The organism is Streptomyces sp. NPDC104371 (assembly GCF_055583785.1).
The window spans coordinates 113,244-167,774 of record NZ_JBVJNF010000004.1 but is presented as its reverse complement, the minus strand read 5'-3'; the positions used below and the strand labels follow the sequence as shown (position 1 = coordinate 167,774).

General features: G+C 69.7%; 64 protein-coding genes and 1 other RNA gene (2 of these 65 running past the window's edge). 46 read left to right on the top strand and 19 right to left on the bottom strand.

Features of this window, described 5'->3' with window-relative positions; all coding sequences use genetic code 11:
• From ACZ60T_RS14825 to ACZ60T_RS14770, 12 genes are all read left to right on the top strand, one after another.
• Positions 1–100, top strand: partial view of a phage tail tube protein gene (locus tag ACZ60T_RS14825; protein WP_469666239.1) — the final stretch only. It extends 641 nt beyond the left edge of the window; only the last 100 of its 741 coding nucleotides appear in the window; its start codon lies beyond the left edge, outside the window; it ends in the stop codon at positions 98–100.
• A 101-nt stretch (positions 101–201) separates the two neighbouring features.
• Positions 202–540 carry a phage tail assembly protein gene (locus tag ACZ60T_RS14820; protein WP_469666238.1) on the top strand — a complete coding sequence of 113 codons (339 nt, stop codon included), beginning with the start codon at positions 202–204 and terminating at the stop codon, positions 538–540.
• 65 nt (positions 541–605) lie between these two features.
• The gene (locus ACZ60T_RS14815) at positions 606–911 is read left to right on the top strand and encodes a hypothetical protein (RefSeq protein WP_469666237.1); all 306 of its coding nucleotides are present in this window, start codon (positions 606–608) and stop codon (positions 909–911) included.
• 3 nt (positions 912–914) lie between these two features.
• Positions 915–5,012: a phage tail protein gene (locus tag ACZ60T_RS14810; protein WP_469666236.1), complete on the top strand. Its 4,098-nt coding sequence runs from the start codon at positions 915–917 to the stop codon at positions 5,010–5,012.
• Positions 5,013–5,858, top strand: coding sequence for a phage tail family protein (locus ACZ60T_RS14805; protein WP_469666235.1), 846 nt, complete (start codon positions 5,013–5,015; stop codon positions 5,856–5,858).
• Positions 5,859–7,064: a siphovirus ReqiPepy6 Gp37-like family protein gene (locus ACZ60T_RS14800; protein WP_469666577.1), complete on the top strand. Its 1,206-nt coding sequence runs from the start codon at positions 5,859–5,861 to the stop codon at positions 7,062–7,064.
• Positions 7,064–7,369 (top strand): hypothetical protein, encoded by a 306-nt coding sequence (locus ACZ60T_RS14795; RefSeq protein ID WP_469666234.1) that lies wholly within the window; start codon positions 7,064–7,066, stop codon positions 7,367–7,369. Before ACZ60T_RS14800 ends, ACZ60T_RS14795 begins: the two co-directional genes overlap by 1 nt.
• Positions 7,370–7,581: 212 nt before the next feature.
• Positions 7,582–8,289, top strand: a complete 708-nt coding sequence (locus ACZ60T_RS14790; protein WP_469666233.1) for a hypothetical protein — start codon at positions 7,582–7,584, stop codon at positions 8,287–8,289.
• Between the two features lie 312 nt (positions 8,290–8,601).
• Positions 8,602–9,846 (top strand): tail fiber domain-containing protein, encoded by a 1,245-nt coding sequence (locus ACZ60T_RS14785; protein ID WP_469666232.1) that lies wholly within the window; start codon positions 8,602–8,604, stop codon positions 9,844–9,846.
• Positions 9,843–10,208: a DUF2746 domain-containing protein gene (locus ACZ60T_RS14780; RefSeq protein ID WP_469666231.1), complete on the top strand. Its 366-nt coding sequence runs from the start codon at positions 9,843–9,845 to the stop codon at positions 10,206–10,208. Before ACZ60T_RS14785 ends, ACZ60T_RS14780 begins: the two co-directional genes overlap by 4 nt.
• A gap of 72 nt (positions 10,209–10,280) precedes the next feature.
• Positions 10,281–11,198, top strand: a complete 918-nt coding sequence (locus ACZ60T_RS14775; RefSeq protein ID WP_469666230.1) for a peptidoglycan-binding domain-containing protein — start codon at positions 10,281–10,283, stop codon at positions 11,196–11,198.
• The gene (locus ACZ60T_RS14770; protein ID WP_469666229.1) at positions 11,195–11,422 is read left to right on the top strand and encodes a DUF7439 family protein; all 228 of its coding nucleotides are present in this window, start codon (positions 11,195–11,197) and stop codon (positions 11,420–11,422) included. The genes ACZ60T_RS14775 and ACZ60T_RS14770 overlap by 4 nt, the downstream gene beginning before the upstream one ends.
• A gap of 55 nt (positions 11,423–11,477) precedes the next feature.
• Here the strand turns inward: ACZ60T_RS14770 and ACZ60T_RS14765 are convergent, their stop codons facing one another.
• A complete protein-coding gene (locus ACZ60T_RS14765; protein ID WP_469666228.1) occupies positions 11,478–11,846 on the bottom strand; it encodes a hypothetical protein in 369 nt (122 codons plus the stop codon).
• 119 nt (positions 11,847–11,965) lie between these two features.
• Here ACZ60T_RS14765 and ACZ60T_RS14760 point away from each other — a divergent pair, with 119 nt between their 5' ends.
• The 15 genes from ACZ60T_RS14760 to ACZ60T_RS14690 all read left to right on the top strand — a co-directional run bounded on the left by ACZ60T_RS14760 (position 11,966) and on the right by ACZ60T_RS14690 (position 20,109).
• A complete protein-coding gene (locus tag ACZ60T_RS14760) occupies positions 11,966–12,409 on the top strand; it encodes a hypothetical protein (protein WP_469666227.1) in 444 nt (147 codons plus the stop codon).
• A gap of 267 nt (positions 12,410–12,676) precedes the next feature.
• Positions 12,677–12,952: a hypothetical protein gene (locus tag ACZ60T_RS14755; protein ID WP_469666225.1), complete on the top strand. Its 276-nt coding sequence runs from the start codon at positions 12,677–12,679 to the stop codon at positions 12,950–12,952.
• Between the two features lie 253 nt (positions 12,953–13,205).
• A complete protein-coding gene (locus ACZ60T_RS14750) occupies positions 13,206–13,913 on the top strand; it encodes a hypothetical protein (RefSeq protein ID WP_469666224.1) in 708 nt (235 codons plus the stop codon).
• A gap of 52 nt (positions 13,914–13,965) precedes the next feature.
• A complete protein-coding gene (locus ACZ60T_RS14745) occupies positions 13,966–14,547 on the top strand; it encodes a helix-turn-helix domain-containing protein (protein ID WP_469666223.1) in 582 nt (193 codons plus the stop codon).
• A gap of 118 nt (positions 14,548–14,665) precedes the next feature.
• Complete coding sequence (locus ACZ60T_RS14740; RefSeq protein ID WP_469666222.1) at positions 14,666–15,103, top strand: hypothetical protein; 438 nt, start codon at positions 14,666–14,668, stop codon at positions 15,101–15,103.
• Between the two features lie 13 nt (positions 15,104–15,116).
• Positions 15,117–16,037, top strand: a complete 921-nt coding sequence (locus ACZ60T_RS14735) for an AAA family ATPase (protein ID WP_469666220.1) — start codon at positions 15,117–15,119, stop codon at positions 16,035–16,037.
• 20 nt (positions 16,038–16,057) lie between these two features.
• Positions 16,058–16,450 carry a hypothetical protein gene (locus ACZ60T_RS14730; protein ID WP_469666219.1) on the top strand — a complete coding sequence of 131 codons (393 nt, stop codon included), beginning with the start codon at positions 16,058–16,060 and terminating at the stop codon, positions 16,448–16,450.
• A complete protein-coding gene (locus tag ACZ60T_RS14725) occupies positions 16,447–16,593 on the top strand; it encodes a hypothetical protein (protein WP_469666217.1) in 147 nt (48 codons plus the stop codon). The genes ACZ60T_RS14730 and ACZ60T_RS14725 overlap by 4 nt, the downstream gene beginning before the upstream one ends.
• Entirely contained in the window at positions 16,593–16,730 is a 138-nt protein-coding gene (locus ACZ60T_RS14720; RefSeq protein WP_469666216.1) for a hypothetical protein, read from the top strand. The genes ACZ60T_RS14725 and ACZ60T_RS14720 overlap by 1 nt, the downstream gene beginning before the upstream one ends.
• A gap of 11 nt (positions 16,731–16,741) precedes the next feature.
• A complete protein-coding gene (locus ACZ60T_RS14715) occupies positions 16,742–17,137 on the top strand; it encodes a CHC2 zinc finger domain-containing protein (protein WP_469666214.1) in 396 nt (131 codons plus the stop codon).
• Positions 17,019–17,633 carry a topoisomerase gene (locus ACZ60T_RS14710; protein WP_469666576.1) on the top strand — a complete coding sequence of 205 codons (615 nt, stop codon included), beginning with the start codon at positions 17,019–17,021 and terminating at the stop codon, positions 17,631–17,633. Before ACZ60T_RS14715 ends, ACZ60T_RS14710 begins: the two co-directional genes overlap by 119 nt.
• On the top strand, positions 17,630–17,980 hold the full coding sequence (locus tag ACZ60T_RS14705; RefSeq protein ID WP_469666213.1) for a hypothetical protein: 351 nt from the start codon (positions 17,630–17,632) through the stop codon (positions 17,978–17,980). The genes ACZ60T_RS14710 and ACZ60T_RS14705 overlap by 4 nt, the downstream gene beginning before the upstream one ends.
• A 211-nt stretch (positions 17,981–18,191) precedes the next feature.
• Entirely contained in the window at positions 18,192–19,385 is a 1,194-nt protein-coding gene (locus ACZ60T_RS14700) for a hypothetical protein (RefSeq protein WP_469666212.1), read from the top strand.
• The gene (locus ACZ60T_RS14695) at positions 19,382–19,729 is read left to right on the top strand and encodes a hypothetical protein (RefSeq protein WP_469666210.1); all 348 of its coding nucleotides are present in this window, start codon (positions 19,382–19,384) and stop codon (positions 19,727–19,729) included. The genes ACZ60T_RS14700 and ACZ60T_RS14695 overlap by 4 nt, the downstream gene beginning before the upstream one ends.
• Positions 19,726–20,109, top strand: coding sequence for a hypothetical protein (locus tag ACZ60T_RS14690; protein ID WP_469666209.1), 384 nt, complete (start codon positions 19,726–19,728; stop codon positions 20,107–20,109). The genes ACZ60T_RS14695 and ACZ60T_RS14690 overlap by 4 nt, the downstream gene beginning before the upstream one ends.
• A gap of 66 nt (positions 20,110–20,175) precedes the next feature.
• Here ACZ60T_RS14690 and ACZ60T_RS14685 read toward each other — a convergent pair whose 3' ends face one another.
• Complete coding sequence (locus ACZ60T_RS14685; protein WP_469666208.1) at positions 20,176–20,397, bottom strand: DUF397 domain-containing protein; 222 nt, start codon at positions 20,395–20,397, stop codon at positions 20,176–20,178.
• On the bottom strand, positions 20,394–21,263 hold the full coding sequence (locus tag ACZ60T_RS14680) for a helix-turn-helix domain-containing protein (protein WP_469666207.1): 870 nt from the start codon (positions 21,261–21,263) through the stop codon (positions 20,394–20,396). Before ACZ60T_RS14680 ends, ACZ60T_RS14685 begins: the two co-directional genes overlap by 4 nt.
• A gap of 285 nt (positions 21,264–21,548) precedes the next feature.
• Here ACZ60T_RS14680 and ACZ60T_RS14675 point away from each other — a divergent pair, with 285 nt between their 5' ends.
• From ACZ60T_RS14675 to ACZ60T_RS14650, 6 genes are all read left to right on the top strand, one after another.
• Positions 21,549–22,001 (top strand): hypothetical protein, encoded by a 453-nt coding sequence (locus ACZ60T_RS14675; protein ID WP_469666206.1) that lies wholly within the window; start codon positions 21,549–21,551, stop codon positions 21,999–22,001.
• On the top strand, positions 21,998–22,525 hold the full coding sequence (locus ACZ60T_RS14670; RefSeq protein WP_469666204.1) for a hypothetical protein: 528 nt from the start codon (positions 21,998–22,000) through the stop codon (positions 22,523–22,525). The genes ACZ60T_RS14675 and ACZ60T_RS14670 overlap by 4 nt, the downstream gene beginning before the upstream one ends.
• A 235-nt stretch (positions 22,526–22,760) precedes the next feature.
• On the top strand, positions 22,761–22,886 hold the full coding sequence (locus ACZ60T_RS14665; RefSeq protein ID WP_469666203.1) for a hypothetical protein: 126 nt from the start codon (positions 22,761–22,763) through the stop codon (positions 22,884–22,886).
• Positions 22,887–23,176: 290 nt separating this feature from the next.
• A complete protein-coding gene (locus ACZ60T_RS14660; RefSeq protein ID WP_469666202.1) occupies positions 23,177–24,346 on the top strand; it encodes a cupin domain-containing protein in 1,170 nt (389 codons plus the stop codon).
• A 55-nt stretch (positions 24,347–24,401) separates the two neighbouring features.
• Positions 24,402–25,178 carry a hypothetical protein gene (locus ACZ60T_RS14655; RefSeq protein ID WP_469666200.1) on the top strand — a complete coding sequence of 259 codons (777 nt, stop codon included), beginning with the start codon at positions 24,402–24,404 and terminating at the stop codon, positions 25,176–25,178.
• 346 nt (positions 25,179–25,524) lie between these two features.
• Positions 25,525–26,043 carry a hypothetical protein gene (locus ACZ60T_RS14650; RefSeq protein WP_469666199.1) on the top strand — a complete coding sequence of 173 codons (519 nt, stop codon included), beginning with the start codon at positions 25,525–25,527 and terminating at the stop codon, positions 26,041–26,043.
• Here the strand turns inward: ACZ60T_RS14650 and ACZ60T_RS14645 are convergent, their stop codons facing one another.
• Both ACZ60T_RS14645 and rnpB read right to left on the bottom strand, forming a co-directional pair.
• Positions 26,044–27,111, bottom strand: a complete 1,068-nt coding sequence (locus ACZ60T_RS14645; protein WP_469666198.1) for a hypothetical protein — start codon at positions 27,109–27,111, stop codon at positions 26,044–26,046.
• A 428-nt stretch (positions 27,112–27,539) separates the two neighbouring features.
• An RNA gene (gene rnpB / locus ACZ60T_RS14640) (RNase P RNA component class A) lies at positions 27,540–27,941 on the bottom strand.
• A 116-nt stretch (positions 27,942–28,057) separates the two neighbouring features.
• Here rnpB and ACZ60T_RS14635 point away from each other — a divergent pair.
• From ACZ60T_RS14635 to yaaA, 3 genes are read left to right on the top strand one after another with little or no spacing between them, the layout of a single operon-like run.
• Positions 28,058–28,828 (top strand): MerR family transcriptional regulator, encoded by a 771-nt coding sequence (locus ACZ60T_RS14635; protein ID WP_469666197.1) that lies wholly within the window; start codon positions 28,058–28,060, stop codon positions 28,826–28,828.
• Positions 28,825–29,418, top strand: a complete 594-nt coding sequence (locus ACZ60T_RS14630; RefSeq protein WP_469666196.1) for a hypothetical protein — start codon at positions 28,825–28,827, stop codon at positions 29,416–29,418. The genes ACZ60T_RS14635 and ACZ60T_RS14630 overlap by 4 nt, the downstream gene beginning before the upstream one ends.
• Positions 29,419–29,446: 28 nt before the next feature.
• Positions 29,447–30,247, top strand: coding sequence for a peroxide stress protein YaaA (gene yaaA / locus ACZ60T_RS14625; protein ID WP_469666195.1), 801 nt, complete (start codon positions 29,447–29,449; stop codon positions 30,245–30,247).
• Between the two features lie 20 nt (positions 30,248–30,267).
• On the opposite strand, the gene ACZ60T_RS14620 is transcribed toward yaaA, so the two are convergent.
• Genes ACZ60T_RS14620 through ACZ60T_RS14610 form a run of 3 tightly spaced genes read right to left on the bottom strand, consistent with a single transcriptional unit; the run spans position 30,268 to position 33,158 of the window.
• Positions 30,268–31,530 carry a bifunctional RNase H/acid phosphatase gene (locus ACZ60T_RS14620; protein ID WP_469666575.1) on the bottom strand — a complete coding sequence of 421 codons (1,263 nt, stop codon included), beginning with the start codon at positions 31,528–31,530 and terminating at the stop codon, positions 30,268–30,270.
• A 21-nt stretch (positions 31,531–31,551) separates the two neighbouring features.
• Positions 31,552–32,295, bottom strand: a complete 744-nt coding sequence (locus ACZ60T_RS14615; protein ID WP_365621036.1) for a zinc ribbon domain-containing protein — start codon at positions 32,293–32,295, stop codon at positions 31,552–31,554.
• Positions 32,292–33,158: a Nif3-like dinuclear metal center hexameric protein gene (locus ACZ60T_RS14610; RefSeq protein ID WP_469666194.1), complete on the bottom strand. Its 867-nt coding sequence runs from the start codon at positions 33,156–33,158 to the stop codon at positions 32,292–32,294. Before ACZ60T_RS14610 ends, ACZ60T_RS14615 begins: the two co-directional genes overlap by 4 nt.
• A 279-nt stretch (positions 33,159–33,437) precedes the next feature.
• On the opposite strand from ACZ60T_RS14610, the gene ACZ60T_RS14605 reads away from it, so the two are divergent.
• The gene (locus ACZ60T_RS14605) at positions 33,438–34,763 is read left to right on the top strand and encodes a hypothetical protein (protein ID WP_469666192.1); all 1,326 of its coding nucleotides are present in this window, start codon (positions 33,438–33,440) and stop codon (positions 34,761–34,763) included.
• Between the two features lie 272 nt (positions 34,764–35,035).
• On the opposite strand, the gene ACZ60T_RS14600 is transcribed toward ACZ60T_RS14605, so the two are convergent.
• Together ACZ60T_RS14600 and ACZ60T_RS14595 are read right to left on the bottom strand one after the other, a co-directional pair.
• Entirely contained in the window at positions 35,036–36,112 is a 1,077-nt protein-coding gene (locus ACZ60T_RS14600) for a Zn-dependent alcohol dehydrogenase (protein ID WP_469666190.1), read from the bottom strand.
• A gap of 136 nt (positions 36,113–36,248) precedes the next feature.
• Positions 36,249–37,106, bottom strand: a complete 858-nt coding sequence (locus ACZ60T_RS14595; RefSeq protein ID WP_469666189.1) for a MaoC/PaaZ C-terminal domain-containing protein — start codon at positions 37,104–37,106, stop codon at positions 36,249–36,251.
• A gap of 152 nt (positions 37,107–37,258) precedes the next feature.
• Here ACZ60T_RS14595 and ACZ60T_RS14590 point away from each other — a divergent pair, with 152 nt between their 5' ends.
• The 3 genes from ACZ60T_RS14590 (at position 37,259) to ACZ60T_RS14580 (ending at position 40,246) form a co-directional block, all read left to right on the top strand.
• A complete protein-coding gene (locus tag ACZ60T_RS14590; protein ID WP_469666187.1) occupies positions 37,259–38,170 on the top strand; it encodes an ABC transporter ATP-binding protein in 912 nt (303 codons plus the stop codon).
• On the top strand, positions 38,170–38,886 hold the full coding sequence (locus tag ACZ60T_RS14585; protein ID WP_365619733.1) for an ABC transporter permease: 717 nt from the start codon (positions 38,170–38,172) through the stop codon (positions 38,884–38,886). Before ACZ60T_RS14590 ends, ACZ60T_RS14585 begins: the two co-directional genes overlap by 1 nt.
• 97 nt (positions 38,887–38,983) lie before the next feature.
• Positions 38,984–40,246, top strand: coding sequence for a sensor histidine kinase (locus ACZ60T_RS14580; protein WP_469666185.1), 1,263 nt, complete (start codon positions 38,984–38,986; stop codon positions 40,244–40,246).
• On the opposite strand, the gene ACZ60T_RS14575 is transcribed toward ACZ60T_RS14580, so the two are convergent.
• The gene (locus tag ACZ60T_RS14575; protein ID WP_469666184.1) at positions 40,236–40,733 is read right to left on the bottom strand and encodes an LppU/SCO3897 family protein; all 498 of its coding nucleotides are present in this window, start codon (positions 40,731–40,733) and stop codon (positions 40,236–40,238) included. The genes ACZ60T_RS14580 and ACZ60T_RS14575 overlap by 11 nt on opposite strands.
• A gap of 362 nt (positions 40,734–41,095) precedes the next feature.
• Here ACZ60T_RS14575 and ACZ60T_RS14570 point away from each other — a divergent pair, with 362 nt between their 5' ends.
• Positions 41,096–41,728: a response regulator transcription factor gene (locus ACZ60T_RS14570; protein ID WP_365621033.1), complete on the top strand. Its 633-nt coding sequence runs from the start codon at positions 41,096–41,098 to the stop codon at positions 41,726–41,728.
• A 34-nt stretch (positions 41,729–41,762) separates the two neighbouring features.
• Here ACZ60T_RS14570 and ACZ60T_RS14565 read toward each other — a convergent pair whose 3' ends face one another.
• The 3 genes from ACZ60T_RS14565 to ACZ60T_RS14555 are packed head-to-tail and all read right to left on the bottom strand — an operon-like array spanning position 41,763 to position 44,614.
• Entirely contained in the window at positions 41,763–42,584 is an 822-nt protein-coding gene (locus ACZ60T_RS14565) for a hypothetical protein (RefSeq protein WP_469666183.1), read from the bottom strand.
• Positions 42,584–43,123: a SigE family RNA polymerase sigma factor gene (locus ACZ60T_RS14560; RefSeq protein ID WP_365619721.1), complete on the bottom strand. Its 540-nt coding sequence runs from the start codon at positions 43,121–43,123 to the stop codon at positions 42,584–42,586. Before ACZ60T_RS14560 ends, ACZ60T_RS14565 begins: the two co-directional genes overlap by 1 nt.
• A 51-nt stretch (positions 43,124–43,174) precedes the next feature.
• The gene (locus ACZ60T_RS14555) at positions 43,175–44,614 is read right to left on the bottom strand and encodes an MFS transporter (RefSeq protein WP_469666182.1); all 1,440 of its coding nucleotides are present in this window, start codon (positions 44,612–44,614) and stop codon (positions 43,175–43,177) included.
• A gap of 325 nt (positions 44,615–44,939) precedes the next feature.
• On the opposite strand from ACZ60T_RS14555, the gene ACZ60T_RS14550 reads away from it, so the two are divergent.
• The 4 genes from ACZ60T_RS14550 to ACZ60T_RS14535 all read left to right on the top strand — a co-directional run bounded on the left by ACZ60T_RS14550 (position 44,940) and on the right by ACZ60T_RS14535 (position 49,437).
• On the top strand, positions 44,940–46,679 hold the full coding sequence (locus ACZ60T_RS14550) for an MFS transporter (RefSeq protein ID WP_469666180.1): 1,740 nt from the start codon (positions 44,940–44,942) through the stop codon (positions 46,677–46,679).
• Positions 46,680–46,790: 111 nt separating this feature from the next.
• The gene (locus tag ACZ60T_RS14545) at positions 46,791–47,441 is read left to right on the top strand and encodes a class I SAM-dependent methyltransferase (RefSeq protein ID WP_365619713.1); all 651 of its coding nucleotides are present in this window, start codon (positions 46,791–46,793) and stop codon (positions 47,439–47,441) included.
• Between the two features lie 22 nt (positions 47,442–47,463).
• Positions 47,464–48,432, top strand: a complete 969-nt coding sequence (locus ACZ60T_RS14540) for an N-acetylmuramoyl-L-alanine amidase (RefSeq protein ID WP_365619711.1) — start codon at positions 47,464–47,466, stop codon at positions 48,430–48,432.
• A gap of 156 nt (positions 48,433–48,588) precedes the next feature.
• A complete protein-coding gene (locus ACZ60T_RS14535) occupies positions 48,589–49,437 on the top strand; it encodes a hypothetical protein (protein ID WP_365619708.1) in 849 nt (282 codons plus the stop codon).
• 72 nt (positions 49,438–49,509) lie between these two features.
• Here ACZ60T_RS14535 and ACZ60T_RS14530 read toward each other — a convergent pair whose 3' ends face one another.
• The 4 genes from ACZ60T_RS14530 to ACZ60T_RS14515 form a co-directional block, all read right to left on the bottom strand.
• Positions 49,510–50,064: a hypothetical protein gene (locus ACZ60T_RS14530; RefSeq protein ID WP_469666179.1), complete on the bottom strand. Its 555-nt coding sequence runs from the start codon at positions 50,062–50,064 to the stop codon at positions 49,510–49,512.
• Positions 50,065–50,233: 169 nt separating this feature from the next.
• Positions 50,234–51,304, bottom strand: coding sequence for a glucosidase family protein (locus ACZ60T_RS14525; protein WP_469666178.1), 1,071 nt, complete (start codon positions 51,302–51,304; stop codon positions 50,234–50,236).
• Positions 51,301–52,044 (bottom strand): class I SAM-dependent methyltransferase, encoded by a 744-nt coding sequence (locus ACZ60T_RS14520; RefSeq protein WP_365619699.1) that lies wholly within the window; start codon positions 52,042–52,044, stop codon positions 51,301–51,303. The genes ACZ60T_RS14525 and ACZ60T_RS14520 overlap by 4 nt, the downstream gene beginning before the upstream one ends.
• On the bottom strand, positions 52,038–53,450 hold the full coding sequence (locus ACZ60T_RS14515) for a glycosyltransferase family 4 protein (protein ID WP_469666177.1): 1,413 nt from the start codon (positions 53,448–53,450) through the stop codon (positions 52,038–52,040). Before ACZ60T_RS14515 ends, ACZ60T_RS14520 begins: the two co-directional genes overlap by 7 nt.
• Before the next feature lie 215 nt (positions 53,451–53,665).
• On the opposite strand from ACZ60T_RS14515, the gene ACZ60T_RS14510 reads away from it, so the two are divergent.
• Positions 53,666–54,319 carry a TetR family transcriptional regulator gene (locus ACZ60T_RS14510; RefSeq protein WP_469666176.1) on the top strand — a complete coding sequence of 218 codons (654 nt, stop codon included), beginning with the start codon at positions 53,666–53,668 and terminating at the stop codon, positions 54,317–54,319.
• A gap of 198 nt (positions 54,320–54,517) precedes the next feature.
• On the opposite strand, the gene ACZ60T_RS14505 is transcribed toward ACZ60T_RS14510, so the two are convergent.
• A protein-coding gene (locus tag ACZ60T_RS14505) for a phosphotransferase (RefSeq protein WP_469666175.1) crosses the window boundary here: on the bottom strand, positions 54,518–54,531 show its 3' portion. It continues 664 nt past the right edge of the window; the window shows 14 of its 678 coding nt (coding positions 665–678); its start codon lies off the right edge, out of view; its stop codon occupies positions 54,518–54,520.

The window sequence follows — 54,531 nt, the reverse complement described above, 5'->3', positions numbered from 1 at the left end:
CCCGACGAACGCGTGGTCCGCCGGTCAGCACGTCGTGCTCGGCGACAGCTCGAAGGCGCACTGGGACGGCTCGGACTGGGTGGCCGGCCCCGCCGCCTGATCCCTCTCCAACTCCCGGTGCGAGCGCACGCGGACCCGCTCGCGCCGGGTGCCTCCCCCTGTCTCGGTCCGCCCCCTCAACTTTCGGAGGTCCGCACCCCCATGGCTTCTTTCTCCCTCGACGACATCCGCTCCGCTGCCGAGGCCAAGTACGGCAGCACTGACATCGAGCTGTCCGACCGCACCGTCCGCCTGCTGAACCCGCTGCGCCTGCCGAAGTCCAAGCGCGACGACCTGTCCGCGCTCCAGGACCGCATGGGTGGCGAGGACGCCGACCAGGAAGAGCTCCTCTCCGAGGCCATCCGCCTCGTGGCCGAGCGCCCGGCGGCGGCTGATGACCTCCTCACAGCTGTGGGCGGCGATCTCGCCGTCCTCGCCGAGATCTTCGACCGGTACGGCAAGGGCGCCCAGGTGGGGGAAGCCTCGGCCTCTGCCGCCTGATCGACGAGTACGGCGAGGGCCTGTACCCGGATCTGCTGTACCACTTCGGCGTTGACCTCGCCGATGTGATCGCGGGTCGCGGGCCCTCGCCCGCGCTGGTCCTCGCCCTGGTGCAGAGGCTGCCCGACACCTCCTTGACCGTCGCCCTCGCGTCCGGCGGCCGGGAGCTCTTCGGCTGGGGCGTAGATCGCCACATGGCCGCAGACATCTTCGACGCGCTGAACGCGAACACGCGGGCCACGGGCCAGTGGGGCAAGGGCAAGGCCCCGAAGATCCCGCCGTTCCCCCGCCCGCAGGCCGCGGCGAAGCCGAAGGCCACCAAGCAGGCCACCTCTGTGGCCGCGCTCTACCAGCACTTCCAGCGGAGGTAGCCCTTGGCAACGGGGCAGATCATCGGCCGCGTCGCCGTCAAGGTTCTCCCTGACACGAGCGACTTCCGCAAGCAGGCGGAGCGCCAGCTCAACCGGATCGAGCAGCAGCTCGACAAGATCCGGGTCTCCACGAAGCTCGACATGTCCGGCCTCTCGCGCGAACTCGTCGAGGAGATCCGGAAGATCAACAAGCGGAACCGGCAGCTCGACGCGCGCAAGATCCGCTTCTACACCACGATCAGCACGAACGGCATGGCCACCGCCGTCCGAAACGCGGCCCGCGAGCTTCAGCACCGCGCCAACGCGCAGAAGATCGACTTCAAGGTCGACGACCTCAAGGCCACCGGCAAGGTCGAGCTGGAGCTCGACGAGGAGTCGGCCCGTCGGGTCAAGCACAAGCTGAAGGACTGGGCTGACGACATCAGCCCGCTGAAGATCAAGGTCGAGCTCGACATCCCCAACGGCTCCGGGGCCCGCATCTCCGCCCGGCTCCAGGTGCTGACGCGTCCGCGCACGGTGCCGATCGTCCCGAAGCTGGACAGCACCGCCGTGACGAAGGTCGCCACCGCGCTGGCCGCGCTGTCGGGTGCCCGCGTGCTGAACCGGATGTTCGAGAGGCTGAGCAACACCCTCAAGAACCTCGACAAGTCTGTCCCGATCATCGGCTCCGTGGCCCTGGCCATCGCGGGCCTGGCCGGGTGGGGACTCTCCGCCGCGAGCAACCTCGCCGCCCTGTCGTCGAGCCTGGCCTCGATCGGCGCGACCTCACTGCTTCTGCCGGGCCTCCTCGGCGGCATGGCAGTCGGCCTCGGTACGACGATCGCCGCGTTCCGCGACTTCAACAAGGTTCTGCCCGAGGTCAAGACCCAGCTCTCGGCGCTCCAGGACACCATCTCGGAGAACTTCTGGGCGAAGGCGGCGGCGCCGATCCGCACGATGGTCGACGAGCTCCTCCCGGAGTTCACGGCCGGAGTCTCCAAGACCGCCACGCAGCTCGGCGGGTTCTTCGGCGGTCTCGCCAAGTCCCTTCAGGGCGCGCTCGATCCGGCGCTCGCCCAGATGTTCAACGACCTGTCGTCGTCGATCAACATCGCGACGACGGGAACGAGCGCGTTCGCGAACATCATTGCCGTCCTCGGCAAGGTCGGCACGAGCTACCTGCCGGACCTCGCGTCGTGGTTCGTCGACATCTCGGAGCGCTTCTCCGACTTCCTCACCAAGAGCGAGGGGAACGGCAAGCTCAAGGGCTGGATCGACGAGGGCATTCAGTCCCTCCAGGATCTCGGCTCGGTCCTCTACAACGTCGGCGGCATCCTGGCCGGCATCGCGCGGGCAGCGGAAGCCGCGGGCGGCTCATCCCTCGGGATGATGGCGGACACCCTCGAAAAGATCCACAAGACCGTGGACAGCGAGGGCTTCCAGACCGGTCTGACCAACGTCTTCGCCGCAGCCCACACGGCGATGAACGCCATCGCCACCCAGTCGGGCCCGGCGGTCAAGAACCTCTTCACCGAGCTCGGCAACCTCCTCACGGAGCTCCTGCCGCAGGTCGGCGAAATCATCGGCACCGCCTTGGATGCGGTGGCTTCGGCGCTGGCGCAGCCGGAGGTGGTCGACGGCGTCAAGGCGATGTTCGACGGCATTCAGACCGCCGTCGAGGCGCTCGCTCCGGCGATGGCCCCGCTGGGCCAGGCGCTCGGCGCACTGATGCAAGTGATCGGCTCCTTCGCCGCGATGCTCGGCCCGCTGATCGCAGCCGCTCTCGTCCCGCTGGCCAACGCGTTCACGACGCTGGCCCCGTCGATCACGCCGATCATCCAGCTCCTGGGCGGCGCGCTGACTCAGGCGATCCAGGCCATCGCGCCGGTCTTGACTCAGCTCGTCCCGGTGATCGGCCAGGCGCTGAACGGCGCCTTCCAGTCGTTGAGCGGCATCCTGCCGGTCATCGCCGAGGCGTTCGGCCAGATCGTCACGGCGGTAGCGCCGGTCGTCGCGCAGCTCGTGGGCGCGCTCGCTCCGATCCTGCCGATCATCGCGGGGCTCTTCGCTCAGATCTTCTCGGCGCTCGCGCCGCTGGTGTCGACCCTGGCGTCCGCGCTGGCGCCGATCCTGCCGGTCCTGTCGGAGGCCCTTCAGCAGGTGCTGACGGCACTCCAGCCGATCATCCAGGTAGCGCTTCAGATCATCACGGCGGTCATCAAGCCGCTGTTGCCGATGCTGAGCGAGGTCATCCAGGCGGTTCTTCCGCCACTGGCCGACGCGATTCAGCGACTGCTCGAAGCGCTCCAGCCGGTGTTCGATGCCCTGCTCAAGGTCGTCAACATTCTGATGCCGGTCTTGGTGCCGGTCATCCAGTTCATCGTCGAGCTGCTGGCCAACACCCTGGTCGACGCGGTCAACGGCGTCGCGCTCGTCTTCGAGGGTCTCGTCGGGATCGTGAAGGGTGTCTGGGACACCATCGTCGGCGTCCTGAAGATCGCCTGGGGTCTGATCGAGGGCCTGTTCACCGGCAACTTCAGCACACTGAAGGCCGGTTGGTCGCAGTTCTGGTCCGGCATCTGGAGCTTCGTCAAGGGCATCTGGGACACGATCCTCGGCGGCTTCAAGACGTTCCTCAGCGTCGGAATCCTGGGCGCGGCCGGCAAGGGTCTCAAGGCCGTCGGTGCGGCGTTCAAGTCGGGCTGGCAGGCCGTCAAGGCATTCGGCGAGGCCGCGTGGAACGCGATCAAGTCCGGCTTCAGTTCCTTCGGCTCGTTCCTCGGCAGCCTGGGCAGCTCGATGATGTCCCGTCTCGGCAGCCTGTTCTCGGCGGGCTGGTCGGCGATCAAGAACGTGGCGAGCACGGCGATGTCCGCACTCGGCCGCGCCGTCTCCACCGGCATCACCGAGACGATCGGATTCGTCAGGCAGTTGCCCGGCAAGGCCAAGGACGCCCTGAGCAACCTGGGGTCGACTCTCGTCGGCGCAGGTAAGGCGCTGATCCGGGGCCTGATCAACGGCATCACGAGCATGTTCGGCTCGGTCAAGTCGAAGCTCGGCGAGCTCACCTCCAAGCTCACCGACTGGAAGGGTCCGGCCCCGAAGGACGCCGTACTCCTCTACGACGCCGGAAAGCTGATCATCAAGGGTCTGGTCAAGGGCCTGGAGTCGGAGTTCGACACCGTCAAGGCGGCCCTCACCGACCTCACGGCGAAGATCCCGAAGAACGCCAGCAAGGGGCTGAAGGACCGGATCAACCGCGACCGGACCGAGCTCCTCAAGCTCGCGGCTCAGTGGGACGGCGGGGCCAAGAAGCTCGAAGCCGCCCGTGACAAGCTCGACAAGCTCCGCGAGGAGGCCGCGGACTACGCGTCCCGCGTGGTGGACAAGATCGTCGACACGGGCAACGTGACCCGCTTCGAGGACTCCTCGTTCCAGGGCATCGTCACGGGCCTGCAAGCGGCGGTCGACCAGGCCAAGCGGTTCGCGAAGGCCCTGGCCGATCTGAAGGCCAAGGGTCTGAACCAGACGGCGATCGACCAGATCGCCAGTGCGGGGCCGGAGGCCGGGCTTGCGGCGGCCGAGTCGATCGCGGCGGCCGGCAAGGACGGCATCGCCGAGATCAACCGCCTGCAAGACGAGCTCGCCAAGTACGGCAAGCAGGCAGGCAAGACCGCCTCGGATGCGATGTATGCCAACGGCATCGCCATCGCCGAGGGCCTGGTCAAGGGCCTTGAGGCGAACCAAAAGGCCATCGAGAAGCAGATGCTCAAGATCGCTGACTCCATGGTGGCGGCGATCAAGAAGTCCCTCGGCATCCACAGTCCGAGTCGCGTGTTCACCAAGCTCGGTTCGTTCGTCGGCCTCGGCTTCGCCCGAGGCATCGAAGGCGAGTCCGGCCGGGTGGCCAAGGCGGTCGACGCCATCACGGCTCGGCCCGGCTCGGCGGACTACGCCAGCGCCGCCCGTTCGGTATCGGCGGCTGTCGCTCATGGGCTCGGTACGGGCTCCTCCGGCGCGGTGACCAAGGTTCTCAACTACTACGCGGCCCCAGGGGCGTCGCTCAGCTCCCAGGAGGAGCTGTTCGCCGCGACCGGCCGTGCACGAATGATGGGGTGGTGAGTGACTGCACTCCTGCTGCAAACCGAGCGTGACACGCTCGATCTCAACGGAGTGGCGACCCAAGGGGTCGGATTCCAGGCCACCGCCGGATTGACCGGCCTCGGCCTCCCCTCGGTCAATGCCCAGTGGCTGGAGGGCGCCGGGGACGGCGCGCGGTTCCGGGGGCAGCGGGTTCTCCCTCGCGACATCGACATGCCTCTCGACATCGTGGGCCGGGACAGGAAGCACCTACGGCAACTCGTCTCCCGCCTCGCGCGGGCAGTGGCCGGGGAGTGCTCCCTCGTCCTGGTCGACGACGAGGGCGTTCGCTGGACAACGCCCGTGTACCGCACAGGTGGCGGAGACATTGAGCTCGCCAACAGCAACGACCTGCAAACGGTCATCTCGTTCCGGGCGCCGGACCCGTACTTCACGGCCGGGACCGTTTCCACTCAGACCGTGGGCGGCGACCCCGGCAGTCAGCCGTTCCTCTCCTCCCTCGTCTCCCTGCCCCTCGCGGCCAGCCAGGCGATCGGCGAGGTGCAGCTCGACAACGTGGGCGACGCCGACGCCTACCCGACATGGACGGTGTACGGGCCGGGCCGACTCCTGACCGTGGCCGCCCCGACCGGGGAGTCCCTCCAGTGGAACGGCACGCTGTCCGCCACGGAGAAGCTGATCGTGGACGTGCGGGCCGGAACCGTGAAGGACGGCACGGGGGCCAGCCGGTATGCCGAGCTCGCCCCGGCCCCCCGTTTCTGGACCGTTCCCCCTGGCACTTCGACCGCGAGCGTGAGCCTCCTCGACACCACCGCGGCCTCCAAGGTCGTGTGCTCGTGGAGACCGCGCCGATGGATGGTGATCTGACTGAAACTGGCAGACCTCACGGTCGAGGTCCGCGACAAGGCCCTCACCCGCCTCGGCCTGATCCGGCCCGAGGATCTCGTCCTCGAAGTACAGGACACCTTTAACAACGTCGGCTCCTGGAAGCTCACTCTGCCCACCGAGCATCCGCTCACCGACGCTCTGCGGGTGCCGGGTGCCGGGTTGATCATCACCGGCCCCGGCGGCGTGCTGATATCCGGGCCGGTCACCTCGTCCGAGTACGCGGCCACCCCGGAGGACCGGCGCGGGTCGGTCGTCTTCGACGGGGTGTCAGACTCGGTGGTGCTGCTCGACATGCTTGCCTGGCCAGAGCCGTCCAACCCCGACGTGACCAAGCAGTCGACCGGCCACGACGAGCGGACGGGCCCGGCCGAGACGCTGATGCACGCCTACGTCGAGGCGAACTGCGGACCGGCGGCACCGGCCTCACGGCGCCGGGCGGGGCTGGTCATGGGGCCGGACCGGGGTCGAGGGCCTGTCCTGTCCAAGTCGGCTCGGTTCCCGACGCTCGGCGAGCTGCTGACCGCTATCGCGGTCGTGGCAGACCTGGGCTTCCGCATCGTCCAGCGGGCAGACAGCCTCGTCTTCGAGACGTACCAGCTCGCCGACCGCACCAAGGAGGTGCGACTCGATGTCCTCGCGGGCACCCTCGCGGGCCAGCGCGTCTCGGTCTCCACGCCCGGCGCCACCCGCGTCATCGTCGCGGGCCAGGGCGAGCAAGAGGACCGGACGTTCGTCCCCGTCTCCAACGACGCCTCCGAGGGCGCCGAGGCTGATTGGGGGCGGAGGATCGAGCGGTTCGTCGACCAGCGCAACACCGACGATCTCGACGAACTCACCCAGGCCGGCAACGAGGTCCTGGCGGACGAAGGATTCACCTCAACCGCCGTGCAAGCAGTTCCCGTTGAGGATTCCGCGGCCGAGTTCGGAGTCGACTGGGGGCTCGGCGACCGCGTGAGCGTGATCGCTGGCGGGCAGGAGCTGACCGCCCCGGTGACCGGCCTGGTCATCAAGGCCAACGACGGCGGCTTCCAGGTCGGAGCACTCCTCGGCGACCCGACCGGCTTCAACCCCAACGCTTTGGCGGCCAAGCGCGCCCAGAGCACCGAGAACCGCGTCTCCGCCTTGGAGCGCACCGCAGAAGGAGGCGGGGCAGATCCCGTCATGAGTCTCATGGGAGCGTGGTAGTGGCCAACACGCCGAAGGTCTTCTTCCGGGCGGCGGCGCCCACCGGCATGGCGACGGCCTACACCGTCCCCGGTGCCGGTCTCGCCGTCGTGACGAACATCGTCGCCACCAACCCGTCGTCTACGACGAGCGCGAGCGTAACCGCGCGTCTCGGCGGAGTGCCTCTCCTTTCGGGTGTCGGCATCGCGCCGAGCGGCGTCCTCACGCTCGATCTCCGGCAGGTGCTCACCGCTGGCGACACGATCGAGGTCCAGGGCAGCGGCGCCCAGGCACATATTCACATCAGCGGCGTGGAGGTGGTCTGATGAGCCTCACCGTGTGGCCCGCCCCGGAGGACAAGGGAGTCGTGGGCCCCACCGGGGCGCCAGGCTCCCAGGGCCCGAAGGGCGACACAGGGCCTGCGGGACCGCGAGGCGATACGGGGGCCACCGGACCAGCCGGGCCCACCGGACCAGCCGGGCCGCAGGGAGCAGCCGGAGCGCAAGGGCCGGCCGGGGCTCCCGGAGTCGTTCAGTCGGTGTGCGGCATCAGCGCCGCGTCCGTCACACTCACCGCGGCCGATGTCGGCGCTCTCGCCGCGTCGTCGCGCGGAGCCGCGAACGGAGTCGCCGCCCTGGACAGCTCGGGGAAGGTGCCGAGCGCTCAACTCCCGCCCCTCGCCGATCCGTACGTTCCACCGGGCGAGTTCACGCCTGGCGATCTCGGTCTGAAGGCGTGGGCTTTCGACCCCGCGCTGACCTCCTCCACGCCGATCTACTGCGGCACCACTCCTCGCCTCGCGGCCGTCAAGGTCACCGCCTCCACATCCGTCTCCAAGATCGTGTGGCACTTCGGCGGCTATTCGGGCGGGCTGACCTCGGGGAGCTGGGCCGCGATCTACAACACGTCGATGGCTCAGGTCGGCGTCGCCACCACGATCGAGTCGGGCAACGAGCCGGCCGAGCAGCACGGGTCCGGCGGCAACGCCTCCTTCACGGCACTCGACAAGACCGTGACGCTCGCGCCGGGCGTCTATTACGTGGTCTGGCGCTTCAACTACAACACGACGACGGGCGACGGCCCGATGGTCCTCGGCGCGGAGAACGCCTTCGGCGCCCCGGCCAACACCTTCGGCCTGAACAACCTGTGGCGGTTCGGTCGACTGTCCACGTCGCCGACAACGCCACCAGCGACCCTGAGCGGTATCGCCAACGAGTCCAACCGCTTCTGGGTCGCCCTCGCGTGAAAGGAAGCAGCACTGAAGGCCATCGAAGCCACCATTCCGTTCCACAAGACCGGCGAGTTCCAGAAGGTCTACGGCACGGTCCACGTCTCCATCGGCGAGCCCACGCCCACCTTCCCGGATCTCACCGCCGAGGAACGGGAAGCGATCTTGCGCGCAGCGGTCGCCGCCGTCCAGGGCGCCTTGCCCAGCGACCTGGAGTCCATGTTTCCCTCGCTGCGCTTCGCCGAGGACGCGGCCGTCTGACCGCCCCTCTTCGACCGTCGGCCTCCGTGACAGCGGGGGCCTTTCTCATGCCACAGGAAGGACCGCTTAGTGGCGAAAAGCTCGTACCCCTTTGATGGCCAGGCGGCGACGGAGTCCCAGTACAGCCGCCTCTTCCGCGAGTTCCAGGAGTCGGGAGTCGTCGGCACCGCTGACGGCATGGACCTGAAGGTCCAGGCAGACGGCTCCGGCATGAAGGTCTCCGTGCAGCCGGGGTTCGCGATCCTGCGGGGGCACGCCTTCTTCTCGACCGCAGTAGAGACCCTGAACATCGCGGCACCCGATAGTTCGGAGCGCCGCGACCGCGTTGTCCTGCGCCTCGACCCGGCAGCGAACCGCATCGACTTCGCTGTTCTCAAGGGCACCCCCGGCGGAGCGGCCATCGAGCCCACCCAGACCGACACCGACATCTTCGAGCTGTCGCTCGGACTGGTGCGCGTCCTTCCCGGCGCCACGAACATCGGGACTGACGCCGTACTCGAAGGGCGGCGGTACTCGGGATCGCGCATCGGCACGTGGACGACGAACACCCGGCCGGCAACCCCGCGCGTCGCGCAGCTCGGCCTGAACCGCACCACGAAGGCGTGGGAATACTGGGACGGTTCGTCCTGGGCAGACCTCGCCCCTGGGGCTACGTGGTCGAACATCTCCGGACGTCCGGCCTCGTTCCCCCCGGCGAGCCACACGCACGGCTGGGACGACGTGACAGGTAAGCCGGGCACGTTCCCTCCGTCGAGCCACACGCACGACTGGGGCTCGATCTCCGGAAAGCCCTCGACGTTCGCCCCGGCCACGCACTCGCACGCGTGGTCGTCCATCACGAGCAAGCCCAGCACGTTCCCCCCGTCGACTCACTCGCACGGCTCGTATCTGGAGGCCGGGGACACGATCGCCTGGGCGAACGGCTCGAAGCAGCCGCACAGCCGCGGTGTCTCCGGCTCCGGCACGTACTACGCCGTGTGGGTTCGCGGGGACGGCGGCTTCTGCCGCAACACCTCCTCGATCAAGTTCAAGGAGAACGTCCGGGACTACGAGATCGCCCCCGATAACGTGCTTGCCTTGCGCCCGGTCGTCTACGACCGGAAGCCGGAGGACGGGCAGCCCGGACGGAAGAACGAGGTCGGGCTGATCGCGGAGGAGGTCGAGAAGACCCTCCCGTGGCTCGTCAACTACTTGGACGGTCAAGTCGACGGCCTCCGCTACGACCTCCTTGGCGTCGCGCTCCTGCCGGTCGTTCAAGACCAAGAGGCGCGCATCAAGGCCCTGGAAGCCCGGCTGGCGGAGTCCGCCGAGTGATCGAGCCGAACGTCCAAGTGGCCCTGATCTCCGCAGGCGGCACCGTGACCGTCGCTCTGGCCGGTGTTCTGGTCGAGCTCGTACGCCGCCAGGGCCAAGCGCTGAGCGAGGTTCGCGAGCACACCGAAGAGGCCCGCCACCAGGTCGCCAACACCCACAGCACCAACCTGCGCGACGACGTGGACCGCGTACTCGACGGCATGGAGCAGCTCCTCGCGGGCCAGCTCCGCCACGACGAGGCCCTCGGCCGGCACGGCGATGAGATCAGCGCCCTGCGGTCCGACGTGGCCCACGAGCGCAGCGAGCGCCTGGCCGTCGCCGAGCGGCTCGACGACCACATAGCGCGCACTCCCCCCAACTGATCAACCCCAGCAGGGCCCTGCCTCACCTTCGAGGCGGGGCCCTTTTGCATGTCCAAAGGAGCACCTCACCCAGTGGCACGACCGCAGACCTACCCGAAGGCTGACGCCAAGACCCAGTGGTTCCAGACCCGTTACCCCGGATCGACGATGGACGCGAACGTCGGCGTCGTCCACACGACGGAGGGAACCGACTGGCCCTCGTACGACGGTGGCGCCTCGGCCCCGACCATCACGGCCAAGCCGGACTTCAAGGCGAAGAAGCTTCTCTACCGTCAGCACTTCCCCATCGACAAGAGCGCCCGCGCCCTGGTGAACGCTTCCGGCGGCGTCGAGACGAACACGCTCAACGCCTTCCAGATCGAGCTGACCGGCACCTGCGACCCGTCGACACACGCGAAGTGGACGAAGGCCGGGTACGCGCACATCTACTGGCCCGAGGCCCCGGACTGGGCACTGCGGGACCTGGCCGAGCTGTTCGCGTGGCTCGACAAGGAGCACGGCATCCCGCTGAAGTGCTCGGTCAAGTTCCTGTCTTACCCGAAGTCGTACGGTTCTGCGGGCGGCCAGCGCCTCAGCGGTAAGGCGTGGCAGGGGTATTACGGCTGGCTCGGACACCAGCACGTGCCGGAGAACCTCCATGGCGACCCCGGCGACTTCCCGATCGAGAAGGTGCTCGCGTACGCCAAGGGCGTCACTCCGCCGAAGAAGCCGACCCCCTCCAAGCCGACTTCGAGCATCGTCGCTCTGTCGGCCGCCGTGAAGCCGGGGGCGCGGCACCCGCAGGTGAAGGAGCTTCAGCAACTCCTCATCAAGGCCGGATACGGGCCGATCAAGGGCTCGGTCACCGACTTCTACGGGGTGAACACCCAGGCCGCGGTGGCGCGTTTCCACGACCGCAACCCGAAGTACAAGTCGGTTGGGCTGGTGCGTGATCCGCGCATCGGGCCGTCCGGGTTCGTCGCTCTGCAGAAGCTGGCGGGCCGCCGATGAGCAAGATGCAGACCCCCGGCTTCAAGCCGGTGAATCTGGTGAGCCTGCTCCCCGTCCGCTACCGCTCGCGGGTTGGTGCCGTGCTGGCCGCGCTCGGCGTGGTGGTCAGCGTGCTGTCCGTGGCGTACGCGGACTGTCCCGAGATCGCGGTGATCGTCCAGATCTTGACGGCGCTTGGTGTCGTCGCTCCGGCCGAGGATCAGCCGGACGATCAGGTCGAGTAACGACGAAGGCCCCGCTGACCTTTACTGAGGTCGGCGGGGCCTTCTCGTCGTTGCGCTACTTGCGCTTGGACTGCTCGATCTGGTCGACGGTCCTCACCATGAGCCGCCGGGATTGCGCTTTCTTGGCGGCCGTCTTCTTGGTAGCCGCCTTCTTCCTTGCGGCGCCCTTCGCGGGAGCAACGGCCTTTGATGCAGGCCCGGTTACCTCTGGCGCGACGGCCGGCTCGGCAGGCGAGTCGTCCTCCGCAGCGCAGTCCTCGTCTTCTACCTGCGGTTTCTCGGCTTCGAGGATCTCTTCCAAGGCGCCCGCGTGATCGCCGCACCGGTCGGTGTCGCGCGTTCGCCCCCCTTCCGTGACGGTGTAGCGACGGGTCTTGACTCCGATCCGTTTGCACACATCGCAAACTCGCACGCTGACCAGCACAACCGTGACCCCCATTCGTTTGTCTTGACGAGTCAAAGTCTCGCGTGTCAGTCTAGGGGTTGCATAGGACTCAGTGGTCCATGCGCCGGGGGGTTGCTACATATTTGGAAGGGGACGACATGCCCGCCAAGAGCAAGATCGTGGACGAACAGGAGGCAATCCGCTGGATTGAAGAGGGGAAGCCCTATTCCTGGATCGTCGAGCAGTACCAGAAGAAGTACCAAATCAAGACGACGCCTTCCCTCTGGGCTTCCTTCCGCTCTCGGAGGGGCCTGAAGAGGCGCACCGCGAGGAATGAAGACCTTATTCCTTGGGCGGTCAAAGAAGAGCATTGGTTCGCTTACCCTCTGGCGATGCTGCGCATTGAGGCGCGCATTCGCGAGGGATTCAAACTGCGGGATGTGGACGCCAAGCGCCACGCTTCCTGGAGGGAACTCCTGAAGGAAGCGGATGCCGTCGTGTATTACGACCCAGAGACCGAAGAGGGGTTTCACTACGTCCCCCGCGAGGACAGTGACACCGACATCGTCCGCCAGCCTGAGCAGGCTACACGCAAGCTCTGACAACGCGCTCCCCTAGGGGATGACTCCTTCCTGAGCTGCACAGATACCCCTCCGCCTCCACCCCAGGGATGACACTCCCTGGGGTTTGTTCTACTTCAGGAGTAGTCACGTCCCACCTCTCCTACGAACGTCGGTCGGACTTCCTCCACTAGGCTCGATCCGGGCTTGACCAAGGGGACACAAAAGGTCAAACTCTAAACAACTGTTCGGTTTGTGCGTTCGAGGTGAGAGAAATCGAATCGCACTCATGTGGAGAGGAGCCTGCGCATGTCGCACGGCCGAGGGGCGGTCTCCGACATCGAGGGGGAAACGGCTGGAATCCCTGAACAGAACTGCACGCCTTCGGTCGCGCTGCACATCGACGACGAGAACTTCGACTTCCATATCACAGCAGCCCCCGGCTACCAGGGAAGCGAAATGCGTCGCACATTGACCCTCGCGAAATCCCTGGGTCTGAAACTTCCCGACGAGGACGACCGCGAGCCAGAAATCCTGGAAGACGGCTCGGTCCGCCTCTACCTGATCCCCACAGTCAAGATCTGACGGAGGACGACACAGAGTGCCCATTCGGCTTACAGACCTGCCCGCCCGGACCCCCGGCATCCCCCGTGACAGATGGGGGCGCCCCCTTGTCGTACCCAGGGGTGGCGGCCGACCGACCGCCCTGACCAGGACTACGACCTTCATCGACGCCATCGAGGACAAGTCGGCCCTCACTGCGTGGGGCAAGCGCATGGTGCTGGTCGGCGCCGCCATCCAACCTTCTCTGCTGGATCAAACGCGAGATCTTGACAATGTGTCACGTGAGGGGAAGGCCGCGCTCAACGCCCTGGCGGAGCGAGCCGTCCAGCTCGCCGGAGCCCACGACAAGAGAGAGAAGGGCACCCACCTTCACTCGCTGTCGGAAGCCGTCGACCAAGGCCAGGAGCTACCCCCCGGCACGAGCCCCGCGGACCTGGCCGACATGGCGGCGTACAAAGTCTCCACAGTCGCCTTCGACGTGGTGTCCGTGGAGATGTTCGTCGTCGTCCCCGAGCTGGGCGTCGGCGGCACCTTCGACCGGATGGTCAGATACAGCGGCCCCGGTCCGGACGGCGAGCACATCGAGGGCCTGTTCATCGCGGACCTCAAGACCGGCAGCGTGACGTACGGGGACCTGAAGATCGCGTCCCAGCTCGCGGTCTACAGCCGGGGCGAGTTCTACGACCACACGAGATTCCCGGTCGATCAGGTTGACGCGACGGCTCTCGCCTGCTGGAAGAAGGGCGCCGTGCCGGCCGAGGAGGCCGCGTCCGCGTACAGCCCGCTGCCGCCCGTTTCCCAGGACTGGGGCATCGTGGTGCACCTCCCGGCCGGCACGGGCGAGTGCACCCTCTACTGGGCCGACCTGCGGTTGGGCTGGGCTGCCGCCAAGCTCGCCGGGGAGGTCCGGGCCATGCGGGGCACCAAGGGCGCCCTGCGCAAGTTCGCGCCCGACGTTGCTCTTTCGGCTCTGATTGCGTAATCTTGACTAGCGAGCGGGCGCACGGCCCGCTTCACGAGAGAGAGGGCCCCGAGTGACCGAAGACGGCCGGTTCACCGCCGTGACCATCAGGTATGGCGAGAGTCGCGAAGACTCGCAGGTTACGTTCCACGGCACCCCGGAGGGCATCTCCGAGGACATCGCCTCTTTTTTTGGGCTCGATTGCGAGATCTTGGCTGGACTGGCCCCAAGCGAGCTGGTCGTCGAGGCCGCCCAGGCCGCCCAGAGCGCGATGCACATCGTTCGCGGGCTGGACGCACACGTCATTCCCTCGCGTCCTCCGGGCCGGCCCCCCGTCGTTGACGACGCCATGCTGGCCAAAGCCCGCGCAAAGCGGTCCCAGGGGCAAAGCGTGACTGCCATCGCACAGGTGCTCGGCGTCTCCCGTGCCACCCTCTACCGCCATCTGCAAGAGGACGACGCCAGCACCAAGGCCGACGGATCGGACGCCCCGTCCGTGACCACCTCAGACGAAGGGCTCCTCGCGGCAATTGCCCAATGTGTCAGTACCGACGAGCTCAAGCGGCTGTGGGCGGAGAACCAGGCCGCGTTCTCCGACCCGACCGTGATGGACGCCTGGAAGGCCCGCGGTCGCACCCTGGCGGCAAGCTCATGATGCCCCGCCGAATCCTCGGCGCGGCGGTCGCCGTCGCCATCGCGGCTGGCTCGCTCAAGACCCGTGTTCCAGCCAGCCGCACCCCGTACCCCGTTCACCGACAGAGTGGAGATCAGTAGTGCCCCTGAACCTCATGGACATCCCGACCGCCAACGGCGGCTGGTTCAAGCCCAAGGAAGCAGCCGAAGCAGTCGCGATCCTCCTGGAGGTCAAGCAGTTCGACCGACAGCGCCCCACCCCGAACGGGCCGAAGGACAGCGTGGTCGCCGACGTGACGGTCTTCCAGACTCACGACGCGCTCTCCCGGCAGGCCCCGGAGGTCTCGAAGGGCCAGCGCATCGAACAGACCGTTCTCGCCCGCGACCTGGAGACGGTCGTCGGCGGCGCCGTGCTCGTAACCGTCACCCAGGTTCCGCCCTCGAAGCCGGGCGCCCACCCCGCGTGGGTGTGGAAGCAGGTCACCGACCTGGGCGTGAAGAATCAGGTCATCGCCTACGCCGAGCAGCGTGACGCGGCCATCCAGTCGTCCATCTCGGACGCACCGTCCTTCGACTGACACCAGCCGGTAGATGGGGGCGGCCACTGCGCCGCCCCCTCCCCCTGCGATTGGAGCACGCATCCTTACCCCTGGCCGGTCCCTCACCCTTCATTCAGAGTCGGGCCGCGAACTGCCCCGCATCGAGGCATTCGAGGCTCTTTACAACATCGGCTGCCGCCCGCGTCACGGCGAGGTCGTGATGATCGCCGGGCGATCCGGCACCCAGAAGTCCGGGCTCGCCCTGTTCTGGGTTGCCCAGATGAACTTGCCCACCTTGTACTTCTCCGCCGACATGAGCGCCTTCACCGCCTCGTCGCGGCTCGCCTCGATGGCGACCGGCGACACGACAGAGATGGTCGAGGCAGGCATGGCGGCCGGCGGGCGGTACCGCGAGACCTACGTCAACGCTCTTGCCGGCTCCCGCATCACCTTCAGCTTCGGCAGCCCGATCACTTGGAAGGCCGTGGACGAGGAGCTCGAAGCGCAGGTGGAACTGTGGGACGACTACCCGAAGGTCCTGATCTTCGACAACCTCATGGACTTCGAGGGAGCCGAGTCGGACTACACCGAGCAGATGGCCGTCATGTCCGGGCTGACCGAGCTGGCCCGTGCGACCGGCGCGACGGTGATCGTGCTGCACCACGCCTCGGACAAGTCCTGGGAAGCCAAGAGCGACCCGTGGGCCCCGCCCAGTAGGGACCAGGTGAAGGGCGGGCTCAGCGAGAAGCCTGAGCTGAGCCTGTCGGTGGCGCTGGACCCGAGCAGCTTGGAGTACAGGGTCGCGGTCATCAAACAGCGGATGGGCCCGTGTGATCCGACCGCGCGCCGGTACGCGACGCTGCGGTGCCACCCGGAGGTGACGCGCTTCTCGAAGATGGAACGGCTCACGCCGCTCAACCAGACTCCGGCCCCGCAGTGGTCACCCCTCGACGCCTTGAAGAAGGCCGCTTAACCAGAGAGTATTGCGAGATCTTGACAGACATAGCGGCCAGGAACCGCAGGAACAAGCGCGCCGGGGCGCGCTGGGAGGCCGAGCTCCGCGACGAGCTCCGCAAGGCCGGATACGACATCGAGCGGCTGCGGCTGACCGGCACCGAGGACGAGGGCGACCACGTGGTTCGCCGCGAGCCGGTTCGGCACCGCCCCTTCCTGATCATCGAGACGAAGAACGCCAAGTTCGAGCCGGGCACCTTCCTCAAGGAGGCCCTGCGCGAGCGCGACAACTATGCGAAGCACCGGGGTCTCGACCTGCGCGACGTGGACGTGGTCGTGATCGTACGGCGTAGGGGAGCGAGCTGGCGCCGGGCGTACGTGCTGAGCACCGTCGAGGAGTTCTTCGACCTCCCTCCGGAGTCGGCGCCGTGAGGCAGTTCGAGGAGACCGAGGAGCAGTCCCGGCTGGTCCGCGAACTCGCCGACTTGCTGGATGACTTCAACGAACCGCAGGGCCTCGGCGAGCTCGGTTACGACCCTGGCGCCCGCTTCTTCCGGGGGGAGCGCGTCGCGTGATGCCGGCCGAGGAGGTGTTCGCCTTCGAGGCGTTCCTCGACTGCCTCAACGATCCCGGCTTCGACGGTCCACTCCTCCTCGCTGTCGAGGAGTTCTACGAGGTCGACCTGCGCGACCTGGATTGGATGCTGCCGTGAGGCTCCGCCGCATGGACAACGACGGCCCAGAACACGAGAAGCCAGAGCTGGAAGCCGTGCTCGAACACTACGGCGTCGACATCAACTCGCAGCGGGCCATGGGGATGACGCACTGCCCCCTGCACGAGGACAACACCCCGTCCTTCTCCTACAACACCGACCGCGGCTTGTGGAAGTGCCACTCGTGCGGCAAGGGAGGGGACTCATTCACGCTGATCATGGAGAAAGAGGAAACCGATTTTGTCGGAGCGCGAGCCCTTGCGGCCTCTCTCGCCCTCGCAACGCGAGATGTTGGAGGAGGCGACGAGCACATATCAGGCAGCGCTTACGGCGGACGCCGCGCGGTACCTGCTGGATCGCGGCATCGGAAAGACCGAGGTGGATACGTTCCGGCTTGGCGTCGTTGACGACCCGCTACCCGGCCACGAGCGCTACCGGGGGATGCTCGCCATCCCCTACCTCGGGCACCAGGGGCAGCCGCTGACCATCCGGTTCCGCTGCCTCCAGAAGCACAATCACCGCGAGTACGGCCACGGCAAGTACAACACCATCGCTGGAGACCCGCCCCGCATGTACGGGGTCGACTCGATCCACGCGGCGGGCGACGAGATCCACCTCACCGAGGGCGAGCTCGACCGCATCATTCACCGGAAGATCGGCTGGCACTCGGTTGCCGTTCCTGGCGTCGAGATGTGGTTCGCCCGGCATCGCCGGATGCTCGCCGGATTCTCGCGCGTCTGGGTCTGGAGCGATCCGGACGAGGCCGGGAGCAAGCTGACCACGAAGGTCTGCCGCTCGCTGCGCTCGGCGAAGCCGGTCCGCCTCCGGCGAGGCGATGTCACCGAGACCTACATGGCCGGGGGCGAGCAGGCCCTCATCGACGCGATGGAGGCCGCAGCATGACCGAGGCGACAACCACCAGGCGGCCGGCACGGCGGGCCGACCCGAGCACTGCGGTGCTCGCCGAGGTGAAGGCGGCCCGGAAGCGGGTCGATGAGGGCCAGATGCCGCTGGCCGGAGGGCAGCGCCCTGTGAAGGGCCGCGCCTACCACCTGCGGGAAGCAGGCCGTTGGCGGGCCATCGAACAACGCCGCGACCTCGCGGACACCCCCGGCTGGGACTCCACCGTCCTCGCCGCCGTGTTCGCCGCGTTCGCCGAGAAGGACCCGCAGCACGCGCGGCCCGCGTTGGTCCGGCTTGCCGCGCTCGCGGTCGCGGCCGTCGAGGACATCGACAAGGAGGCGCGGTGACCCGCTGCGAACTTCCTGGGCGCCCAGGCCCTCGCCTTGAGGCGATATGGGCGGCCCTCAGCGCCGCCGAGCGCGAGGCGTTCGAGCGCCACCTCATGAACGACACTGCGGCCGAGGAACTGGCCTGGATTCTGGGCCGCTTCGGGCACCGGGTCTCCGCGTCCACCATCCGTACGTACCGGCGCCGACTGCGCCAGGAAGCGACTAATTCTTGAGCGATCTTCTCGACGAACTCCTCTCCAAGCCTGTCGGCCCCGCCATACCTGCCCGGACGGCCGACCCGGACCGCGACTTCACCCGGCAGATCGAAGTGACCGGCGACGCGGCCGAGGTCACCGTGCGCGGCCCGGCCGAGATGGATAGCCGAGGCACCGCGGCCGACGTTCTCCGCGCCCACGGCCTCAACGCGAACGAATGGGACGTGAAGGGCTTCCGAAGCTCGGAATGGACCATGCCCAGCGGCGACCTCGGCGTGTCCACCCGGTTCACCTTCGCCCGCGCCAAAGACGCTGTTCCGCACGAGCGCCCCGACATCGGCGAGCTGCTGGCTGCGATCGAATCCCACCGACCGGGCCGACCGGCGGACACTCGGGTCGCCGGGGACCACACCTTCGTGATCGCCCTGGGCGACATGCAGTTCGGCAAGATCGACGGAGACGGCCCGGCCGGCACTCTGAAGCGCACGATCGACTGCCTGAACGGCGCCGCCGACCGACTCGCCCTGTACCGCGAACGGTTCGACATCGGCCACGTGCACGTCGCCTGGCTCGGCGACCACATCGAGGGCTTCCAGTCCCAGGGCGGCGCGAACGTCTGGCGTACCCCCCTGACCCTGACCGAACAGATCCGACTCACCCGCCGAGTCATGCTGCACGGCGCCCTGACCCTGGCCCCGCTCGCCGAACGACTGACCATGGCCGCCGTACCCGGCAACCACGGAGAGGCCGTCAGGATCAGCAACAAGGGGGTGACCCGCTATGACGACTCGCACGACACCGAGGCCCTGATCTCCGTCCGTGACGCCCTGGAGCTGAGCCCAGAGCGCTTCGGGCACGTCGAGTGCTTCGTCCCGGACACGGACGAGCTGACGGTCACCGTCGAGTGCAGCGGAACGGTCGTCGCCCACGCTCACGGCCACCAGTGGCGGCCCGGCAAGCACTTCGAGTGGTGGAAGAGCCAGGCGTTCAACAAGGCGTCCGCGATGCACCAAGCAGACCTTCTCCTCGCCGGTCACCTCCACCACGAGTTCGTGGACACGGACGGGCCGCGGACGTTCCTTCAGCCCCCGGCCATGGAATCCGAGTCGACGTGGTGGCGGCACGCGCGGGGCACTACGGGCGCCCCCGGCCTGGTGGTCGCGGTGACGAAGGACGGACAGGTGCCGGTGAAGGAGGTGGTCCGGTGACTCTTCGCCTTCTGGACTACGAAGCTGCCCGGTCGACGGGCGAGGCGGACTGGAGCATCCTCGCCGAACCCCAGGTCGATAGCGTCGCGCGGGCAGTCGCAAGGGCCTTCGCCCGTGATTACGGCCTGGCCCTGGAGTACGAAGACGCGTACCAGGAGACCGTCATCATCGCCGCCGAGCGGGCAACGTACGTGCGCCAGCTCCTCGCCGAGGCCGGACCGGGACTGCTGCACCGCTGGTTCTCCCAGCGCCTTCGGGACCGGTGGCTCACCACAGCGAAGCACCGATCCGGTCATGTCTCCTACGAGGCCGCCCTTCACGCGGCGGAGCGGACGGGCCTGTGACGGCGTACGACCGACGGCTCGTCGAACACCTTCTCCCAGCCGTGTGGGACTCGGAGGCCGCGTACGGCATCCGCAACCCGACCGCGCCGGACGCCGACATGCCGAAGGGCAGCGTCGACCCGAAGACTGCGGGCGCCCTGTTCGCCCACCTCGCAGACATCCGGCGGGGCTGGGCAACCGCGCCCCTCACCCTCGGTGAACGCCAGGCCCTCGTCTTGCGCTTCGGCGCTGACCTGCCTGACGACGAATCGGGAACGCTCCAGGGCGTGACCGACCGTGCTGTCCGGTACCGCTGCGAGCGCGGCGTGGGCAAGATCGCCGCCCACCTCAACGGCACCGCCTACATCGACGGGTATGACGAAGTGCCGGCCGCCGCGTGAGACCGTACAGAAAAGCCCCCTGGCCTCGCGGCCGGGGGGCTTCGCCTTGTAGGAAGAGCGCGACGGTTACGGCAGCAGGTTGCTCTGGCCGCCCTGCACGCTCTTGGTGAAGAGCTCGTAGTCCTTACGGCTGACGATGAGGACTGCGGCGTCGGGGTCGCCCACGTCCTTGGAGTCGCGCAGCGCCACCACGCCATCGACGAACGCGACCTCCAAGCAGTTGTTGCCGCCGTTACTGAAGTCGCTCTTGGCCCAGACGGCGCCAGTCAGATCGACGTTCTTCTTCATGTCTCGTAGTCCTTGATCAGTTCTTGAATGAAGCGGCCGGTCGCCTGGGGGTCGAGGGCCTGAGCCCGAAGAGCTTCGAGGGAGGACCTGTACTGGTCCACAGCCCCATCCTCCTCCAAGTAGACCGTGGTTGTCTTGCTCTCGACCGCCACTACTGCCGACCCCACCTCGAATTCTAGGAGCTGGAAGCTCCCATCGATCCCGGCGTGAGCACCGGTTTGGAAGGGCAGTACCCTCAGCGCTACGTTGCTCCGCTTCTCGGTGACGGTGAGCAACGATTTGAGCTGCTCCTTCATCACCTCGGGGCCGCCCACGACTCTACGCAGCGCAGCCTCATCGAGGATGCATCGAAGGTCGAGCGGGTTGTCGCGTGAGAGGGCCGCCTGACGCGCCAGCCGCAGCTTCACGAACCTGTTGATCTCATGCTTCGAGGACCAGACTTGACTGCGCTCCACGATCGACGTGGCGTACGCCTCGGTCTGAAGTAGCCCAGGGATCACCTGGAGAAACGACTCAGACCTTATCGCCATGCCTTCGAGGTGGAGGTAGTCCTCGAAGCCGTCGGTCTGGATGGCTTCGTGGTACTCGTCCAGCAGGTTTGTCCGTTTACCCGAGGCCGCCAGGGCGGCCATCGCTTTGACCTTGGCGCGCGTCTCTTCCGACTCCACGCCGTAGACCTGGAAGAACGCCGTCAGCCCCAGACCGCTGACGCGCTGCTTTCCGTTCTCGATCTTGCTCAGCGCGGGCTTGCCGCTCAGCCCGAGACGCTCCGCGGCTTCCTCCATGTTGAATCCGGCCGCGTTGCGGAGCGATCGCAACGCGGAGCCGAACCTCCGTCGGTGCACGTTTGGTCGAGCCTCAACCATGACCCACCTCCTTGGCGGCTCGCAGGTTACCGCGCGCATCGTTCCTGGCATATGCCAGTTGCTCTATCAGAAACGTTTCTTGGGTTGAGGGGTTGCCCGCAACGTTTCTCATGCGCCATCGTTGCACTCGTCGGGAGATTCTCCGAATCCCCCAACAGGGCGCCTGTTGTTGTGTATTGACGCTTGGTCATGCACGGACGAGGTGTCGCACAGAGTTCGTCTATCGAAGCTTCACCCCCACTGACGTGCCAGTTCGGAGGGCACTTCAGGGCACAGGAGACGGCCATGACGCACCCCCAGATCGAAGGCACGGAAGGAACGCCGCCCGCGGCTGCCCTCGCGGCGGCTGAGATCGTCAACGAGGCGCTCAGAGTCCAGATCGGCACCACGACTCGTTCGCGAATCAGCACCCTGTCGGTGCTGCTCAGCGAGCACGTCGAGAAGTACCTCAGCACCCCCGCCTGGGACGACCAGGAGGACCGCGACCTCCGAGAGGACGCCGCGAACCTCTTGAAAGCGGCGCCCGAGCCGGGCTCGCCCGTATTCTCCGCGTACTCGCACATGCGGGCGCTCGCCCGAGTGCTGCGGCGGATGGACAGCCCGGCGGAGGGGGACGAGGACTTACCGCCCCGCCGGCCCCTCGGGCAGCCGAACGGCACGTACCGCGTCCCGAGCGGGCTCCAGACCTTCGACAAGAGGCACTGGCCGAGCCTCACTGCCCACGGGGGCTCGCAATGATCGATGCTTCCCTGGTGGCCCGCACGATCAGCGCGTACGTGCGCCGCCGCCCCGGCGAGTCCCTGCTCCTCTCGCCCCTGTGGCAGACCCTTGAGCAGCACGCACGCGCAGGAGCCTGCGTTCACCGGGGCACGTGCCCCGTCCTCAAGGTCAGCCCGGTCGTCGTGGACGAGCACAACCGCGTGCTGATGCTCCAGGGGCGTGCTCGGGTCAAGCTGCCGGAAACGGCCATCACCGACGACTTCGACACCCTCACGCAGGCGTCGACCGCCCTCGCTCGGGCATTGGGCGTCTGGGACCTGTGGACCCAACCCGGATGCGAAGAGCCAATCCTCCTCGAACCCGCCCGCGCGGACCCCGAAGACGGCCTCCGGGCGAAGGTCGCGATCCGCTTCCTGTACCGCACGCACGCCGACCTCTGCTACTTCGCCCCCGGCGCCCCGCAGGTGTGGGTGCCGCTGGCCGAAGCGAGCAACGACCTGGCACAGCGCGTGAACTCCGTCCTCGCCGAGGGGGTCAGGTGAGCCGGAACTGCGCCCACCAGTTGGTCTACCTCGCCGTCGTCGGCGGGTTGATCGCGACGCTGGTCTACGCCATCGGGAGCGGGCAGTGAGTTACGTGCTCCGTAAGACTCCGCTCCCGCAGGCGCCTGAACTCTCCCGCCTGCCGGGGCGGACGCTCGGCCCTGGCGCGACTTCTTCACCCCCGTGGAGGTCACGCTAGGGCTGGGCCCCCAACCACCGAGGAAGAGGGGGCAACATGCCCGCGACCATCGAGGCTGAGAAGCCCGAGCCCCAGAAGATCGGTTCCGACGACATCGCCGAATCCGGCGACGGCACGTCCGACGCCGAACCGACTGACATGGTCGGCTTCCTCGCCGCGTAACGGCACGCAAGTTCCCGCCCCGCCGGTATGTCTCTCCGCGCTCTGCCCGGTCTCCCTCAAGCGCGGGGTGCCGGCCGGGGCGGGTCACCACCACAGACTCCCGTCCGGCCGTTGGTCAGACGGGTGCACGACGGCCTCACGGAATCCCGTGGGGTCGACCGAGAAGAGGGAAGGAGTACAGCCGTGAACGATCTGCTCATCTCGAAGCGCAGCGTCAAGGGTGCCACCTCGCAGGACAACCCCGACGGTGGCGGCACCGGCAAGGGTGACGGCAACGACTAATGCCGACCATGACCGCCTCACTTGATGCGGCGGTCCGGAGCCTCGGCGAGGACTTCCTCGCCGGGGCATTCGGCCGCTTCTACCAGCACTGGTCACAGGCCACCCAGCTCTCCGGCCTGTTCACGTGGGACGACCTGAACGGCATCCTCGCTCGGAACGAGTTGGAACCGCCCAGGCTTCGCCTGTTCAAGGCTGGCGACCAGGTTCCCGCCCACCTCTACACCCGCACTGCCGTATCGAAGCGTCACCAGGTCCGGCGCCACGTTGTCCCGAGCAGCCTGCACGAGCAGCTCGCGGGTGGAGCCTCGCTCGTCCTCGACTCGTTGGAGGACTTGCACTCAGGTGTCGGGACACTGGCGGAGGCGCTGGAGGCGCACTTCCGAACCGACGTCCAGGTCAACATGTATGCCTCTTGGACGCCGACGGAGGGGTTCGGCGTGCACTGGGATGACCACGATGTTGTGGTCTTCCAGCTCGAAGGGTCGAAGCGGTGGCGGATCTTCGGCGCCACCCGAGTCGATCCCTTGCGAATCGACGTAGAAGCGCCCGAGGAGCCGCAGGGCGAGCCGCTACACGAGGTGCTCCTCGAAGCAGGCGACATGCTGTACCTTCCCCGCGGCTGGTGGCACGCGGTCGCGGCGACCGAGGGCCGGTCCCTGCACCTGACATGCGGGCTCACTCCAACGTCCGGCTACCACCTGCTCAACTGGGTGGCTGGCGAACTTCTCTCCTCCCCCACCGTACGAGCGACCTTGCCAGCGCACGGCACCGTCGCGGAGAAGGCGAAGTTCGTCGAGACTCTTGGCGCCGAGATCGCCAAGGCTCTGCACCCGCAGGTGATCGAGGAGTTTATGGCCGCCATGGATGCGCGCGACCGCGGCCGTCCTGAGCCCTCTCTCCCCTACGTGACCGGGGTGCCTGCACAGCAGCACATCTCCGTCCGCCTCACCACCGCTCGGGCCTCTCTCAGGGCCGACGACGACGGGACCGTGGTGTTCACCGCAGTTGGCGAAGAGTGGCGGTTCCACGGGCAAGTCGCCCCGGCTCTCAATTCGTTGATGCAGAGAGAGGCGGTCACACTCGGGGAGATGGCAGACGTCTCCGGCCTGACGCTTGAACAGGCCGCCGCGCTCGCCACGGCGCTCGTTCAGAGCGACGCCGTCACCGTGATGAACTAGCTAGAAGGACAACACACGCATGTTCCCTCCGCCCCCATACCCTGACGCCATCCGCATGACCGCCGCCTTCCGGCACGCCGCCGCTCTTCACGGACAGGTCGGAGCACCAGGGGTATGGGGGCACGCCGGACGCACCCTCTCCGGGCGCGCGGGAGACCGCTGGCTTCGTCTCGTCTGCGAGCCGGCCGACAAGGCGACCGGGAAGCTGTGGGACGGCCCGAAGGCGAGCAGCACGCTGCCTTCGGGCATCCGCCGCCCCGCTCTGCTGGCCATTCACGACTGGACGGAGGGCGCCCGCACATACCGGGCCGAGTTGTACGAGGTCGCCGACTCCACCCTGTCCGCGTCGCCAGTCCTCTCGTCCGCCCCGGACCTGACCGCCACCTGGTGGGACCAACTACGTGACTCCCTCGCCTTGCTGGCGTGTGCCTCGACCGACCGCATCGCCGTCAGGGAGGAGTACATCCGCCGCGCCGTCCCCCAGTTCACCGGCCATCAGGTCGACGACATTGCCTGGAGCACCGCCCACGGCGACCTCCACTGGGCAAACCTGACCGCCGAGCCCAAGATCCTTGACTGGGAGGCATGGGGCACCGCGCCAATCGGCTACGACGCTTCATGCCTCTATCTGCATTCCCTACACGTCCCAGACGCCGCCCACCGCGTCTGGAAGGAACTGGCGGATGTACTGGAGTCCCCGGCCAGCCGCGTCGGCCAGCTCGTGGCCTGCGCCGAGATCCTCCAGGCTGCACCCCGAGTTGATTTCTATGGCGCCCTCGCCGACGCCGTCCGTCACCACCTGGCGACGCTGTCCGCCGAGCACCTCCGATAGGCCCGAAGCACACAAAGGAACCCGCAGAGTGCCCTCGCCCCCTGACACCGAGACCGCTGCCCGTATGCGCGCAGCGCTGGAGTACGCCGTCGACACCTTCGGGTGTAAGGAAGACGAAGGCGGCACAGAGACGTGGGGCTGGGACGGACGATCCCTGTCCGCCCCGGTCACATCCGACGGCCGCCCGTCCTGGATTCGAGTAGCCGACCGGCCCCGGAGTAAAGGCCCCTACATCTCCTTGGACGGTCCCGAAGCCGCTGCATGGCACATCCCCACCAAGGTGCCGAGGCCGCGGTTCGTTGGGATGCGTCGATGGGAATCCGGACGGTTCTCGTACTACGCCGACTTGCACGCCCGCCTGCGCGGGCGGGCGATCTCGGCAACCGCGCTTCCCCCCGAAGATCTACAGCTTCCGGAACGCTGGTGGGATCAACTGGCCGACGCCCTCACCGCCATTTCCCGCGTATCCACAGCGCGCGTCGCGGTCCGGGCTGAACGGCTGCCGTGGGCCATGCCGAAATTCCTCGGCGACAGCGCCCCCACGACCGCGCCGAGCTGGACCACTGCGCACGGAGACATCCAGTGGTCCAACCTTGCCGGCCCGGATCTGGAGATCCTCGACTGGGAGCGCTGGGGGTGCGCTCCCGAAGGGTACGACGTGGCGGTCTTGTACGTGTCGAGCCTGGCGGCCCCCGCCGTGGCGGACGAAGTTCGAAGCCGGTTCGGCAACGTGCTGGACTCCCCCTCGGGCCGCTTCTCCCAGCTCTACGCCGCCAGCGAGTACATCCAGGGGTTCGAGCGGGGAAACAACCTGGAGCTCGAAGGCCCCGTACGAGATCTGGTCACCCGGCTTCTGCCAGCGTGATCATCCCTGGTAGGTGGTCGCAGGCTCGGCGAGGGGCTGCTCAGGCTCCTCGCCCGTCGACTGCTGTGCCTCGATCACCGCGTCTACGACCTCCCCGATAGCCACGCGCGGAACGTCCTTGGTGCCTTCCGCGGCCTCTGGCTTCGACTCGACGAGCACTTCGTCCGTCGTCGGATCGGTGACGGTGACCGTAACGACAGGATCGCTCTTCGCTTCCCCGGCGGGTGACGCAGGGGCGACGATTTCCGCCTTCACGACCATGTGGTCACCCATCTGCGATTCGGCCGTCACGGTCACCGTCCCCTCCTCGCGGTCGCGGTCGACATCCCACGTAGGCCGAGTGCCGGGATCGGCGACCTTCGCCATCCAGAAGCGGAACGGGAGAAGGTGACCAAGCACCCCCTCCAGCTCGTCCGGAATCATCGCGTCGAGCTTGTCTGAGAGTTTGTCGCCCGTCTCGCCCCCGTCGGGATCGGTGAGGGGGTCGTCGTCTCCCCCACCCTTCGCGACGCGCCGCTCAGCCTTCTCGTGCGCCGCCTTGGCCTCCTCCTTCTCCTCCGGGGCGACCTGGCGGTACAAGGGGATGTTGGTGAAGGGCTGCGCCTTCTCCTCGTCCGCCGCCTGCGGGGGGATCGCGGACAGGGGCGTCGGTTGGTTCCCTGCCGACTCGTCCGGCTCATCATCGCCGTAGGCGAGGTCGTGGGCCTGTTCCTCGGTCATTCCGCGGCGAAGCGCTTCCTTGATGAGCGCGCCGCGCTGCTTCTCGGTCAGCTCCACGCCGGCCACTCCTCCGTGCCCGTCGAAGAAGGTGGGCACGCGACCGTCGTCCGGAGTCTCGGTCAGCACGTCATCTACCGCGCCGTCGGCCTCGAAGGGAGCCGCCTCGGGCGTCGAGCGGGGCGTCCGCCGCGCGGCCTCGTGCACTGTCGACTGCCCCATCACCAGCGTGCCGGAGAAGGCGACCGAGCTCGCCAGCACCCCGTAGGCGATAAGTACGGTCTTCCGATGTGGCTCACCCTTGGCGGGCAGCGCGAGGACGCGAGGAACACGCGGGCGGCGGATGGGCATGGCAGGACCCCCTGTCGCGGAATGACGGCTTCCAGTTCAGTAGAACATGGAACACGCGTTCGAATGGCGGGGGTATTTCTGCTCGTTTCGAAGTCATCCTCCGGTTGCAGGGAGAACCCTCCCGGAGGATGACGCAGTCCCGTCGCCGACACAGTGTCAGCCCACTTTCGGGCACACCTGCGCCAGATCAGAGAGAAGGCGGAGGGCTCGGGGCCCACCCGCGTAAAGGGCCACGTCAGGGGCCGGAAACGCACCGAGTCACCGCCACAGGATCGCCACACGACACCCAGAAACGGGCCGAAAAAGGGGGTCAACAGGCAGGAAAGAGAGGGGGCGACCCCGGAGACTAAACACCCCCTCTGATCTACAAAACCGCAGGTCAGAGGGGGTGGATACGGCCCCCCACCCCCCGAAAGGGGTGGGGGCGTGAGACGAGTCGGCCTATACGCCGGGTTCTGTCCCCCGGTGTCCTCGCGGGCGCCGGGGTGGCGGCCATCCATCTAGGACCGACGTTGCCGTCGGCCTCGTGCGGTCTACCCGCGGACTCGGGCGGGCAGCCCTCGAACGTCCGCGCAGGAGCACCGAGGCGCTCCCTCTTGACCTTGCTCCGGGTGGGGTTTACCTAGCTGCCCAGGTCACCCTGGGCACTGGTGGTCTCTTACACCACCGTTTCACCCTTACCAGGGGCCGAAGCCCCGGGCGGTCTGCTTTCTGTGGCACTGTCCCGCGGGTCACCCCGGGTGGCCGTTAGCCACCACCCTGCCCTGTGGAGCCCGGACGTTCCTCGGGGAGGTCCCTGAGGATCTCCACGCGGCCGTCCGCCCGGCTCGTCTGCCGTGTCGTCCATGGTACCGGGCGGGGGCGGAGGTTTCGTCCGGTGGTCGGCCCCAGGACCAGGAGGGGCCGGGCTTGACCTTGTCGCGACGTCAACGTCTGTACTGAAGCCATGCGGATCGGAGAACTCGCCGCGGCCGTCGGCGTCACCACACGGACCGTCCGGCACTACCACCACCTCGGGCTGCTCCCGGAGCCCGACCGACGACCGAACGGATACCGCGACTACGGGTTACGGCATGCCGTCGCCCTCGCCCGGATCCGGCGGCTGACCGAACTGGGTCTCGGCCTCGCCGAGGTACGTGACGTGCTCGCCGACGACGCCGGGCGCGAACTCGCCGAAGTACTCGCGGAGTTGGACGACGACCTCGCCCGTCAGGAGGCCGCGATCCGTGACCGCCGGGCGCAGTTGCGCGCGCTTCTTCAGCGGGACTTGCCCGCCGAAGGCCCCGTCTCCCCCGAACTCGCCTCGGTGTTCGCCGGGTTGGGGAGTACCGCGGACTCCCCCATGGCCGCCAAGGACCGCGAGGTGCTCGCCCTGATCGAGACCGCGGCACCGCCCGAGGTGCGGGATCGGATGACCACCTCGCTGGGTGAGGCGTACGGGGAGCCGGACGCCGTGGAGCGAGCGCGGGAGGCGTACGCGCTCCTTGACGCACTCGCGGCCGCCGAGCCCGACGATCCACGGGTCGAGGAGGCGGCCCGCGCGGTCGTCGCCTGTCTGCCGGGCGGGCTGGTTCCGGCGGAGGGACCGGCGGAGGGACCGGTGGAGAGCGTCGAGCACGGTCACACCTTCCTCGACGCGCTCTACGCCGATCTGGCCCCGGCCCAGGCCGAAGTCCTCCGCCGCGCCCTGCGGTACGCCGCGGAGGATCGCGCATGACGGCCGGAAGGACGCTGGTGGGCGCGCCCGGCACGCTGTTGCGCCACGAACTCAGGCTGCTGGCGAGCATCGTGCTCTGGGCGGCCCGTCGCACCCACGGCACCCGCGAGGGCCGCCCGTTCGGGTACGTGCGCGGGCAGGGCGCCCTGCTCCTCGGGCTCGGCTTCGTGTGCGTGGTGGAGACGGTGGGCCTGGCGGTGCTGCTGCGCCCCTGGCCGGTCGCCCACGTCGTTATGCTCGCCGTGGACGTGTACGCCGTACTCATGATCGTAGGACTGCACGCGGCCTCGGTGACCCGGCCGCACGTCCTGACCCCCACCGTGCTGCGTGTGCGCCGGGCCGCCCAGGTCGATCTGCGCATCCCGCTGGAGCGGATCGCGCGGGTGCGCCGCGACCTGCGCACCACGCACGAGCGGGCCGAGGGCGTACTGGATCTGCCCGTCGGCGCGCAGACCTCCGTCACGCTCGAACTCACCGAGCCTGTCACCCACGTCCCGCTGTTCGGCCGCCCGCGGCCGGTCGGCGTCGTCCGCTTCCATACCGACGACGCCGACCGTTTCGTAGCGGCGATGGGCCACGCCGTACGCTGACGCCGAGTCCCTATCGAAGGAGTACGTGGTGCTGGTCCTGCTGCCCCCGTCCGAGGGCAAGGCGTCCTCCGGTCGCGGCGCCCCGGTGAAGCTGGAGTCGCTGTCGTTGCCGGCGCTGACCGCCGCCCGCGAGGCCGTCCTGGACGAGCTGGTCCGGCTGTGCGCGGGTGACGAGGGCAAGGCGCGCGAGGTGCTGGGGCTCAGCGAGGGGCTGCGCGGGGAGGTCGCGAAGAACGCCGGGCTGCGGACCGCCGGGGCGCGCCCGGCCGGGGAGATCTACACCGGTGTCCTGTACGACGCCCTGGACCTCGCTTCGCTGGACGCGGCGGCCAAGCGGCGGGCGGCGGCGTCCTTGCTGGTGTTCTCCGGGCTGTGGGGCGCGGTCCGGGTGACCGACCGGATCCCCTCGTACCGGTGCTCGATGGGCGTGAAGTTGCCCGGTCTGGGGGCGCTGGGCGCGTACTGGCGTACGCCGATGGCCGCCGCGCTGCCCGAGGCGGCGGGCGACGGGCTGGTGCTGGACCTCCGGTCCGCCGCGTACGCCGCCGCCTGGAAGCCCAAGGGCGAGCTGGCGGAGCGGACGGCGACCGTGCGGGTGCTGCACGCGCAGGTCGTGGACGGGGTGGAGAAGCGGTCCGTGGTGAGCCACTTCAACAAGGCGACCAAGGGGCGGATCGTCCGCAGCCTGCTGGCCGAGGGCGTCGCTCCGAAGGGTCCGGCGGAGCTGGTGGAGGCGCTACGGGACCTGGGGTACGCGGTGGAGGCCGAGGCGCCCGCCAAGGCGGGGAAGGCGTGGTCGCTGGATGTCGTGGTGCGCGAGATCCACTGAGCCTCGCGCGCTGACCGCTCTCAGCGCAGGTGCGCCGTGTCGTTGAGGAGGCGGAGGCTGGCGTTGCCGTCCGCGTAGTACGCCACCGCCGTCAGCGAGGCCGCGGACAGCTCCATGCGGAACAGGGCCTCCGGGGGCGCGCCGAGAGCGAGACGTACCAGCGTCTTGATGGGCGTGACATGCGAGACGAGCAGCACCGTACGGCCCGCGTACGAGGCGAGGAGGGTGTCCCGGGTGGTGGCGACCCGGCGCGCGACGGCCGCGAAGCTCTCGCCGCCTCCGGTGGGCGCGGCCTCCGGGTCGGCCAGCCAGGCGTCCATGTCGTCCGGGTAGCGTTCGCGGACCTCCGCGAACGTCAGGCCCTCCCAGGCGCCGAAGTCCGTCTCGCGCAGCCCGTCCGCCACGGCCACGTCGAGCCCGAGGCGGGCGGCGACGATGTCGGCGGTCTCGCGGCAGCGGGCGAGCGGTGAGGTGACGACGGCCTGGACGGTGCCCCGCGCGGCCAGCACCTCGGCGACGCGTGCGGCCTGGTGGCGGCCGGTCCCGGAGAGGGCCGGGTCGGTGCCGCCGCTGCCGGAGAAGCGCTTGAGCGGGGTGAGGGGCGTCTCGCCGTGGCGCAGCAGGACGAACGTGGTGGGGGTACCGAGGTCGGGCGGGGCGGCGGCGACGTGCCGGGCGGCGCGTACATCGGCGACGGCGCCCTCCTGGGTCCCGGCCCGCGCATCGGCGACGGCACCCTCCGGGGTCCCGGCGGCGGCAGCCGTTCCTGCCGCGTCGGCGGCTGCGTCACCCGGTGGGGCGGTCGGTTCGGGCGCCGAGGTGGCGGCCCGCGCGTCCAGTTCGGCCGTCGATCGGGACGGCTCCCACCGCTCCCCCCGGCTGCCCGCGTCCATCGCCTCGTTGGCCAGTCGGTCCGCGTGCTTGTTCTGCTCGCGCGGGATCCACTCGTAGGTCACCTGCCCGGCGGGGAAGACCGCGGCGGCCTGGAGCGCCAGCGGCTTCATGGCCGGGTGCTTGATCTGCCAGCGGCCGGACATCTGCTCCACGACGAGCTTGGAGTCCATGCGGACGCTGACCCGCGCGTCCGGGTCCAGCTCGTGCGCCGCGCGCAGTCCGGCCAGCAGACCCCGGTACTCGGCGACGTTGTTGGTGGCGGTGCCGATGAACTCGGCCCGTTCCACCAGCGTCTGGCCCGTGGCCGCGTCGCACACCACGGAGCCGTAGCCCGCGGGCCCCGGGTTGCCCCGGGAACCCCCGTCGGCCTCGACGATGAACTCCCGCACGCCGTCAGCCACTTACGCCTCTTACAGGCCGGACTCGGAGGTACGCACCAGGATGCGGCGGCAGTTCTCGCAGCGGACGACCGTGTCCGGCGCCGCGGCGCGGATCTCGCTCAGCTCGGTGATCGCCAGCTCCTGACGGCAGCCCTGGCAGGTGCGCTGGTACAGCTTGGCCGCGCCGATGCCGCCCTGCTGCTCGCGCAGCTTGTCGTACAGCTTCAGCAGGTCCGCGGGCACCGAACCCGCGATGACCTCGCGCTCCTTGGTCACCGTCGCGGCCTCGCGGTCGATCTCCCCGAAGGCCGTGTCGCGGCGCTGCGTGGCGTCGTCGATCTTCGACTGCACGGAGGCGACCCGCTCGGTCAGCTCGCCGACCCGCTCCTGGGCGGACTCACGGCGCTCCATCACCTCGAGGACGACGTCCTCGAGGTCGCCCTGGCGCTTGGCGAGCGAGGCGATCTCGCGCTGGAGGTTCTCCAGGTCCTTGGGGGAGGTGACGGCGCCGGAGTCGAGGCGCTGCTGGTCGCGGGCGGAGCGCTGGCGCACCTGGTCCACGTCCTGCTCCGCCTTGGTCTGCTCGCGGGCGCAGTCGCTCTCCTCGGTCTGCGCGGCCACCAGCAGGTCGCGCAGTTGCGTGAGGTCCTTGGTCAGCGACTCGATCTCGGCGTGCTCGGGCAGGGACTTCCGCTTGTGCGCGAGCTGTTGCAGGCGTACGTCGAGGGCCTGGACGTCGAGAAGTCGGATCTGGTCGGCGGGCGCGGCGTTCAGTTGGGGGCTCCAGAGGCGTGAGTGGTGGTGAAGGACGCCGCGTGGGCGGTCCAGGGGTCGGTGACCGCCCGCGAGACGTGGACGCGAAGGTCCCAGCCATGGCGGTCGGAGATCTCGTCGAGCTGCGCGGCGGCCAGCTCGCACCAGGGCCACTCGGTGGCCCAGTGCGCCGCGTCGAGCAGCGCGAGAGGACTGTGGGTGCGGTCCGCCATGAACTCGGAGGCCGGGTGGTGGCGCAGATCCGCGGTGAGGAAGGCGTCGACACCGGCCGCGCGGACATCGGCGAAGAGGCTGTCGCCGGAGCCGCCGCTGACGGCGACCGTACGGACGACGGCGTCGGGGTCACCGGCGACGCGGATGCCCTGCGCGGTGGCGGGCAGGCGTTCGGCGGCGCGGGCGGCCAGTTCGCCGACGGTCAGCGGGTGGTCCAGCTCGCAGACGCGGCCGAGGCCGCGGCGGCCGTCCGGGTCGGTGGGGTCCGGGACGAGGGGGCACAGGACCCGCAGGCCGAGCGCGCCCGCGAGGGCGTCGCTGACGCCGGGGTCGGCCCGGTCGGCGTTGGTGTGGGCGACGTGCAGGGCGACATCGTTCTTGATGAGGGTGTGCACGACCCGGCCCTTGAAGGTGGACGCCGCCACCGTCGTGGTCCCGCGCAGATAGAGCGGATGGTGGGTGACCAGCAGGTCCGCGCCCAGCTTCACCGCCTCGTCGGCGATCTCCTGGACGGGGTCGACGGCGAAGAGGACCCGGGAGACCTCCTGGCCGGGGTCGCCGACGACCGTGCCGACCGCGTCCCAGGACTCGGCCCGCTCGGCAGGCCACAGGGTTTCCAGCGCGGCGATGACTTCAGACAGACGGGGCACGGGGAAAGGCTACCTGGCCCGGGTCCGTGCCCTACCGGGTGACGGCGGAAGCGGCCGTCCGGACGGTCCGGGGGCGGCCGTGAAGAGGCCGTCGGACCTGGGGTCTCGTACGGAGAGGGCGTACGCCCCCTGCGTGCAGCACATCCCGGCTCGATTCCTCAGGCGAACGGCGCGACGAACACCCTTATGTGTGAAGTGCTCCCCGGGGGTGCGCCGTCTGTGCGAACGAAAACTAGCTTCGTCGCCGGAGGTGACCGAAAGATGACGGCCTGTGCCTTCATGACCGCTACGGGGAACACGACCGCAACGGGGAACACGACCGCGACCGCTACGGGGGACGAGAACGAACGGGCGGCCCGGCCCGGATGCGTGATCACCGCGGACGGCTCCTACGCGGCGCGGCTCGCCCTGGGCGGCGAGTCCTGGTACCCGGAGCGCTGGACCCTGGGTGGCCCGGAACCGTACGCCGTACCGCTGCCCGGCCATCAGCCGGAGGAGCCCGGCCGCACGGAGGTCCAGCCGATGGACGACGGCCGGGTGCTGATCCACCGGGTCACGGACGGGCGGCATACGTTCTCGCTGCTGTACCCGACCGGTCCGGGGACCGGTGAACTGGCGCTCGGCACGGTGGAGTGCGCCGGTGAGGAGAGCCTGCTGCGGCTGCTGCCGCCCGCGCCGACGGGTGACCGCGCGTACGCGCTCGCGGTGGCCGGGGACACGACGACGGTGTGGCTGCTGACGGGCGGGGAGCACGGGCCCGCGCCCGTGGCCCGGGTTCCGGCCCGCTGCTCCGGCGGGGTGTGGCTGGATCGTACGGGTCGGCTGCTGGCCCTGGACCGCACACCGCGGGGCGGTCCCACGAAGTCGGTGGTGCTGGATCTGGCGCGGGGCGGGGAGGTGTCGCCGCTGCTGGAGATCACGGAGGAGAGCGACGACCGGCTGCTGCTCGCGGACCCCGACAGCGGACTGGTGCTGATCCGCTCGGACGCGCCCTCTCCGGGTCAGGCGCGGCTGGGCTGGGGGGTGTTGGGCAGCACCCTGCCGGTGCGCTTCCCGGCGTGCCTGCGGCTGGACTCCTGCTCCGTGACGCCGTTCGCGATCCAGCCGGGGCAGACGCTGACCCCGGAGAGCTGTGCCGTGGCGCTGCGGATCGACGGGGCGGCGGGCCACTGGGTCGGGGTCTGGCGCCCTTCGGAGCGCCGGGTGCAGCACTTCCCGCCGCCGCGGGGGTGGTTGACGGGGGCGGGGCTGTGGACGCGCGAGGGGGAGCTGCGGCTGCCGTTCGCGACGGACACGGTGCGGTGCGGGATCGCGCGGCTGGTGGTGCCGCCGCGGGCCGCCGTGCCCGCGCCCACGACTGCGACCACACCCGCGTCCACGTCCGCAGAGGAGCCCGCCGAGCGGTCGGACGCCGACTCCGCGGTGCGGCCGGTGCCGTTGCAGCAGGCGCCGCTGCTGGGGCGTACGACGAGCGGCACCGCGCGGGTACGCAGACCGCTCAAGGAACCGGCGGACGCGGCGAAGGCATCCCCGGAACCCGCGTCCCTGGCAGATCTGGTGAAACACGCCCCGATCGCCAATGCCCCTGTCATGGCCGTTCGTTAGACTCACCCGGCTGTACGAAGTGATCATATTGACGGGGTGAGTACTTCCGATGAGCGACAACAGCACCGCACTGTCTGCGCCCACCGAGGCTCAGGAGACCACCGGCCACGGTCGACACCGTGGCCGGACCTCCGGCCAGGACGCAGAAGTGGTCCCCAACGGACGGCACCGCAGGCCGTCCGAGGAGGCAGAACAGGCTGACGTCACCGCGGCCTGACCGTTGCCGCATCACAACCGGCCCCGCCCGTCCCACGACGGGCGGGGCCGCTCCGTCAGATCTCGATACAGGTGCGCAGCCCCGTCCCCGTACGCATCTGGTCCAGCGCCTCGTTGATCCCGGTGAGCGGCACCCGGTGGGTGATCAGACCCGCCAGTTCGAGCCGCCTGGCGCGCCAGAGCGCGATGGTCCGCTCGAACGAACGCCGCATGTCCCCGCCGCCGTACAGGGACGGCAGGATCCGCTTCTCGTCGAAGAACAGCTCGAACATGTTGAGGTGCAGCACGTCGTCCATCGCGCCCGCGCCGACCACGACGAGCGTGCCGCCGCGCCGGGTGTTCTCGTACGCGGTCCGGGCCGTGGCCGACTTGCCGACGACCTCGAAGACGTAGTCGAAGCCCTCGCCGCCGGTGATCTCCTGCCGGACGCCCGGGAGTTCGTCGGGGGCGACCGCCTTCGTGGCGCCGAAGTCGAGCGCGGACAGCCGACGGGAGAGGACCGGGTCCACGGCGACGATCTCGGCGGCACCCCGCAGCCGCGCACCCTGGATCACGGAGACCCCGACACCACCGCAGCCGATGACGGCGACCGACGAACCGGCTTGTACGTCCGCGGTGTTGAGCACCGCGCCGAGTCCGGTCGTCACCCCGCAGCCGATGAGAGCCGCGATGTCGTAGGGCACGTCGTCGGGGATCCGTACGGCGCTGTGCGCGTCGACCACGACCTCCTCGGCGAAGGTGCCGGTGCCCAGGAAGCCGAAGACATCGCCGCCGGGGCGCTTGAAGTTGGGGGTGTTCGCGTTCACGAACCCAGTCAGGCACAGTTCGGTCTGGCCGCGACGGCAGGCGGGACAGGTGCCGCAGGACGGCAGCAGGCAGACCACGACCCGGTCGCCGGGCCGGAGATGGCCGACACCCTCGCCGACCTCGACCACCTCTCCGGCACCCTCGTGACCGGGCACGAACGGGGCGGGCTGCGGCAGGACGCCGCTCATCGTGGACAGGTCCGAGTGACACAGCCCGGCGACGCGCACCCGGATCCTGACCTTGCCGGGGCCGAAGCCCGCCGTCTCGATGTCATCGACGATCTCCAGCTTGTCCTGGCCGATCTCGTGCAGTACGGCTGCGCGCATGGTGCGGCTCCCCTCGAAGGGTGGATGGTTCCGGCCGGGGTCTACATCTCTACGGGGCTACATCTCTACGGGGCTGTGGCTCTACGGCTATACGGGTCAATGGCTATACGGGTCTGCGGCTCTACAGGCGTACAGGTCAGGAGAGTTCGACAGTCGTGTCGGCGAGTACCGGCGCGTCGCTCCGGTCCACCGCGCTCACGGCGACCCGTATCGCACCGTCCCTGCGCCACATACGGATACGCAGCGTCTCGCCCGGGAAGACGACCCCGGTGAAGCGCGTCGCATAGGCGCGGACCTGGTCCACCTCCCCGTCGAGCAGGGTGTCCACGACCGCCTTGAGTGTCATCCCGTATGTGCACAGACCGTGCAGGACGGGACGTTCGTACCCCGCACGCCGGGCGAAGTCGGGGTCGGCGTGCAGGGGGTTGGGGTCCCCGGAGAGGCGGTAGAGGAGGGCCTGGTCCTCGCGGATCGGCCGCTCCACGACCGCGTCGGGCTCGCCGAGGGGCGGCGCGGGGCGCGCGGAGGGGCCTCGGTCGCCGCCCCAGCCGCCTTCGCCGTGTACGAAGACCTGCGCCTCGGTGGTCCACAACGGGCCGTCGCCGTCGCCGACTTCGGTGCGCATCACGAGGAGGGCGGCCTTGCCCTTGTCGTACACCGCGGTGATCCGGGAGACGGACTCGGCCCTGCCCTCGACCGGGATCGGTCGGTGGATCTCCAGGCGCTGGCCGCCGTGCAGGACATGGGCGAGGTCGACGTCGACGCCGGGCATGGACAGCGCGCTGATCACACCCGGGGCGCCGCCCCCCGCCACGGTGGCGAAGCTCGGCAGGACACGCAGCCGGGACTCCAGGGTGTAGCGCAGTTCGCCGGGGTCGGTGGCGGGGCGGCCCGCGCCGATGCCGAGGTGGTAGAGCTGAACGTCCTTGGCGGTCCAGGCGATCTCGGTGGTCCGGGGGCCCGCGGCAAGGGCCATGGCTGCGTTGAGGGGCACGAGGTTCGTGTATAGCCCAGTACCTCCCCTTTGGGAAGGCTCCGGGCGCGGCTTCCTGACGCCACGTCAGATCTCGCCAGTACATTTGTCCTGCCGTAGTTCGTACAACCGCATCTGCCCAGCGGGCACCGGGACTTCGTAACGTCGTCGTCATGACGAAGAAGACCGGGACACCGCCCGCCGTGTCCTTCTCGGGGGCGGTCAAGACCTACGGCACCGTGCGCGCCGTCGACGGCGTCGATCTGCGGATCGGGCGCGGCGAGACCGTCGCGCTGCTGGGCCGCAACGGCGCGGGGAAGTCCACGACGATCTCCCTGCTGCTCGGGCTGACCGAACCCGAGGCGGGCACGGTGGAGTTGTTCGGCGCGGCCCCCGAACAGGCCGTGCGCGCGGGCCAGGTGGGCGCCATGCTGCAGGAGGCGCGGGCGGTGCCCCGGGTCACGGTCCGTGAGCTGGTCTCCTTCGTGGCCGGCCGCTACCCCTCCCCGATGCCGGTCGCGCAGGCCCTCGAACTGGCCGGGATCTCCGAACTGGCCGGGCGGCGGGTGGACCGGCTCTCCGGCGGGCAGACGCAGCGCGTGCGGTTCGCGGTCGCGCTCGCCGGGAACCCCTCGCTGATCGTCCTGGACGAGCCGACCGCCGCCCTCGACGTCGAGGCGCGGCGCGCCTTCTGGGACTCCATGCGGGCCTACGCGCGCCGTGGTCACACCGTCCTGTTCTCCACGCACTACCTGGAGGAGGCCGACGCGCACGCCGACCGCATCCTGGTCATCGACCACGGCCGGATCGTCGCGGACGGCACGGGTGAGCAGCTCAGGCGGGCGGCGGGCGGCAATCTCGTCTCCTTCGACCTGGCCGGTCGCGGCACCGAGGGCCTGACCCTGCTGCCCGGTGTGCGCTCGCTGGAGGTACGAGGCGACCGGGCGCTGCTGCGCACGGACGACTCCGACGCCACGGTGATCGCCCTCGCCGAACTCGGCGCGATACGCGGCCTGGAGGTCGCCCCGGCGTCGCTGGACGACGCGTTCCTGGCGCTGACCTCGCACGCGAAGGAGACGGTGTGATGTTCGACTACCTGCTGCTGGAAGTACGCCGGACCCTGCGTGACGTGGGATTCGTGATCGGCGGGGTCGCGATGCCGGTGATGATGTACCTGCTGTTCACCAACCTCGGGGAGAACAGCGGCGACTGGAAGGCCGCGTCCATGGTGGGGATGGCCGCGTACGGCGCGGTCGGCTCGGCTCTCAACACCGGCGGCGGGGTCGCCGAGGACCGGTCGATCGGCTGGCTGCGGCAGCTCAGGGTGACACCGATGACGCCGCGGCAGGTCGTCACCGGTCGGGCGCTGACCGGTTCGGTGACCGTCCTGCCCGCGATCGTCGCGGTGCTCGCGGCGGGCGGTCTCGTCAACGGCGTACGGCTGGATGTCTGGCAGTGGGTGGCGATCGCGCTGCTGCTGTGGCTCGGCTCGGTCCCCTTCACTCTGCTCGGCCTCGGCAACGGCTACCGGCTGACCGCGCAGACCACCGGCGTCGCGAACATGACGTGCAACCTGGGCCTTGCGGTCCTCGGCGGCCTGTGGTTCCCAGTCACGCTCTTCCCGGGCTGGCTGCGCGCGGTGTCGACGTTCACCCCGACGCACGGCTTCGCCCGGCTCGGCACGGCGATCGTCGAGGGCCACGCCCCGGCGGCGAGTGCCGTCCTCGTCCTGGCGGTCTGGCTGCTGGCGTTCGGCTCGTACGCCGCGCTGTCGTACCGCCGGTACGCCGGGAACGTCTGACCTCTCTGATCGCACCGATCACACGGTTCGCACCGATCACACGGTTCGCACCGACCGCTCTGTTCGCTCTGTTCGCTCTGTTCGAAAGGCACGGAACATGTCCTGTGTGCGAAGGGTGTCGCGTCACTGGGACGAGTGGCGGCTGGCCCGCCGGGCGTGGAAGGAGGACTACGCGCAGGTCAAGGCCGGGTACAGGGCGGCCCGGAAGGCCGGGAAGGCGCACGAGGAGCCGGGCCCGCCGCCCAACGGCTTCGCCCTGCTCCCCTGGCTGCTGATGGGCATGGGCTCCTTCTCCAACCTCCTCCAGGGCGAGACCCCGAACCCCTGGGTCGGCGCCATCGGGCTGCTCGCCTTCAACTCCCTCTACGTCTATGTGGCGTTCCGCGTCTTCTGCAAGCAGACCCGCGAGGCGACCTCCACGCGGCTGGCGCTCGCCGTGATGGGCCTGGTGACCTGCGTTCTGGCCATCATGTACGGCGGCAACTGGCTGCTGTTCTTCCCGCTGCTCGGCCTCGCGACCGGCGCGACCCTGCGGGGCCCGTGGCTGGCCAGGGTGGGCATCGGTCTCAGCGCGGTCGCCGGGGCCGTCGCCGGCTTCCACGAGGGCTCGGGCGCGGTCACCATCGCGTACGGCACGTTCCTGTCGACGACGGTGACCGCGGCGATCCTCGGACTCTCCGAGGCCGTACGCGAACTGCGCGCCGCCCGCGAGGAGTTGGCCCGGCGCGCGGTGGAGAAGGAGCGGCTGCGCTTCTCCCGCGACCTGCACGATCTGCTGGGCCACACGCTCTCGGTCATCGTCGTGAAGTCGGAGGCGGCCCGCCGTCTGGCGCCCCGTGATCTGGAGGCGGCGCTGGTCCAGGTCACCGATATCGAGTCCGTCGGCCGCCAGGCGCTCACCGAGATCCGCGAGGCCGTCACGGGCTACCGCGAGGGCAGCCTGACGACGGAGCTGGACGGCGCCCACTCGGCCCTGACGGCCGCCGGTATCGAACCCGTGGTCCGCCGCTCGGGCCCGCCCCTGGTGCCCCAGACGGAGGCGCTGCTCGGCTGGGTGGTCCGCGAGGCGGTCACCAACGCCGTACGGCACAGCGGCGCGACACGATGCGAGATCACCCTCGGCGGCACCCCCGAACACGTCCGGCTGACCGTCACCGACAACGGGACCGGCACCTCTGCCACGCCCCCGGGCATCGGCGGCACCGGCCTGAAGGGCCTGACCGAACGCCTGGCGGCAGCGGGCGGCTCCCTGCGCGCCGGTCCGGCACCCCGCGGCGGCTTCACGGTCACCGCCGAACTCCCGGTGGAACCGGAGCCCCTTGCGGCGGGAGCCGGACCGTACTCCGGAGCTACTTCTTGATCTCCGAGAGGCAGAGCGTCAGCACCGTGATGTGGCGCCGCGTCTTCGTGTACTCGAGCTGGCCCGGCTTGCAGTCCTCGGCGGAGCCGGTGGACTCGACCCGGTAGGCGGCCGCGCTGTCGGAGCAGTCGACCTTCTCGAGTTCGTCGTCGCCGTTCCCCGTCTTCTTCATGCAGTCGCCGACCGAGGCGCTGTAGTCGCTGTTGCTGGGCTTGGTGGGCTCGTCCTTCTTGACGAAGTACCAGACGCCGGCGACGACGAGGGCGATCACGACCGCTACGGCCTTGATCAGCTTCTGCCGCCCGGCGAGGCCACCGCCACCGCCCGACGGCGGGCGCGGCGCCGGTGGCTGCTGTCCGTAAGGCTGTTGCGCATACTGCTGTTGCCCATACGGCTGCTGTCCGTAGGGGGCCTGGTTCTGCGGGTGCGGCTGTTGCGGTTGACCGTAGGCCTGGTAGCCACCCTGGGGCGGCGGAGGCGTGGACACGTAGTCCCTCTCTCTGTCTTGCGTACACACGTCGACGTGACGGGCTCGGGCCGCTCCGGAACCTGGCGGCTGCCGAAACGGCCGCATACATGAAGTGCTGTGCCGCTCCCGGCATCACGCCCGCGGGAATCGAGCGGCGCAACGCGCCCTCGTCCCGCACCGCACACTCATCGGCTGTATCCCCGTTCGTCGCCCTCGCGCTCCTCCCCTTCCTGAAGCGCGGGGCGCTGCGCGACGGCGGTGCCACCGCGCAGGTCCTGCGGATACTACTGACCGGAGTTCACGAACCCCCTCGTCGATCGTCCCCACGGCGTAACAACCGCGCCGCAGCCGGGGTCTATAGCCTGTCCCCCGTGAACGAGATGCCGCAGGAGCACCGTCCCGCACGGTGTACGAGAGTTCTGCTCGCCGAGGACCAGGGGATGATGCGCGGCGCCCTCGCCCTGCTGCTCGGTATGGAGGCGGACCTGGAGGTCGTCGCCCAGGTCTCGGCGGGCGACGCCATCGTGGACGCGGCGCTGATCCACCGCCCGGACGTGGCCCTGCTGGACATCGAGCTGCCGGGCATGAGCGGGCTGGACGCGGCGGCCGAGCTGCGTGAACAGGTCCCGGACTGCCGGGTGTTGATCCTGACCACCTTCGGCCGGCCCGGCTATCTGCGCCGGGCCATGGACGCGGGCGCCGCCGGGTTCCTGGTCAAGGACGGGCCGGTGGAGGAACTCGCCCAGGCGATCCGGCGGGTGCTCACCGGCGAGACGGTCGTGGACCCGGTGCTGGCCGCCGCCGCGCTGAGCGCCGGACCCAACCCCCTCACCGCCCGTGAGTGCGACGTACTGAAGGCCTCGGTGGACGGGGCGACGGTCGCCGACATCGCCGCCCGGCTGCGTCTCTCCGAGTCCACCGTCCGCAACTACCTCTCCTCCGCCATCGGCAAGACGGGCACCCGCAACCGCACGGAGGCCGTACGGGAGGCCCGGCAGCAAGGGTGGCTGTAGGGGGACGCGGACCCCACCTCCGAGGCCCCGCGCCCTACTTCACCACCTCCGCGCTCTCGAAGCCCGTCTCGCTCGGCGCCAGGCACACGAACCAGTTCACCGGCGTACCGGCCGCCGGGCGGATCACCCCGTGGTCTCCGGCACGGGCGGAGGCGTCGAGCGCCTTGCGGGCCGACGAGGTCGTGCCGTCCTGCCACTTGCACATGACCTGCCGGGCACCCTTGCCGACCCGGCCGACGACCAGGCGTTCGGGGCCCACGGCGCCGGGCTCCAAGGAGGTCGAGAAGGCCTCGTAGCCGCCCTTCTCGGGGTCCATCTTCTTGACCGTGTTGAACGTGATCACCAACGACTTGCCGCCGCTGACGCTGCGGCCCACGAAGTACGAGGTCTTGCCGACCAGGCCGGACGCCTGCCGCACCGCGGGTTCCTCCCCCGCCGCACGCATGGCGTCGAGCTGGCGCCGCGCCTCGCTCTCGTCGCGCGGCACGCCCCACACGTCGATATAGACCTGCCAGGTCTTGCCCTGGTCGGTTCCGGTCGCCAGCGTGGTGCGCTGCGGCGCGTACACATGCCGGTCCTCCGGCGAGACCGGCGCGGTCGGCCGGGTCGCCACCGGGGCCACCCGGTCCCCGTCCCCGCCCGGCAGGCCCGTCAGGGCGAGCGTGGCGCCCGTGGAGCCGCAGAGCACCAGCGCCGTGGCCGCCGCGACGGCCAGACGGCGGGTCCTGCGGCGGCGACCGCCCCGGATCACCGCCTGGTAGGGCGCTATACCGATCTCGACCTCGTCCGCGGCGTCGGCCAGCAGGAGGGCGATGTCCTTGTGCGTCATGTCGTGGTTCTCCCGGTCCGCGCTCATCACCGTCGCCCTCCCTCGCTCACCGTCTCGGCCAGTCCGGGTATGGCGCGGAGTTTCGCGATCCCCTTGGCCGCATTGCTCTTCACCGTGCCCACCGAGCAGCCCATCGCCTCGGCCGTCTGCGTCTCGGTCAGGTCCTCCCAGTACCGCAGGACCACCGCCTCCCGCTGGCGCGGCGGCAGTTGGGCCAGCGCCTTCAGCAGGGCGCTGCGGTCGTCGGCCTGGGCGATGCGGTCACCGGTGTCCGCCACCTCGCGCACCAGGCCCGAGTCGTCCCGCGGCGCGAGGAACTCCTTGAGCCGTCTGCGATGTCTGCGCGCATGCGCGTTGATCATCACGCGGCGTACATACGCCTCCGGGTCGTCGGCCGAACCGACCTTGCGCCAGGCCACATAGGTCTGTTCCAGCGTCGACTGGACGAGGTCCTCCGCGGCGTGCTGCTCCCCCGTGAGGAGAAATGCCGTGCGCATCAACCGCGGCCAGCGGCCGATGACGAAGCTCTGGAACTCCGTGTCCCGAGCCTGCTTCCGATCCCCCATGGGCACCTCCTTGATGTCAAAAGGAGTCCATGAGTCCAGCGGACCGTTGCCTCATCGAGCGGAATTCGCCGAGTTCTTCCGCGGCAGCCACACCAGCACCAGTACGGCCGCCACCAGCAGCACGCATCCGCTCACCCGGAACGCCAGCGCGTACCCCTCCGTCAGGGCCTCGGCCGTCCCACGTCCGCCCGTGCGCGACGCCGCGATCGTCGTCATGATCGCGAGGCCCAGAGAACCCCCGATCGTGCGCGAGGTGTTGACGAGGCCCGACACCAGACCGGCGTTCTCCGGCGCCGCCCCGGAGGTCGCGAGCGACGCGAGCGGGGTCATCGACAGACCGCCGCCCAGCATCATCAGGATCCCCGGGAACATGATCGCCGTCAGATAGTCGCCGTCCGCCGTCATGGTCGACTGCCAGCCGAACCCGGCCGCCGAGACGAGGATCCCGAGCACCGTCACAGTGCGCGCGCCCAGGATCCGCATGACCCGCGGCGCGGCCTTGGAGCCGAGCACCACGGCCAGCGAGCTGGGTATCAGCGCGACCCCGGCCTCCAGCGGCGAGTAGCCGAGCACGTTCTGCGCGTACAGCGTCATGAAGAACCACATGCAGAACATCGCCGAACCGGAGACGAACATGGCCGCGTTCGCCGAGGCCACCGACCGCACCCGCAGCAGCCCGAGCGGCATCAGCGGGGCCTTCGCCCGCGCCTCGACGAGCAGGAACAGCGCGATCAGGGCGAGCCCGGCGCACAGCGGAGCCAGGGTCGTCGGCGAGGTCCAGCCGCCCGCCTCCGTCCGCATGATCCCGTATGCGAGCGTGGCCAGCCCCGCCGTCACCAGCAGCGCTCCCGGCAGGTCGAGCCGTCGTCCGTCCCCGGCTCGGCTCTCGGTCAGCCAGCGTGCCGCCCCGGCCAGGACGACCACGCCGATCGGCACGTTGATGAGGAGCACCCAGCGCCACGACAGCCCCTCGACCAGCAGACCGCCGACGAGCCCGCCCGCCGCGCCGCCGCCCGCGCCGACCGCGGTCCAGGTCGCGATGGCGCGCGCCCGCGCGGCGCCTTCCGGTACCGCGGCGGTGAGCAGCGTCAGGGTCGAGGGCGCGAGCACGGCCGCGCCCAGGCCCTGCACCCCGCGCGCGGCGAGTATCTGCCAGCCCTGCTGGGCCAGTCCGCCGCCCAGCGAGGCCAGGGTGAACAGGGCGAGCCCCACCAGGAACATCCGCTTGCGCCCGTACAGGTCTCCGGCCCGTCCCCCGAACATCAGGAAGCCGGCGAAGGCGATCGCGTACGCGTTGACGACCCACTGCAGCCCCGACGCGCTCAGCGCCAGGTCCGTCCGCATCGACGGAAGTGCCACATTGACGACGGAGATGTCCAGTACGACGAGGAACTGTCCGGCGCACGCGAGCGTCACCACCAACCAGGTGGGCGGTGACGCGGTACGGCGGCTTGTGGTGGTGTCTTGGGCTGTTCGCAGCATGAGGGCCATGGTCCCAACCCGGACGTGTGCCCCGCATCGGGATTTCGGCCCGGCGGCCCCCGTCCTCGGACGTACGACCCGGGCCCTTCCCGCGGCCTTCTCGGGGCCTTCCTGGGCCTTTGCCGGGTTCTCCCCGGGGCCGTCCGAGGACGAGCCCAGCTGATGGCACATCAGTTCGCCATCAGATGGTCAAGGATTCGTTAGGAAGTCGAAGCAACGGAATAGATGCCCGAGCAGACGGAGTTGACCCGAATCCCGGTCCCGCGCAGACCTTGCCCGTTTCTTGCCAACTCCCTTGCGTACTCCTTCTGTTCTCGGCCGGAGGCCTCCACACATGACGCACATACCGACCGACCGTCCTGCTCCAGGGCGGCCGGGCGCGATCGTGCCCGTGCTCGCGTTCGCGGGCATCGTCGTCGCGGTGATGCAGACCCTGCTCGTCCCTGTCATCAAGGATCTGCCCGCGCTCCTGAGCACCTCCCCCTCCAACGCGACCTGGGTCATGACCTCCACCCTGCTCTCGGGTGCGGTGGCCACGCCCATCATGGGCCGCCTCGGCGACCTCTACGGCAAGCGGCGGATGCTGCTCGCCAGCCTGGCCGTGATGGTGATCGGCGCGCTGGTCAGCGGCTTCACCGACACCCTGATCCCGATGATCGTCGGGCGTACGCTCCAGGGCTTCGCGATGGGCGCGATCCCGCTCGGCATCGGCCTGATGCGCGACCTGCTGCCCCGTGAACGGCTCGGCTCGGCGATGGCCCTGATGAGTTCGTCGATCGGCGTCGGCGGCGGACTCGCGCTGCCGTCCGCGGCCATGGTCGCCCAACACGCCGACTGGCACGCCCTGTTCTTCGGCGCCGCGGGGCTCGGCGTCGCCTCCATCGTGCTCACCCTGCTCGTCGTACCGGAGTCCGAGACGCGCGCCGAGGGCTCCTTCGATCTGCTGGGCGCGCTCGGCCTGTCCGCCGGACTGGTCCTGCTTCTGCTGCCGGTCTCCAAGGGCAGCGACTGGGGCTGGGCCTCCGGCACCACGCTCGGCATGTTCGCCGCCGCGGCCGTCGTCCTCGCCCTGTGGGGCGTGCTCGAACTGCGCCTTCCCGCACCGCTGGTCGACCTGCGCACCACCGCCCGCCGCGAGGTGCTGCTCACCAACCTCGCCTCGATCATGGTCGGCGTCTCGTTCTACGTCGTCTCGCTCGTCCTGCCCCAACTGCTCCAACTGCCCACCGCCACCGGCTACGGGCTCGGCCGCTCCATGGTCGTCGCGGGCCTGTGCGTGGCGCCGCTGGGCCTGACGATGATGTTCACCGCGCCGCTCTACGCCCGGCTGTCCGCCCGCTACGGCCCGAAGCTCACCCTCATCACCGGCCTGCTGATCATCGCGATCGGCTACGGCGCCGGAATCGGCCTGATGAGCGCCGCCTGGCAGACGGTGGTCACCTCGGTGCTGCTCGGCGCGGGCATCGGCCTCGCCTACTCCTCGCTGCCCGCGCTGATCATCGGCGCGGTCCCGGCCTCGGAGACGGGCGCGGCCACCGGCCTCAACACCCTGATGCGGTCGATCGGCACCTCGGTCTCCAGCGCCGTCGTCGGCATGGTCCTCGCCAACACCGCCCACCAGACGCACGGGCTCGCGATCCCCACCATGCACGGCTTCCGCGTCTCCTTCCTGATCGCGACGGCCGCGGTGGCGCTCGGCCTGGTCGCCGCGCTGTTCCTGCCCGGTCAACGCCCCTCGGCCGTCCCGCAGTTGCGCGCGAGCAGCGAGGAGGACGCCAACCTGGAGCGCGCCGTCCAGGTGCTGCGCGGCTTCCGCGGCCGCGTCCTGGACGCCGAGGGCGCCCCGGTGGCCCACGCCAAGGTCACGCTGATCGACCACAGGGGCCGCCAAGTAGGCGCCACCCATTCCACCGAGGACGGCCGTTACACGGTGGCCGTGCCGGAGAAGGGCCCCTACATCCTGGCCGCCAAGGCCACGGGCCACGCCCCGCTCGCCTCCTCGGCCACGCATCTGGGCGGTGACCACCCGGTCGACCTGGACCTGTGCCTGCCGGGCGAGACCGTCTCCGCCTGACCGAACATCCCGCCGGGGTCCCGCAGCCCTCTGCGGGACCCCCGTCACCTGCGCGTCGGCAGCGTGCGGCAGCATGGGGCGCCCACGGATACGTACGACCGGAAGGACCCCATGCCCGCGGCACCCTCATCGGAGATCCTGGCCGCCTTCGAGGCCGCGAAGGGGTTCATGCCCCTGCGGGAAGGGCTCGCGCTGTACGAGGCGGCCGTCGAGGCGGGGCGGCTCGGGCTGCCCCTGATGGAGGTCGGCACCTACTGCGGGCGTTCCACGATCCTGCTCGCGGACGCGGCCCGCGCCGCGGGCGTCACCGCGCTCACCGTCGACCACCACCGCGGCAGCGAGGAGCAGCAGCCGGGCTGGGAGTACCACGATCCGCGGACGGTCGACCCCGAGGTCGGTCTGATGGACACGCTGCCCACCTTCCGGCGCACGCTGCACCGGGCGGGTCTGGAGGAGCACGTGGTCGCTGTCGTCGGCCGCTCGCCGCAGATCGCGGCGCTGTGGGGGACGCCGCTCGGCCTCGTGTTCATCGACGGCGGCCACACCGACGAGCACGCGAACGCCGACTACGAAGGCTGGGCCCCCCATGTCGCCGAGGGCGGGCTGCTGGTCATCCATGACGTCTTCCCGGAACCGGAGGACGAGTTCACCGGGCAGGCCCCGTATCGCGTGTATCTCAAGGCACTTGAGTCCGGCGCGTTCACGGAGATCTCGGTGACCGACTCCCTGCGCGTCCTGCGGCGAACGGAAGCGGGAGGGTGACGGCGCCGTTAGGGTCGCTGTCATGTCGTACGTAGGTCCGGACTTCGATCCCCCCGAGCCGCGCCGTTCCCGGCGACGGCCGCTGACGTTCACGGTCGCCGCGCTGGTGCCGACGGCGCTGGTCGGCTGGCTGGTCTATACGGCGGTGGCCGACACCGGCGGCGGACCGGCCGACGCGGCGCCCGCCACGGCCTCCTCGGCGTCCCCCTCGACCCCGCACCCCTCGGCGAGCCCGTCGGCCACGGCCTCCCCGACGGCCCACGGCGAGCCGTCGAAGGCGTCCTCCACCCCGACCTCGCGCGCCGCCGCGTCCGGCTCCCTCAAGGGCAAGGTCGTCGTGATCGACCCGGGCCACAACCCCGACAACTTCCGGCACACCACCGAGATCAACCGCAAGGTGAACATCGGCACCAACTCCAAGGAGTGCGACACCACGGGCGCCGCCACCAACGCCGGTTACCCGGAGGCCGAGTTCACCCTGGCGGTGGCCCGCCGACTGCGCCCGCTGCTCCAACAGCAGGGCATCACGGTGAAGTTCACCCAGGACGGCGACCGCCCGTGGGGCCCGTGTGTGACCGAGCGGGCGCGGATCGGCAACGAGGCCCACGCGGACGCGGCGATCTCCCTGCACGCGGACGGCTCGGCGCCCGGCAACCGCGGCTTCCATGTCATCCTCCCCGCCGCGGTGCACGCGGGCGGCGCGGACACCCGCCCGATCGCCGCCCGTTCCCGCGACCTCGGCGAGCGCGTCGCGGGCAACTTCCTCCGGGTCACCGGCAGCGCGCCGTCCAACTACCTCGGCAACGGCACGGGACTTGTGGTACGGAACGATCTCGGTGGTCTCAATCTGTCAACAGTTCCGAAGGTGTTCATCGAGTGCGGCAACATGCGTGACAGTAAGGACGCGGCCCTGCTGACCAGCGAAGACTGGCAGCAGAAGGCGGCGCGGGGGATCTCTGAGGGAATCGTGAGTTTCCTGCGCGGGAAGTGATCGCCCGCCCGAACCCTGCGGACATCCGAGCCGGACGGACGATAGTGTCGTTCGTACGATGAGGGGCCACCCCCGCGCTTACCACCACAGCCCTCGGGGCACCAGGGTGACAGCGACGCCTCCAACGACGACGAGACGACAGACGAAGGACCCGAAGTGAATATGCGCTCCCTCACTAGAGGCGACGGCGTGGTGATCGGAGCAGCGGTACTGCTGTTCATCGCGTCGTTCCTCGATACCTTTGACGGATCCGGCAGCGACGTCCCCAACGCCTGGGACGATCTCGGCCTGGTGATGGGCATGTACGTCGCCGGCATTGTCGGCGCGGCCTTGATCGTCGTCGCACGAGCTCTTCCGCAGCCGCGCAAGGTCGTGGGGCTCGACCTCGGTCAACTCGGCGTCGCTCTCACGCTCTTCGCCGCGTGGACGTCGTTCTGGACGATCATCGACCCCCTGGGCGCGTTCAGCGACGCCTTCACCAAGGTGGGCGCGGGTTCGGGCCTCATCCTCGGACTCATCGCCGCGCTCGTCCTGGCCGCTGCCGCCATCGCCACCCCGATGGTGCCCGCCCTCCAGGCCGTCCTCGTCCCGGCCGGACCGCGGCCCGTGACCGCGCAGCCCTACGGCGCGCAGCCGCAGGGTGGTTACGGCTACCCGGGCGCCCAGCAGCAGCCCTTCGGCGGCCAGCCGCAGCAGGGGCAGCAGCCGGGGCAGCCGTTCGGCGGGGAGCCGCAGCCTGCGCAGCCGCAGCCCGACGCGTCGATCGGCGGGCCGGCGCAGCAGGCCCAGCAGCAGGCCCCGGCCGGGGACTTCTCCCCGTTCTGGTTCGCCGTGCCGGTGCCGCGTCCGCTGTACGCGGAGGACGGATCGGCCACGCAGATCGCCGAACTCGCGCCGGGTACCTGGTACTTGGCGGTCGAGCAGCGCGGTTCCGCGCTGGTGGCGCAGACGCAGGACGGCCGCCGCGGTGTGCTCCAGGACGCGAGCGGCATCCAGCGCGGCTGAGAACTCGGCTGACTCCTACGGCCCCTCGCCCTTGCCGGGCGGGGGGCCGTTGCCGTGCGGCGTCAACCGTGGTCAGCCTGCGGCGAGTTGGGACTCGGTCGGGATCATGACCCGGATGTGGGCGTCCGCGCGGCTGCCCACGCCCCGTACCTTGCCGATGGTCTCGTCGAAGGTGCGCATCGCGGCCTCGTCGCCCGCGCGCAGCTTGGCCGGAAGGTCCTTCAGCCGCTCCAGCTCGGGGACGAGCGGGGCGAGGTCCTCGACGAGTTCGGGGTCGCCCTGGGCGTTGCGCTGGAGCGTCTTGAGCTTGTTGTACGCGAAGGTGCCCGCGAGGCCCGCCTTGTCGAGCGCGGCGGCCCGCCCCTGGACGCCCTTGTCGAAGACGCCGTCCTTCCAGGGCTTCACGATCCACCGGTAGGCCGCCCCGGCCGCGAGCCCGGCGGTCGCCGCGAAGCGGGCTCTGGCGAAGTCCTCCCGCTCGTCCTGGGTGGTCGGGGACGGCGTCGGGGCCGTGATGTACACGGCGGCCTCTTCCGCGGCACTGCCACCGCCGCAGGCGGTGGCACCGGCGGACACGGTGCAGGTGAGGGCGAGCGCCGGGGCGAGGCGCCGTATCGGGTGCGGCACGGGATCCTCCGGGGTCGAAGAAGGGCTCGGTTCTCCCGGCCACGGGGAGAACGGGGAGACACGAGCAGCCTCACCCGTCCCGCCCCCGCGCACCGCCAGGACGGAGCCGTTCGGGTGACCCGCCCAGAGCCCGCCCGGAAGGAACCCGCCGCGCCGCCGCCCCGGCGTGCTAACCGCAGCAGTCCGGTTCCAGTCCCACCGGCAGGCGTTCGCCGCCGAAGACCGCGCAGGTCGGCTCGTGGCCGCCGAGGGCCGCCACCGCGAGCAGGAGCGAGCCCGCCGTCCAGGTGGTGAGTTCCCGGGGCCAGATCACCTGGTCCTCGAAGACATAGCCGGTCCAGTACAGACCGGTCTCCGGATCGCGCAGGTGCTGGATCGACTGGAGGATCTCCAGCGCGCGGTCGGACTCGCCCATCGCCCAGAGCGCCAGGGCCAGTTCGGCCGACTCGCCGCCGGTCACCCAGGGGTTGGGGACGACACAGCGCACCCCGAGGCCGGGCACCACGAAGCGGTCCCAGTCGGCCTCGATGCGCTCCTTGGCCTCGGCGCCGGTGAGGGCGCCGCCGAGCACCGGGTAGTACCAGTCCATCGAGTAGCGGTCCTTGTCCAGGAACCGCTCGGGGTGCCGGCGTATCGCGTGCCGCAGCGCGCCCGCCGCCACCTCCCAGTCCGGCTGCGGCTCCTCGCGCTGCTCGGCGATGGCCAGCGCGCAGCGCAGCGCGTGGTGGATGGAGGAGCTGCCGGTCAGCAGCGCGTCGGCCGTGGCCGTGCCGTCGTCCTCGCGCTTCCAGCCGATCTGCCCGCCGGTCTGCTGGAGCAGCAGGACGAACTCGACGGCGGCGTACACCGTCGGCCACATCCGGTCCAGGAAGGTGTCGTCGCCGGTGGCCAGGTAGTGATGCCACACGCCGACGGCCGCGTAGGCCACGAAGTTGGTCTCCCGGCCCCGGTCGGTGACCGCCTCCGGGTCGCCGTCGGTGTAGGCCGCGTACCAGGAGCCGTCCTCGTTCTGGTGGCGGGCCAGCCAGTCGTACGCGCGCTCGGCCGCCGTGTGCTCACCGGCCGCGTCCAGCGCCATGGCCGCCTCGACGTGGTCCCACGGGTCGAGGTGGTGGCCGCGGAACCACGGGATGGCACCGTCCTCCCGCTGCACGGCGAGGATGCCGCGGACGGTCGCGGCGGCCTGCTCGGCGGTGAGGACCCCGGGCAGGACGAGATGGTCTGTCCGGGGAGTGGTCACGTGGCGTCCGCCTCGGGGAGACGGGGCTGGTGGGGCTTGGTCGCGTACGCCACGAAGCTCTTGCCGATGAACGGGTTCAGCGCCCGCTCGGTGACCCGGGTGGCCAGGGGCTTCTTCATGATGTCCCAGACCAGGAGCTTGTGGAACGCGCGCACCGGCAGCGCCTTGTCGTTGTCCACGCCGAAGGCGCACTTCAGCCACCAGTACGGCGAGTGCAGCGCGTGCGCGTGGTGGCTGCCGTACGGGCGCAGTCCGGCCTCGCGCATCTTGGCCAGCAGTTCGTCCGCCTTGTAGATGCGGATATGGCCGCCCTCGTTCGCGTGGTAGGCGTCGGACAGGGTCCAGCAGATCTTCTCGGGGCCGTAGCGCGGGACGGTGACGGCGATGCGCCCGCCCGGCTTGAGCACCCGGACCATCTCGGCGAGGACGCTCTTGTCGTCGGGGATGTGCTCCATGACCTCGGAGATGATCACCACGTCGAAGGAGTCGTCGGGGAAGGGCAGCGCGAGGGCGTCGCCCTGCATGGCGGTCGCGGTGGCGCCCGCCGGTGCCTCGCCCTCCTCCTTCATCGCCGCGAACCACTTGGCGACCTCGCGGATCTCCTCGACGTTCTGGTCGAGGGCCACCACCTGGGCGCCGCGCCGGTAACACTCGAAGGCGTGGCGGCCGGCTCCGCAGCCGAGGTCCAGGACACGGTCGCCCGGAGCGAGCGGGAACCGGGAGAAGTCGACGGTCAGCACGTGGCCCTGCTTTCGGAATCGGGTACGACGAACTCTTCGGCGGCGGCTGCTCCGTTCGGGGACGCGGGACCGGCCGGGACCGCGAGCGCCCTGGGACGGTCGGGGCGGGCGAGCGCCTCGCGGTACCGGGCCACCGTTCCCTCGGCGGCACGGGCCCAGGTGAAGTGGCGCAGCACGCGGTCCCGCCCGGCCACGCCGAGCCGCGTGCGCAGCTCCGGATCGCCCAGCAGCCGGGTCAGCGCGGCGGCCAGGGCCCCGGCGTCGCCCGGCGGCACCGCCAGACACGTCTCGCCGTCCGGCCCGGCCACCTCCGGTACGGCGCCACCGGTCGTGGCCACCAGCGGCGTACCGGCCGCCATCGCCTCCGCGGCGGGCAGCGAGAACCCTTCGTAGAGCGAGGGCACGCACGCCACCTCGGCCGAGCGCACCAGGTCGACCAACTCCGCGTCGGAGATGCCCTTCACGAACTCGACGACGCTCGCGAGCCCGTACCGCTCGATCGCCTGCGCGACCGGGCCTTCCTGCGGACGCTTGCCGACGACGACGAGATGCGCGCCGGGGCGCTCGGTGCGCACCTTCGCGAGCGCCTCGATCAGATACACCAGGCCCTTGAGGGGGACGTCCGCGCTGGACGTGGTCACGATCCGGCCGGGCACGCGCGGCACCGAGGGGTCCGGCGAGAAGAGGTCGGTGTCGGCGCCGATGTGCACGACATGGACGCGGTCCCGGGAGACGCCCAGGTGGTCGACGATCTCCTGGCGGGAGGTCCCCGAGACGGTGAGGACGGAGGGCAGCCGGCGTGCCACCCGCTTCTGCATGCGCGTGAACGCGTACCAGCGGCGTACGGACGCGCGGCGCTGCCAGGTCGGGGCCGCGTCCAGCTCCAACTGCCGGTCCACGGTGATGGGGTGGTGGATGGTGGTCACCAGGGGGGCTCCGACATCGCCCAACAGCCCGTATCCGAGCGTCTGGTTGTCGTGCACGACGTCGAACTCGCCGCGCCGGGCGCGCAGATGGCGGCGGGCGCGCAGGGAGAACGTCAGCGGCTCGGGGAAGCCGCCGGTCCACATGGTCGCGACTTCCAGCGCGTCGACCCAGTCGCGGTACTCCTCGCGCCCCGGGGTGCGGAAGGGGTCGGGCTGGCGGTAGAGGTCGAGGCTGGGGAGTTCGGTGAGGGACAGTCCCTTGAGGTCCTCGCCCTCGTCGAGTACGGGGTAGGGCTGCGAGCCTATGACCTCGACCTGGTGGCCGAGGCGGGCCAACTCGCGTGAGAGATGGCGTACGTAGACGCCTTGACCGCCGCAGAAGGGGTTGCCCTTGTAGGTGAGGAGTGCGATGCGCAACGGCCGGTAGCCGTCGGCGGCCAAGTCCTCCTGGGAACCCGCCTCCTTGCCCTCAGCGGTCACTTCGGCCCCTTCTCCCTGCCGTTCCCGCGAGGTTACGCCGGACGGTAATCTAGAACAAGTTTCAGACTTGGTCGTTCAGAGGCTTCGAATCTACCGGCAGGTAAGGAGACCGCGAGCGGGCGGATCAGGTGATTCACGCCACGGCGCGAGCCCCCTGCCATGCTGTGCGGCCACTCGCCCTCACCGGCTGTCACGGAACGACGGAACGGGGATCCATGCCTGCGGAAGCCACGGCGCAGACCACGGCCGCGCGAGGGACGGCACGGCCGTGCTCGCCCCCGGTCACCGCGCGACAGGAGGCGCGTCGGCGCCGGATCCTGGCCGCGAGCGCACGGCTGGCGAGCCGGGGCGGCTTCGACGCGGTGCAGATGCGCGAGGTCGCGGAGTGCTCGCAGGTCGCCCTCGGCACGCTGTACCGCTACTTCCCGTCGAAGGTGCATCTGCTGGTCGCGACCATGCAGGACCAGTTGGAGCGGCTGCACGCGACGCTCAGGGAGAACCCGCCGACCGGCGAGACGGCGGCGGAGCGGGTGACGGAGACGCTGATGCGGGCCTTTCGCGCATTGCGACGGGAGCCTCAGCTCGCCGACGCGATGGTGCGCGCCCTGACCTTCGCGGACCGTGGCGCCTCTCCCGAGGTGGACCGGGTCTCCCGGCAGACCACGGCGATCATCCTGGACGCGACGGGCCTCGCCGAGCCGACCCCGGACCAGTCGGCGGCGGTCCGCGTGATCGAGCACACCTGGCACTCGGCCCTGATCACCTGGCTCTCGGGGCGCGCCTCCATCGCCCAGGTCAGGCTCGACATCGAGACGGCCTGCCGACTGATCGACTGGCCAACGGCCACGGGCGAACGGCTGCGGGCATGAAATGACCTACGAGACGGGCTGGGTCGACCTTCTGGTCTTTCGACCTTCCGGTCCTCGGCCAACCTCTGTCGGCCCCGGCGGAAACTTGCGCGTCACGCCGAAGTCGGCAACTTCCGGTCGAGTTTCCTCACTCGCCTCGTAGGCACTTTTCAGGCTAGCGCGCACACCAGGGGATAGAAACCCCCATTTCATGATTCTTTATAGCAATTCGG

Excerpts from the sequence above, each read along its gene's own strand:
- ACZ60T_RS14600 (WP_469666190.1), bottom strand. The coding sequence starts at position 36,112 with ATGCGCGCAGCCGTACTGCACGAGATCGGCCAGGACAAGCTGGAGATC.
- ACZ60T_RS14710 (WP_469666576.1), top strand. The coding sequence starts at position 17,019 with ATGTTGGAGGAGGCGACGAGCACATATCAGGCAGCGCTTACGGCGGAC.
- ACZ60T_RS14550 (WP_469666180.1), top strand. The coding sequence starts at position 44,940 with ATGACGCACATACCGACCGACCGTCCTGCTCCAGGGCGGCCGGGCGCG.
- ACZ60T_RS14655 (WP_469666200.1), top strand. The coding sequence starts at position 24,402 with ATGACCGCCGCCTTCCGGCACGCCGCCGCTCTTCACGGACAGGTCGGA.
- ACZ60T_RS14760 (WP_469666227.1), top strand. The coding sequence starts at position 11,966 with ATGCCCGCCAAGAGCAAGATCGTGGACGAACAGGAGGCAATCCGCTGG.
- ACZ60T_RS14665 (WP_469666203.1), top strand. The coding sequence starts at position 22,761 with ATGCCCGCGACCATCGAGGCTGAGAAGCCCGAGCCCCAGAAGATCGGT.
- ACZ60T_RS14560 (WP_365619721.1), bottom strand. The coding sequence starts at position 43,123 with ATGGGGGATCGGAAGCAGGCTCGGGACACGGAGTTCCAGAGCTTCGTC.
- ACZ60T_RS14635 (WP_469666197.1), top strand. The coding sequence starts at position 28,058 with ATGCGGATCGGAGAACTCGCCGCGGCCGTCGGCGTCACCACACGGACC.
- ACZ60T_RS14660 (WP_469666202.1), top strand. The coding sequence starts at position 23,177 with ATGACCGCCTCACTTGATGCGGCGGTCCGGAGCCTCGGCGAGGACTTC.
- ACZ60T_RS14715 (WP_469666214.1), top strand. The coding sequence starts at position 16,742 with ATGGACAACGACGGCCCAGAACACGAGAAGCCAGAGCTGGAAGCCGTG.
- ACZ60T_RS14645 (WP_469666198.1), bottom strand. The coding sequence starts at position 27,111 with ATGCCCATCCGCCGCCCGCGTGTTCCTCGCGTCCTCGCGCTGCCCGCC.
- ACZ60T_RS14605 (WP_469666192.1), top strand. The coding sequence starts at position 33,438 with ATGACCGCTACGGGGAACACGACCGCAACGGGGAACACGACCGCGACC.
- ACZ60T_RS14630 (WP_469666196.1), top strand. The coding sequence starts at position 28,825 with ATGACGGCCGGAAGGACGCTGGTGGGCGCGCCCGGCACGCTGTTGCGC.
- ACZ60T_RS14545 (WP_365619713.1), top strand. The coding sequence starts at position 46,791 with ATGCCCGCGGCACCCTCATCGGAGATCCTGGCCGCCTTCGAGGCCGCG.
- ACZ60T_RS14820 (WP_469666238.1), top strand. The coding sequence starts at position 202 with ATGGCTTCTTTCTCCCTCGACGACATCCGCTCCGCTGCCGAGGCCAAG.
- ACZ60T_RS14755 (WP_469666225.1), top strand. The coding sequence starts at position 12,677 with ATGTCGCACGGCCGAGGGGCGGTCTCCGACATCGAGGGGGAAACGGCT.
- ACZ60T_RS14565 (WP_469666183.1), bottom strand. The coding sequence starts at position 42,584 with ATGAGCGCGGACCGGGAGAACCACGACATGACGCACAAGGACATCGCC.
- ACZ60T_RS14590 (WP_469666187.1), top strand. The coding sequence starts at position 37,259 with ATGACGAAGAAGACCGGGACACCGCCCGCCGTGTCCTTCTCGGGGGCG.
- ACZ60T_RS14670 (WP_469666204.1), top strand. The coding sequence starts at position 21,998 with ATGATCGATGCTTCCCTGGTGGCCCGCACGATCAGCGCGTACGTGCGC.
- ACZ60T_RS14680 (WP_469666207.1), bottom strand. The coding sequence starts at position 21,263 with ATGGTTGAGGCTCGACCAAACGTGCACCGACGGAGGTTCGGCTCCGCG.
- ACZ60T_RS14685 (WP_469666208.1), bottom strand. The coding sequence starts at position 20,397 with ATGAAGAAGAACGTCGATCTGACTGGCGCCGTCTGGGCCAAGAGCGAC.
- ACZ60T_RS14735 (WP_469666220.1), top strand. The coding sequence starts at position 15,117 with ATGGGGGCGGCCACTGCGCCGCCCCCTCCCCCTGCGATTGGAGCACGC.
- ACZ60T_RS14720 (WP_469666216.1), top strand. The coding sequence starts at position 16,593 with ATGCCGGCCGAGGAGGTGTTCGCCTTCGAGGCGTTCCTCGACTGCCTC.
- ACZ60T_RS14555 (WP_469666182.1), bottom strand. The coding sequence starts at position 44,614 with ATGGCCCTCATGCTGCGAACAGCCCAAGACACCACCACAAGCCGCCGT.
- ACZ60T_RS14675 (WP_469666206.1), top strand. The coding sequence starts at position 21,549 with ATGACGCACCCCCAGATCGAAGGCACGGAAGGAACGCCGCCCGCGGCT.
- ACZ60T_RS14705 (WP_469666213.1), top strand. The coding sequence starts at position 17,630 with ATGACCGAGGCGACAACCACCAGGCGGCCGGCACGGCGGGCCGACCCG.
- ACZ60T_RS14580 (WP_469666185.1), top strand. The coding sequence starts at position 38,984 with ATGTCCTGTGTGCGAAGGGTGTCGCGTCACTGGGACGAGTGGCGGCTG.
- ACZ60T_RS14570 (WP_365621033.1), top strand. The coding sequence starts at position 41,096 with ATGCCGCAGGAGCACCGTCCCGCACGGTGTACGAGAGTTCTGCTCGCC.
- ACZ60T_RS14510 (WP_469666176.1), top strand. The coding sequence starts at position 53,666 with ATGCCTGCGGAAGCCACGGCGCAGACCACGGCCGCGCGAGGGACGGCA.
- ACZ60T_RS14585 (WP_365619733.1), top strand. The coding sequence starts at position 38,170 with ATGTTCGACTACCTGCTGCTGGAAGTACGCCGGACCCTGCGTGACGTG.
- ACZ60T_RS14540 (WP_365619711.1), top strand. The coding sequence starts at position 47,464 with ATGTCGTACGTAGGTCCGGACTTCGATCCCCCCGAGCCGCGCCGTTCC.
- ACZ60T_RS14770 (WP_469666229.1), top strand. The coding sequence starts at position 11,195 with ATGAGCAAGATGCAGACCCCCGGCTTCAAGCCGGTGAATCTGGTGAGC.